The following is a 56,923-nucleotide window of genomic DNA, read 5'->3' as shown; positions in this document are numbered from 1 at the left end:
GCACCAGGGGCGATCTGACGAACAAGGCAAGGGCGAGCGCAGCGCCAAGCCATAGCATGCCACCGACCACGAATACGAGATTCAACGGATGCACTCCGCTCCTGGCCCTGTTCACCAGGCTGCCCGCAAACTCGAGGTAGTGGCGCGGGTCCGCCAGAGGATGGAAAAACCAGGCGTAGAGTGCATAACCGAGCAGCGCCACCGCGCCCGCGATGACGTAGCAGCCTAGCAGCGTCTGGCGTGCCGGCTGCGCCGGTGAGAACGCCAGGAAGGCGAGCATGAATGCCAACCATGCCCAGACGCTCTCCACCCGGACCATGTAACCCAGCACGGCGAGCACGCCCGAGACCGCCGCCAGCATCACGGCGCCAGTGCTTACGGCCGCCAGCAGCGCCCACACCGCCGCCCCCCCCAGGCCGAAGCTGATCACCTCGCTGACCAGATTGCCACTCAGGTAGGCGTAGATATCCGAAAGAACGAAGAGGAGCGCAGAGAAGCACAGGCCAAGCCCGAGCCGTTCATCCGGGTCGATCAGTCTCCCCGCAAGCAGGGCAACCCGGCACCACGCGAACAAGCCAAGCGGCATCGCGATGACAAACAGCCAATGCGCGGCGAGAACCGCGTTCGCCGTGCTCCCGAGCGCATCGACAAGCACGCCCAGGATCGCGATGTGGCCCAGACGACTGGCCCGCCAGTAGGCTTCCGAATAGCCCTCATCCTCTGGCCAGTTTCCCGCGATCTGGGCGACGATCTGCCTGGAACTCGCAGCAATGTCATGAACATACGGCGTCTCGGCAAAACGCTTGGCTTGGTATAGATAGATCGGTGAGTCCCAGTGCACATCCCCGAGCGGAGTGCGGGCGAACGCGACGATCACGACTGCGCCCACGAGCGCCAGCCAGAGCAGGCGCTTGAAAAGATGGCCACCGGCTCCATCCGCAAGATGCGATCGCACATCCTGCGCACAGCCGGATCTCTGGGATGAGCGCTTCAAAGCGCGGCGAGGACCTGGTCGATGATCCCGGCCTGCTCGTCCTCCATGCCCAACCATACGGGAAGGCGGACCAGCCGCTTGGCGACATCCTCGGTCACCGCCAAAGTGCCGTGCGGTCGCCCGAAGCGGCGACCCGCCGGCGCATCATGCAGGGGGATGTAGTGGAACACGCAGTGAATGCCCAAGCGGCGCAGGCGCTCGATGAAGGCGGTGCGTACGTCCAGCTCGGGCAGCAGCAGGTAATACATGTGGGCATTGTGTGCGCAGTGAGGAGGGACCACCGGGCGCCGGAGGCGACCCTGGCGCTCGGCTTCGGCGAAGCCATGATGGTAGGTCTCCCAAATGCCCAGCCGGCGCCGGGTGATGCTGTCAGCTTCCTCCATCTGAGCCCACAGGAAGGCCGCAATCAGTTCCCCCGGGAGGTAGGATGAGCCGATGTCGACCCAGGTGTATTTGTCGACCTGGCCACGGAAGAACTGCGAACGGTTGGTGCCTTTCTCGCGCACGATCTCGGCTCGCGCGGCGTGATGCACCGAATTGACGAGCAGCGCCCCCCCTTCCCCGGAAATGATGTTCTTGGTCTCATGAAAGGACAGCGCCCCCATGTCGCCTATACCACCCAGCGGTCGGCCCTTGTAGCTCGCCATGACCGCCTGTGCAGCATCCTCGATCACCAGGAGCTCATGGCGGCGGGCGATATCGATGATCGCATCCATCTCGCAACCGACACCTGCGTAATGGACAGGGACTATCGCCCGCGTGCGCGCCGTGATGGCTGCCTCGATGAGTTGCTCATCGATGTTCAGGGTGTCGGCGCGAACATCGACGAAAACAGGTACGGCCCCACGCAACACGAAAGCGTTGGCCGTCGAAACGAAGGTGTAAGAGGGCATGATGACCTCATCACCAGGCTGAAGATCGGCCAGGATGGCGGCCATCTCCAGCGCTGCAGTGCATGAATGGGTCAACAAGGCCTTGGAAGCGCCGGTGCGAGCCTCGAGCCAGCGCGAACACAGGCCGGTGAAGCGCCCATCGCCAGCGAGGTGTCCATTGGCATGTGCCTGGGCGATGTACCAGAGTTCCTTGCCCGTCATGTGGGGCTTGTTGAAGGGGATGTTCATGGCAGTGGCCCGGTCGTTTGCGTGGAGACGGTCAGCGGTCTGAAGACCCAGTACTTCTGCAGCAGGAACAGCAACATCGCCAACCCGAGGATGAACAGCCCCTGGACGATCTGGTGCGGATATCCGAGTACGTCCACGAATACCAGCAAACCGCCGAGATTCATCACATAGCCGAGTGCATAGGATATGGCGTAGCGAACGAAGGCAGTGCCCCGCACACCCCCATGGGCAAACGACCAACGCTTGTTGAAGCCAAAGGTCTGCAGCACGCCCAGGACATAGAGCAGCGTCATTGCGCGCTTGGCCTCGACACCCAAGGCAGTGAGCCCAAGATATGCGAGGTAAAGAATTGCGTTGGAAACCAGGCCTACCGTGGCATAACGAAGAAACTGGCGCAGTGCGACACGACCGCTCATGCGCTGCGCACCCAGTGGAAGGTCATCGATGGCGCGGGGAACACGAAACCTAACCGTGCGTATAGGTTCAGCACACGGTGGTTCCGCGCGACGAAGCTAGTACGCACCCGACGCGCCCCATCCTTGAACGCCTGATGCATCATCTGCCGCCAGGCTCGCAGCCCATAGCCCATGCCTTGCCGTGCTGGCGAGACAGCATTCAAGTGCCAGTAGCAGGTACCGTCGACGAGCATCTCGACGACGAAGAACGCCACCAGGTCCCCGGCCTCTCTAAGCGCATACAGGCGCTGCGAAGGATGCTCCAGGCAGTTGCGCACCCAGTTCTGGTAACGCAGGTCACCCAGACCGGACGGCAGTCTGGGATCCATGTGGAAACGCTCGCAGCCAAAGGCGGTGCCAGCCAGTTCGACGATCGCCGGAAGATCACGTGCCGATGCAAGGACAAGTTCCAGCCCCCTCTCATCGCCTGTCTGTGTCCATTCCGAGCAGGCGAATTCGGGCTGGTAGACCATTTCGATGAAGCGAAAACCGATCTCCTCGAGCAGCATGGACTCGCGCAAGCGATCGTGCGCCAGGCGGCAACTTGCCAACTCAACGCCACCCGCCTCGCATGCGACGACGAAAGGTGCGAGATCGTCCGCTCTTGCACCGAGGTCGGCCTCGATCCGCGAAATCTGCACGACAGGATGACCAAGTACCACCGTATCCCACGGCGCCTCCGCCCAGACGAGGCGAAGCGGGCCGGCAGTGATCTCCCCATGTAGAAGAGCAGATCTGCGCGACTCACTCACGTTGTCCACAGCCGGCCTCCGTATCGGCAGGCATGCGCGTCGTCGACATCAGCGCGTAGGGCGGGCGCTCCATCGAACGAAAATGCATTCTCGCCAGATATTCGCCAAAGATCCCGAGCGCAAAGAGCTGGACCCCCGAGAATATGGCGATGATCGATGCGAGGAAAGGGAAGCCCGGCACCGCGCTGCCATCGACCAGATAACGCAGCAACACATAGAAGAGCACGAGAAAGCCCAAGGCGCCGAAGACAATTCCCAGCACGCTTGCGATCTGAAGCGGCAACACCGAAAAGCCCGTCATCATGTTGAGTGCATGATTGAAGAGCTTCCTCAGCGTATAGCCCGAGTCACCGATGGCCCGCTCATCCTGCCGAACCTGTACGGCAGCGAATCGCGTGGTACCCCAGGTCAACAACACGTCGATATTGACCGATGGGCTTCGATAGGCGGCGAACGCCTCGCGCAGACGAGTCCGAAAAACCCGAAACGCACTCACCTTGCTGGCCGACTCCACCCCCATCGCCCCCTGCAGCGCAAGCTTGGTGATCCGGGAAGCCTGGTCGCGCAGAAAACCGTGCGTCTCGGCCCGAGGCGCACCGTACACGACGTCATGGCCCTCATCCAGCTTGGCAAGTAAGCGCGGAATCTCCTCAGGGGGGTTTTGCAGATCGTCATCAAGAGTGACGATGCACTCGCCGCGTGCGGCCCGGATACCACATAACAGGGCGTTGTGCTGGCCGTAGTTGCGCGCAAGGCGCAAACCCAGCACCCTGGCGTCCGCGGCGGCAAGCGCCTCAATGACAGCCCAGGAATCGTCGCCACCACAATCCTCAACGAAGAGTATCTCGAAGGTCTCTCCCAGCTCTTCGAGAACAACCAGCAGGCGTCGATGAAGGTGCGGCAGCGTCTCCTGTGAGCGATAGACCGGAACGACCACCGAGATTCGAATCGGAACGCTCATCTCACTCGATCCATCATGGAATTGACTGGCCGGTCAAACTGCCATGCCCGCCGCGCTAGTTGCGAAACCCTTCGCGCCAACGCTCCTCGACCTCATCGGGCGGACAAAATCGGCAGTTCCTCGATTGCCCCGACGAGGCTGGGGGCGCCTCGCTCGGCGCATTCTCCTCGGCCACCTCGCTGTCACCCGCCTCCTTGCGCTCCGTTGCGGCAGACTCGGCCTGACTGGTGTCAGCGCGAGTCGCTTCGGGCGATGCATCTCGACCCGCCCCCCGACCCGTGGTCGCCGCTCTGGCAGGCGTGGGCAAAGGCTCCTTGCCGCCGAGATCGAAATACAGCTTCTTGAGCTCGGCTGAGTTTGGGAGGTGCCTGAGCCCCTCTTCTGCAACAGTGAGCGCAGTAGCTTGTTGTCCCTTGCTGCGAAGTTCGGATATCAACGCCAGGTAGGCCGGCTGATAGTGAGGATTAAGCCGGATCGCGTCGGAAAAAAGCGCCGTCGCCTGCGCAGCCTGCCCCAGTAGCAGGTGAACCCGGCCAAGCTCGAGATTGAGTTGCGGGCGCATCCAGAAATCGGGTTTCGCAGCCTTGAGCACATAGGAGAACTCCTTCACGGCCAGCGAACGCTGATAGTCCTGATCCCGCTTCGCCGACGCTTGGGCCGCACGGAGAAGAAAGACCCTCCCATAGCAGTAATGGTGCATGTGCACCCAGTTGTCGGCACCGAACTGAGCAAGGTAGCGCTGCCCCTCCGCGCTGCGATCATCGTTGCGGAGCTTGACTGCACACACTTGCGGCAACTGTGCTTGCTCCGCCGGCGTTCCGCCGGGGTTCCACTGCGCCATCGCTGGCGAAAGCAGGACGGGCACGAGCCCCACACCAAGAAAACCAATCAAGTTCCTGATCATGACCCTCATCACCCTCAGCTGCGCAAGTTCAAGGCGCTGGTCCGCTGAGCCACCGCAGTCCAGCTCAGCATAGCGTGCGCGCGCTCCATCGCGGCCGCGCTCATCGTGTCACGGAATCCGCTGTCCCCCAGCAAGCGGCAGATCGCCTGCTGCAACTCGTCAAGGTTGCTCGTCTCTACCCTCAGCCCCGTCACGCCGTCGAGCACGGCTGAACCCGTCCCACCCGCGCGGCCGGCAATCGCGGCCTTACCGCACGCCGCCGCTTCAATATAAACAATTCCGAAGCCTTCGGTATCGCCTTCGATATCCCGATTGGCGAGGACGAAAAGGTCGCAGGCGTTGTACCAGCGCGGCAGATCGTCCATGGGCACATGACCGAGCAGGTGCACGCGCCCGCCCACACCGCACTCGTCAACCAGGCCGGCTAGATAGTCGCGATCCTCGCCGATGCCGATGACGGCGTAGTGCACGTCCACCCCGGCCTCGAGTACAGCGGGAAGGCAGCGGATCACAGTGTCGAAGCCCTTGCGCCGGCTCAAGCGGCCCACCGACAGGATGAGTCTCACCCCATCGGCCAGCCCCAGGCTGTCGCGCAGATCCTGAAAAGGCAGCCCGGGCCGGAAGCGTTCGGTATCGACACCGGGATGAATCACCTCGATGCGTTCGGGCGCGACCCCCATCTCCACCAGGGTGTCGTGGGTGAAGTCGCTGTTGGCGATCACCTTGTCCGCATGGCGCAGCGCAAAGCGCATGGCCCTGTACTTGTTGCCCCGCCCCCAGCCGGTAAGCTCCTCGCCATGTGCGTAGATCGCCACCGGCCGGCGGGTTAGGCGTGCGACCAGCCACGCCACCAGGCCCTCGGGCAATGCGCGGCCAGCATGGATGGCGTCGAAACGGTGGGTCAATGCCAGCCATAGCGAGGTAAAGAAGAAGCGCAGGTACATCAGCAGCGACTCCGGCTTCAGCCAGGGTACGCGCTTGAGCGACAGCCGGTGAATGGAGTTCGGGTGATCGCGGTCGTACTCCTCCGCGCCCGGCACATCCGCGGTGACGATGTGGATGTCCTTGCCGCCGAGGCGGCGATAGACCTCGTCGAACCATACGGCCGTGCCTCCCTTGGTCGGCAGAAAGAGTTCGGTCAGGACCAGATAGCGTTTTTGCATGATGGTTTCCAGTGCGGCGAGGCGGATGCTAACACCCTCAGTGCCGACCCGCTGCGGACGGAGTCACGGCGGCCAGCAGTCGCACGGCCATCGGCAACACGAAGTAGAGCCCGCACAACTTGAGCGGACGCGACAGGCCTGCCTCGGCAAGCAAACGGCGCAGGAATGTCACGCTGCGTGCACGCATGCTGCGCTGCCACAGCGCATGCTGCCGATCGGCATAGGCGTCGGCCAGCCGCTCCGTGCTGATGAAGCACACGTCGGGGTGACGCTCGACGACGCCAGCAAGTGCTCGCTCCAGTTCGGCCAGCGCGGTGTCGCCATGGTCAGCGTCGATGAAGCTCTCCCGATGCGTCTCGAGCAGGGTGGGTCGTCCCAGGGCGGTGCGCCGCGCCACAGCTTCCCACACCTGCTCCGCGCGGTGGCCGCGGATCGGCTCGAAGTAGGCATCTCGCACAAGGTAGCGCACACCGCTCTGCCCCGACTCTCCGTTGACGATACGTCGCGCGGATGCCGAGAGCGTGCCATCCGCGCCACGCGCCTGGTACTGACGCCCGCATGTGACGACACAACGTACCCCACTCTGCACCCAGGCACGCTCGACCGCGTCGTCCCACACAAAGGTATTCGGCACGGCAACCGGGGGACAAATGCCGAACAGGGTCAGAAAGAGCTCCGCTTCGTCCATGACCGCACGCCGGACCTCCGCTTCCGGCAAGGGGCGGCTCGGAAGCGTTCCGGCGTCCACCCAGCGACTCTGCAGCGTGGGCGGCAAGGCCTCGCTGCGTGCCTCGGGGTCCGCCAACCATGCGCGCAGCACGCCGTCCTGACGGGCACGCACAAGCAGCGACTCAGGCCAGCAGTGCTCAAGACCATGGCGCTGAAGTGTGAAGACCCCCATTTCACAGCCCTGCCGCATGGCCCCCACGATCGGCGCATAGCGTGCCTCGCCCAGGCCGCTACGGTGATAGTGTCCGCAGTCGTCGGCGAGAATGGCCGCGCCATCGGGCTTTCCCAGCACGACACCGAGCGTCATCACCGCAGGCCGATGCTCCCGGTCGCGCACTCGCGCAAGTATTGCTGCGATGCGCTGCAACGCTTGCGCATCCGCCTCTGGCCCCGGCCCCCAGTCGTCGCTCTCGACGATCAGCACCGGCCGCAGCAATGTGGGCTCGCGCCACAGTCGCAGCAGCAGGTCGCGGTTCGCGAAAAAAAACAACACCCATGCTGCAAGCAAAGAGAAACCGGCAATCAGGAGAAAAGCGTACATTTGTCCGGCAAGTCAGAAACACTAGAAATCAAAATAGATGAACTTCTGCGTCGGCCCGCCGAGCGTCACCAGCGCAATGACAAGCGATGCGTATGCCGTACCGCGCAGCAGAAACGGTACCCGCCACCACCAGTCAATCCCTCGGCGCCGGCAGACATCGACGATCCGGGGCTCGAGCAGAACGAAGACGACCGTCGACAGGACGCCCAGCGCCTGATAGAGACGTACAGGCGCAAGCACGACCGGTTCCGCCAGCCCCATCATCGCCACACAGATCTGCCATGCATCGGCAAAGGTCGGCGCACGAAAGAACACCCAGGTGAAATGTACGGTGACGAACATGACCGGCCAACCCATGAGAGAGACCAGGCGGTCAAGCCTGCCCCCCTCGCGGACGTCCAACAGCCGCAGAGCATTGTTCAGCAGGCGATTGAGCACCAACAGAGCACCATGCAGGAACCCCCAGAACACGAAGGTCCAGTTGGCGCCGTGCCACAGACCGCCCAGCAACATCGTCAGCATGAGGTTGCGATACGTATCGAAGCGCCCGCCCCGGTTGCCGCCAAGCGAGACATAGAGGTAGTCGCGTAGCCAGCGGGACAAGGTGATGTGCCACCGGCGCCAGAACTCGGACGGGTTGCGGCTGATGTAGGGGAACTGGAAGTTCAGCGGCAAGACGACCCCGAACATGCGCGCGAGCCCAAGCGCCATCTCACTGTAGCCCGAGAAATCCAGGTAGATCATCATCCCGAAGGCAAGCGTGGCCAGCCAAGCCCGCATCAGGTCCAGACGCTCTGGATGGGCATAGAGGTCATCGACAACCGGCCCCAGGTTGTCAGCAAAAAGCGCCTTCTTGATCAGGCCACCGACAAATATGAAGGCCCCTATCCTGAGGTTGTCCCAAGCGATCGGCTTGAGGGTCTGCAACTGCTCGACCAACTCATGAACGTGCAGGATGGGGCCGGCAATGAGTTGCGGGAAGAACGTGACGTAAAGACACCAGTCTCGATAGCCGATCTCTTTCGTGCAGTCACCACGATAGACGTCGATCATTGCACTGAGCATCTGGAACGTATAGAAGCTGATTCCCAGTGGCAGCACCCAGTCGATCCAGCCCGGCCGTGCAACGACCACCTCGCCACCTACGGCGCTGGCCACCCACAAGGCGGACTCGATGATCAGCCCAAGATACTTGAAGCCCGCGAGCACCCCGAGATCAGCGACGATCACGACCGTTAGCAACGCACGGGATCGCGTCTTCAGCATGGCCCTGTAGGCATACCAGTTGGCCGTGACGGAAAGACCGATCAGCAACAGGTAGATCGGCTTCCAGCTCGCGTAGAACAGAATGCTGGCCGCCAGCAGTACGCCCGCCCGCTGCCCCGGCGTACGCGCACCAGCGTACACTGCCAGCACCGCGATGAAGAAGAGCATGAAGCTCGCGCTACTGAAGATCATAGTGCGCCCACCCGCTCCACCTCGCCGTGCGTTCCTCCCGAGAGCGCCCGCCCGAGTGCACGGCTGAAATACTGGGCCCCCAGATCGTTCAGATGACCCGCGTTGACGAAACCTTCAGGCGGCAGCTTCAGATCGGCGGACAAAGCGAACATTGGAACCCCTCGTGCGAGCAACTCCCGACGCAAGGCAAGGTAGGGCGATGAGGCGGGGTGCGCACCCTCAAGGTAGAGCACACGGCGGTTGAGCAAGGGGGGAAAGACGACCACAACGCTCACCTGCCGTCGTTCAAGGAGGTCGAGCAAGCTCCAGAAGTCCGCAACCACCTTCGGGTCCGGCGGATGGGTGGAGCCCGCTTCCTGGCGCGCCACCTGCCCGGCGTCCTGGTTGTCGCCAAACCCGGGGCGATACCCGAGCCGCTCGGCGGCCCCGCCCCCGACTGGTTCGACCTCCTCCGTCAGCGCTGTCGCGAACTGGACCAGCTTCGCCGGCTCACGCAACTGTTTCAGGTTATCGGCGTAGCCCCACAGCCTCAACGTTGAGCGCAGATAGGCCTGCGCGCCCTCTTCCCATATATCCGGCTGACCAAAGAAAACATCATAGCCAAGCGCATCCCCGGCGTGGAGCAGGCTCTCGTCCAGCCCGATCAGCACGCGCTCGACCTTTCCGCGCCCAAACAAACCGCGCTCGTCAAACCGATGGGCGATCCCAAGCAAGGCGCTCGCATTGGCCCCCGGCAAGCCCAGGTTGAAGCCGCCGCGCCCCGCAGCGAAAGCAGCACCCAGCGTGCGCGGATCGATCGCGTTATCCACTCGGCTGTTGCCCAACACGAGCATGCGAGGAGCTTGCTGCTCCACATACAGAACTTTGTCATACGCCCGACCTACCGCGAACACCGAGCGCAATCGATGCATGAATACATCCGAATGGAGGAGCGCCTCGGCGCCAAGCAGGAGCGCCACAGCGCATACGACACCCGCGCCGGGCATGCCCGCTCTCCACCAGCCATTGATGCGCATCGCCATGAACTTGATCCCGAGTGATTCGTGCCGCACTTGCCCGCTTGCAACCTCGGCTACCATAGTGGCCATTCCGATGGGTTTGGGCATTTTAGAGCGATGACATCAAGACGAGTACTTTGCGGCTGGGTTAACTTCGACGAACGTGTTGCATCGCACGATGCCTTGCACGCGATGCTGGCAGCCGAAGGGCTGTCGTCCGCCGACATGCAGGTGCAGGCCAGCGATGCCGGCATGCTCGCCACCAGCCACCCGGCCTGCTCTACGGCAACCGATCTTGGCGCAGGTTGTCTGGCTGCAGTGCTCGGGCGGCCGCGCTGGGCCGATGCCTCACTCGCCGCGCGCGCCCGCGCGGAAGGCGTGGCCGCGGCCGCGCTGGCGGCTTACCGCGATGGCGGCGAAGCCTCTCTGGGCAGACTGCAGGGCAATTTCGCCATCGTGCTGATCGACATGCGTCAACGGCGGGCCCTGCTCGCGATCGACCGCACCGGCACCGAGCGCCTGTGCTTCGCCCAAGTGGGCGCGACGCTCGTCTTCTCCACCAGCGCGCGCGCGGTGGCGAAGCACCCGCTGGTTTCGGCCCCGATCGACCGGCAGGCGCTGTTCGAGTACCTCTACTGCCACATGGTACCCAGCCCCGACACCGCCTTTACCGGCATCACCAAGCTGTTGCCTGCACAATGCGCCAGCTTCGACGGCAGGAACGCAGTGCGAAACTTTCACTGGCAGCTTGCCTACGACGCCAGCGCCACAGGCGACGAAGCCGCACTGCGCAAGCGCTTCCTTGACCTCACCGAACAAGCCGTAGCCCGCCAGGCCGACGATGGCCGCCCAACCGGCGCTTTCCTCTCCGGCGGCACCGACAGCTCCACCGTCAGCGGCATGCTGGGCAAGGTCAGCGGCAAACCGGCCGAGACCTTCTCGATCGGCTTCGACGCCCAGGGCTTCGACGAGTTGGAATTCGCCCGCATCACCTCCCGCCATTTCGGCACCAATGCGCACGAGTACTACGTGACCGCCGACGATGTCGTCGAGGCGATGCCGCTCATTGCCGCGGCCTACGATGAACCATTCGGCAACGCATCCGCGGCACCGACCTATTTCTGCGCGCGCATGGCGCGCGAGCACGGCATCGAAGTGGTGCTGGCCGGCGACGGCGGCGACGAGTTCTTCGGCGGCAACGAACGCTATGCCAAACAGGGCGTCTTCGAGCATTACCACCGCGTCCCGCCCGTGCTGCGCAATCTGCTGGAGCCGGTGGTGATGCACTTTCCACTGGGCGCGTCGATCATGCCAGTGCGCAAGGCGCGCAGCTACATCGAGCAGGCACGGGTGCCCTTGCCAGACCGCATGGAGACCTACAACTTCCTGCACCGCAGCCCGCTGCAAGACATCTTCGAGCCTGAATTCCTCTCCGCGATCGACACCAACCGCCCGCTGGAGCTCGCGCGCGAGGCCTACTTCCGTTGCGCTTCACCCGAGCCGATCGAGCGCATGATGCACCTCGACCACAAGATCACGCTGGCCGACAACGATCTGCGCAAAGTCACGCGCATGTGCGAGGCCGCCGGCGTGGAGGTGCGCTTCCCCTTCCTCGACGACGACCTCGTCGCCTTCTCCGGGCAGCTCACGCCAGAACAGAAAGTGCGCAAGGGCCGGCTGCGCGTGCTGTTCAAGGACGCCCTGCGCGGCTTCCTGCCCGACGAGACCATCTCCAAGAGCAAGCACGGCTTCGGCCTGCCTTTCGGACTGTGGCTGAACGCGCACGCACCGCTCAAGGCGCTGGCCGAAGACGCCCTGGCCAGCCTGGGCCGGCGCGGTATCGTGAAACCGGCGTACCTGGCCTACCTACGTCGCGAACACGCCAGCGGCCATGCAAGCTATTATGGCGTCATGATCTGGGTACTGGTGGAACTGGAGCTCTGGCTCCAAGCCAACGCGTGACGAGAGCCGGCACGCATTTTCGTTCCCGGGGGGCATGGTGTTGAAGCCTCTCTTCCTGCGCTTGGCGAAGGGCCTGGGGCTGTTCGCGCTGTCCAGGATGCTGACGCGGGGGCAGCTGCGCATCCTGTGCTATCACGGCATATGGCTGGGCGGGGAACCGCACTACGGCGACTGCCTGTTCATGAGCGCGGACCGTTTCCGCAAGCGCATGGCACTGCTCGCGCGATGCGGGTACCGGGTCATCCCGCTGCGCCAGGCCTGCGACGACTTGGCCAACCGGCGCGTCCGTACCCGCGATGTCGTAATCACCATTGACGATGGCTGGGTCGGCACCTATCTCCACATGCTGCCCGTTCTCGAGCAACACGGTTACCCTGCAAGCCTGTACCTGACGACAAGGGATGTCGTGGATCAGGAGCCGGTCGTCTACGTGCTGGCCACCTTTCTTGCCGGCCGCGCCATCCACCCACCCGACCTGCGGCGCCTGTTCCCCGACCAGACACTGCCACACCCCTCCACGCAGCAGCTATCACGCGCAATCGCCGCCCGGATCCTGTCCCAGCCCACAGCAGCAGCCAGGCGGGCCGAAACCCTCAGGATCGCCGATCTGCTCGGCATCGACCTCGATAACCTGGAAGCCCGCAGGGTCTTCATGCTCATGAAGCCAGGGGAGGTACGCGATGCTCACGAAAGGGGCCTGGACATTCAGCTCCACACCCATTCGCATCGGATGCATGGCTTCAACCCCGACCGGCTGCGCCAAGAGCTCGAACGCAACCGTGATGTACTCGGCCAGATGCTTGGCAAAGCCCCCGCGCAGCTGAACCACTTCTGCTACCCGAGCGGCCTCTACCGGCCCGAGCTGTTTCCGGTCCTTGCAAGCAGCGGCATCCAGTCCGCCACCACGACCGAATTCGGACTCAACCCCCCTGGCACTTCACCTTACGCGCTCAAGCGCATCCTCGACGGCGAATCCCTCTCCGACATCGAGTTTGAGGCCCGTCTGAGCGGATTCTGGAGCCTCATGTCGGCACTGCGCTCGCGCCTGGGGCAGATCGTGCGCACAGTCGGATCCCTGAAGCGCGATACGATAGCCTGACCCAGCCGAGCAGAGCCCACATGACACGCTTCGATACGCTCTCCGCCAGCACCAGAGATGCCTGGGCAGAGACCTGTGACCGGTTGTGCTTGCCACCCGAGAATGCACGGCGACTCGTATCGGGACTCATGCTCACGCTCGAAGGCACAAGCGGCAAGCATCCGCCGCGGCCACGCGGCTATACCGATCTGCCCGCGGCCTTTCATGCACAGGTGAGCGCATTCGCGCATGGCGAACCCGCGGGCCAGGCCCAAGGACTGCTGGATCTACTTCTCCTGGAGTTCATCCGGCAGTTCGAGAGGCGATTCACGCAGGCGGCGCTCCCGGAGAGCCTGCTACCGTACTACCTCGAAAACCTCGATCGCATGCTGCAGCGCACGACACAGTCCCCCCAGTGGGCCCGCTCGTCACGCGACGACATCTTTCTGAAGGATCTCGGCATTCTGCGCATGTGGCTCATCCCTTGCGCGTCCCATCTGGTCTACCGTCACTCGGGAGTGCCGCGCTCGCTTGTTCTGCGGCAGGCACCGGGCAATCTCATGCGCGCCCTGGTGTACTTCGGGCTGCGCAGCCACGGCTTCGCACCTTTCCTCGAAAACCATGTTCACCCGGCGATGCTGTCGCACTTCAACCCGGAAGGACGGCAACGCTGCTACGCCCTCGTCGCCGAACTGTTGCAGCGCTGGCCCGAAAGCCGGGGGCTGATGGGCATCAGTTGGTACTACGATCCGGCAGTCCGCACCATCAGCCCGCACCTTGCCTACCTGCGTGATGAACCAGAGCGAGGTGGCGCACTTTTCCTTCCCGCAGGCAGCGGCCCCGATGCCATAGCGGGCGCAACAGCCACCTCGGACACCCGACGGCGCCTTCATGAACAGGGTCGATACACACCGACCCGCTACCTGATGGCCTGGTCCCGCACAGCCCTGATGAACGCTCATGGGGTCTAGCCCCCGCGCTGGCGCCTGGATGCAGAACCGAACGCGGGCGGCGGCCGCCCGGCGCTGCTCCTTGCTCTTCTGCTAGGACAGCGCCATTCGGCCCGTGTCTCGCTCCAGTGGTGCTCTATCCCGCTGCAGAGCAGGCTGTTGCCCCCGCATCGCATCCAGTTCCTTCTGAACCAGGATCTTCGAGATCACGATGATGGCGATCAGATGGTAGAAGAGGTCGAAGTACTGCAGGCCGAGGAAGGACCCCGCAGACATGTAGCCGATCAGGCTCACCTGGACCATCGCCGCAAGGTCGCGCGCCCAGGTCAATGATGCATGCGGCTTCGACCAGCGGATGACCTGCGAAGCCGACAGCCAGGTGAAGATGTGCAGCAGCACGAACATGCCCAGGCCCACCCAGCCAAGTTCGCCCAGCACACCGAACCAGTTACTGTGCGAATCCGTGCCCCCGTAGCCGGTGATCGCGCGGAAACCACCGCCGAAGAAGAACATGTTCGCCAGCGTGATGGCATTTCCCCAGGCGTAGATCCGCCCCATCGCGGAGGCATCCTCGTCGTAGGTCTGGATCGTATGCATGCGCTCGAACCACTCCGGCGGCATCACGTAAAGCACCACCAGGAAGACCGGGATCAGCGCCAGGATGACACCAAAACGGTTGCGTGCCTTCATCAGGAAAAAGAACCCGACGGCGGCAAGGCCGACCAAGGCCCCACGCGAATTGGTACCGATGATCGCAACCAGGGTCAGCGCACCACCGGCCAGCAGCGCGCGCCTTGCCCAGACATTCGTGGTCTGAAGCCTGACATACCAGAGCAGCGGCACGGTCATGAGCAGTGCCAGTCCGACCGAGTTGCGGTCTGCGATGAAGGAGCCCGACGGCCCCATCACGTTGTTTCCACTCCCGCCGGTCAGGATGAACACCCCGCCCTTGAAACCATAGAAGCCGATCGACAGCGCAATCACCACCACCAGCCAGTGCAGCCGCTGCCTGTCGGTGATCAGCATCATGGTGATGTAGGTCATGAGGATGATCCGCCACACCTTGTCCCATTGCGGCCAGGCCATGCCTGGATACTGGGCCATCAGGGTGGATACGAACATCCAGCCGGTGAAGATCAGCAGCAATACGGTCTCGCGCGTCCACGGGATGCGCTTTTCCTCCTTGCAGAACAGGATTGCCGCAAACGTGGTCAGTGCCACGATAAGCGCCACCGGCATCGAGGTGACGAAGCCCCAGGCCATGCGATGCGGATTCATGTAGCCCAGCCAGGACCACATCAGGATGCCGAGCCACGGCCTCTTGAGGATGAAGGGCAGCGAACCGAAGACGACGAGCGCGACGAACAGATCCCTCATGCCGCCCCCGCCGCGTCGACCTTGCTCACGATATAGCGATACTTCCCGGACTTCTCCGGCGGGATCTCATCGACCTGCTCCACCTCGACGCTCACCCCCGCTCCCAGGCGCGCACACAGGCCGCGCTGGATACGCTCTACGGTCGCGCCATCGAAGCCTGCGCCGGGTACGACCTGCACCCGCGTCAACTCCAGGCTCTCCTGCACCACACGGAAGCCCCCCACCTGCGGTAGGTCGCGCAGCACGTAGATCAGCGCCAGCCCATGCATCACGGTGCCATCACGGGCGACGACGAAGTCGGTCGTGCGTCCCTGGATCTCCTTGAGCATGGGCAGGCCGCGGCCACATGCGCACGCGCCGGTGTCCAGCGTGGCGACATCGCCGGTGCGATAGCGGATGAAGGGAAACTCCCGCGTCGCCAGGTGGGTGACCACGATCTCACCCGACTCACCGGCCGGCACCACCTGGCCAGCGCTGTCGACGATCTCGACGACGACGTCCTCGGCGGTCAGGTGCATGCCGCCCTCCGGGCACTGGTGGGCAATGAAGCCGGCATCCCGGGAGCCGTACCCATTGGCGACCGGGCAGCCGAAGGTGCTTTCGATTAGCTCGCGCTGATGCTCGTACAGGCGCTCGGAGGTGCAGAACGCCACCTTGATGCCGAGCCCGTCCATGCGGACCCCGCGCCTATTTGCATGCTGGGCAATGTGCGAGAGTGCCGACGGATAGCCGAACAGCATTTTCGGCCGGCGGACACGAATGCGCTCGATGAAGCCGTCGAGCTTGGCATCGGACATCTCGAATGCCGGCAGCAACTCGGTACGCAGGAGTTTGTCGCGAACGGCGCGGATGCGGTCCTGAGCGCTCAGTTCGATCGGCGAGCCCCAGACGACGATCTCCGGATCGCCGATGTCGACACCCCACCAACGCGTTGCGCGCCACTTGGCCGCGACGTCGTGGCTGACACGCTCGTTACCGATGTAGAAGATCAGCGGCTCGCCGCTCGACCCCCCCGTATTGAAGCGCGCCAGCGCACCAGCATCGTCGGCCTTCAAGTCGTCGGTATGCGCACGGATCTCGGCCTTGGTCAGGAACGGCAGCTTGCCGAGATCCGAGATCGACTGCACCTGCTCGGGGTCGAAGCCGACACGGGCAAAGAGCGCCTTGTAATAGGGCACGTGCTGTCCGGCATGGCGCAGCAGAGCACGCAGGCGCTCGACCTGGAATCGCGCCAGGCGCTCACGCGACCACCACTGGCTGTCCTCGAGCTGCTTGCGGACGGCGACCGTGTCATGGCGCTTGAGGCGCTCGTGTAACGGGAACACCACATCCGCGATGAAGCGCGTGTAGGGCGAGCGCGCATCCTTGTTCATCAGTCGCTCCCGGCCCGCCATCAGCGTTCAGCCGTCTGCTGCAGCATCGACTGCAGCGCCGGGCCGGCATCCTCGATGAAGGCCTTCAGGCGGGCCTCGCCGGTCTCGCCATGACCTTCCACATACGCGGTGCTGAACATGACCACGGCCGAGTCGTCACCTTCGCCCGTGAGGCGCGACAAGGCAAGATAGACCTTCGCAACATAGGGACTCACCGTCCACCGACCGTCGATCCAGTTGGTGTACCAGACCATCATGCGCCGCCCGTCGTTGCTGAGCATGGTCAGGCCACGCAAGGGGACGGCACGATCGCCAATCTGAATCGAGTGCAGGCTCTCGCCCGTGCGCCGCCACACCGGGTGCTTGCTGACCAGCACCCGGTTGTCGAAGTTGATGAGCTCCTCGCCAGGCCCCTGGTTGCGATAGAAGCCGACATAGAGACCGACTGCCCCGTCTTCGCCGGCCCAGGTCTGGGTGAGCTTGCCGCGCATGCCGGAATAGCTCGGCTCCCACTCCGGCAAGCTGGCAGCGCTCGCCGGCTGCCACGTCGCAGGCAGGGAGAATGCCGCGAACGCCACCGGCCCATGCTGCCCCTGGCGATCGATGAAGGCCAGCACCGGGTTCCACATCGACACCACCACGACGGCAGCGACCAGCCAGCCGGCACGACCGGCACGCGCAGTACCGGCCGTCGTCGGTGTCGAGACCGGTGCCGCCGGCGCCGACTCCTCCGGCTCCTGCCAGCGCGAACCGACCCAGAACAGGATCATGATGATGATGCCGAAGAACACCCAGCCATAAATGAGGTGATCCGCCCCGGCGGCCAGCTTGTTGTCGGTGAGATGGCCGAGCATCACGATGCCGTAGGCGCGCAACCAGTTGGCGAACACCGGCAGAACGATGGAGGCGGCGACAAAGATGAGCCGCCGGCGGGTCGAGGTGTAGTTGAGATAAGCGAACAGGCTGCCGACCACCACCGAGGCCATCAGGTAGCGCACGCCGCTGCAGCCCTCGACCACTTCCCAACGCCCCGACGGGATGACCAGGTTGTAGCCTTCGGCATAAACCGGCACGCCCGACGCGCGCACGGCCCAGATGATGAAGTTGGCGGTCCAGTCCATCATGCTCGGGAACATGAACTCGCCGAACGGCACCATGAAGAACAGGAAGCCGATCGGGAAGGCATAGGTGCGTATCACCGCCGTGCCCATCACCGCCCAGACAAAGGCCACCAGCATGCCGACGACGGCGAACTGGGACACGGCATCGACGCTGGCAAGCTCGCCGAGCAGCCATGCAAAGCCCGCGCCGACGCCAAGCACGACGCCCAGCAGCGACGGTTCGATCGGCAGGTTGCGGATGAAGTGGCGCCGCCGCCAGACCAGCCAGGCCGAGATCGGCGCAATCACGAAGCCGTGGGCGAAGGTCTCCGAGCGATCCCAGATGTGGACCATCGCCATGAAGGTGTCGCCGTACCAGAACAACAGCCACAGCAGACCGACGGCAAGTACCGCGAGGTGAAGCCTGCGTGCGGGCGCATCACCTGCAGCGTTGGCTTGGCCAGGATCGTGGCTGGCATTGGTCACACTCATTGCACCTTCCTTCATGTTCATTTGCGCCTTGCTTCCTCGCCCTGCATCGCATCCTGGTAGGCCGCAAGCAGTTCGGCACGCACCGAGGGCCAGCAGTAGCGTTGCACCTCATCGAGCCCGCGCGCCCTCAGCGCCTCGTAAAGGGCCGCATCATCCAGCACCGCCCGCACCGCCTCGGCAAGCGCCGCCGCATCATCGACAGCGACAAGCATCGCAGTTCGCCTATGCTCGACCATGAAGGGGATGCCGCCGGCCGCGGTCGTGACCACCGGCAGGCCGCTTGCCAATGCCTCGAGGATCGCGTTGGGCATGTTATCCACTCTGCTCGCATTGAGCATGAGATCTGCATCACGGTAGAGCGCAGCCATCTCGTCGCGATCGAGCCGACCGCTGAACCTGACACGGTCGGCGACGCCAAGTTCGCGCGCAAGCCGTTCCAGCGCCTGCGCCTGAGGTCCTTCCCCGGCGAGTGTCAGGGTCGCCGCGGGATAGTGCGCGGACAGCAGTGCGAACGCATGCAGCGCAGTATCGTTGCCGTAGATGGCTTCGAGATTACGCGCCACCAGCAGGTGCGGGGCCGCAGCCGGCCGACGCGGCTGCGGCGCGGGATGGAAGCGCGCCAGGTCGATGATGTTGGGAACGATGCGCGCCGGCATGCCATGCTGCGCAAAGACCTTACGCAGAAAGCCGGAGGGTACGGCAAGCAGCGCAGCACGGCGCATGCTCGTGCGCACGGCGCCGGCGGCGTGCGCAAGAAAGCTGCCGGCCTCGCCACCGCGGTAGTTCACCACCACCGCCACGCCACGCAGGCTCGCAATCCACACCGCAGGGGCCGCGAACAAGTGCCAGGACCAGCCCGAGTTGGCCATCACATGGGCAACGTCTGCCCGCCCTGCCCCGCGCCAGAGCTGGACGAGATAGGGCAGCAGCCGAAACAGGGCACGGATGCCCTTGAGACGCTCGGCCCATGCCGGACGATACGGCGCATTGACGCGCACCAGCTCGACGCTCGCCCCCTCGCTGCGCAGCAGTTCGGCGAGCTGCCGCGTCTGGTTGGCCATGCCGCCGGCGGGGGGCGGCAACGGCCCGACGAGCAGGACACGAAGACCGGAAAACGACATCCGCGTGCGCTCAGGCTGCGCGCCGGGTACGACCGGCGAGTGCCTCATACACTGCACGGTAATGGGCGACGCTGTTCGTCCAGTTTCGCACTTCCTCGACAAAGTGGCGCCCTGCCGCGCGCATGGTCGGCCAGCGTCCGCGGTCGGCGAGCATGGCGTCGATGGCGGCGGCGAGTGCCTCGGCGCTCCCGGCCTTGAACAGCTTGCCGGTCTCGCCGTCGCGGATCAGTTCCTTGTGGCCGCCGACGTCCGAGGCCACGAACAGCCGCCCCTGGGCCATCGCCTCGAGCGGCTTGAGCGGAGTGACGAGTTCGGTCAGGCGCATGGAGTGACGCGGATAGGCAAGCAGGTCGATCTGGTCGTAGTAGCGACTGACTTCGCTGTGCGGCACCCGGCCGGTAAACACCACCTTGTCCGCCACCCCCAAACGCTCGGTCTGAGCCTTTAGCTTGGCGTCCTGCGGACCGCCACCAACCAGCAGCAGACGCAGATCGGGGCGCTTGGCGAGCAGCGCGGGGAAGGCGTCGAGCAGCAGATCCAGGCCTTCGTAGGCGTAGAACGAACCGACGAAGCCGATGGTCGTGCAGCCCTCCAGCCCCAGCACCCGGCGCAGAATCGGGTCCGCGTCGCCCGAGAGCTGAAAGCCTTCTACATCCACCGCATTCGGGATCACCGTGACCCTGGCCGCCGGAATGCCGCGCGCGACGATATCCGCGCGCAGGCCTTCGCAGATGGTGAAGGCGTGATCGACCCGCTTGAGCGCCCAGGTCTCCATGGCACGCGTGGCGCGATAACGCAGGCTGCCCTCGGCCGTCGTGCCGTGATCGACCGCAGCGTCTTCCCAGAAGGCGCGAATCTCATACACCACCGGGATTCCAAGCCGCTTGCCCACGCGGATGGCGGGGATGGCATTGAGCACCGGCGAGTGCGCGTGCAGTACATCGGGCCTGAGCTCCCGCGCAAGCTGCTCCAGCCGGGCCTCGGTCGCACGCATCAGGCGCAACTCGTTGATCCCGGCCGGGCCGGGCGCAGGCACCGGACTGCGGTAGAAGCGCAGGCCGTCGACATCCTCCACCTCGGCCGCAACCTGGCCCTGCTTGGGCGACGTCAGGTGAAAGGTCTCCCAGCCCAGTGCCCGCTGCTCACGCAGGATGGCTGCAGTGCGGAAGGTATAGCCGCTGTGCAGCGGGATGGAGTGGTCGAGGATGTGAAGGATGCGCATGAGATTCAAGCCGCCGCAGCCACTTCCGCTGGCGCGCGTGTCGGTGCGGTGTTGTTCCTGATGAAGGCTTCGAACATCAACAAGGTCCACAGCGGCGCGCTGTAATCGCGGGCGCCGGACTGATGAGCGTCGACCAGATGCTGGAGGTAGTCACGGTTGAATATACCGGTCGCGGCCAGGGTTTCGCCCAGCACTGCGTCACGCACGCGCTGCTTGAGCGGGCCGCGGAACCAGCGTGCAAGCGGCACGGCGAAGCCCATCTTCGGACGGTAGAGCACATCGTCGGGGAGGAAGGGCTCCATCGCCTTCTTGAACAGGTACTTGCCTTCGTTGCCCTGGATCTTGAGGCCGGACGGCAGCGTGGCGAGCCATTCGACGAGCTTGTGGTCCATCAACGGTTCGCGCACTTCCAGCGAATGGGCCATGCTGGCGCGGTCGACCTTGGTGTTGATGTCGCCGACCAGGTAGGTCTTGAGATCGAGGTACTGGATGAGGGCGAGCGGATCGTCGGTGTTGGCGGCGCCGGCATGGCGGCGGAAGACCTCGAGCGCGTCGTAACCGCCGAGCCTGGCGCGGAAATCCGCGCTGAAGAGCTTGTCGCGCATGTCGCCGCGCAGGATGGAGACACTGTGAAAGTAGGCCTCGGTGGCGTCGCGCGCCATGGCCTGGAAGGTGGTCTTGGCGCGGAACACCCGCGGCGCCCAGTCAGCCTTGGGATAGAGGCGACCGAGCAGGCCGAACATGGGCCGGCGCACGCCCATCGGCAGCGCAGCGCGCATCTTCTCTTCCATCAGATGCATGCGATAGCGGCGGTAGCCACCGAAGCTCTCGTCACCGCCATCGCCGGACAAGGCCACTGTGACGCGCTTGCGCGCAAGCTGGCACACCCGATAGGTGGGGATGGCGGAACTGTCGGCGTAGGGCTCGTCGTAGAGCGCGGCCAAGGTGTCGATGAGGTCGAAGTCGTCGGACTTGACCGTCTCGACGAAGTGGTTGGTGTGGTAGCGGTCGGCGACCTTCTGGGCAAATTCCGATTCGTTGAACTTGGGGTCGTCGAAGGCGATGGAGCAGGTGTTCACTGGCTCGCTGGAGAGCCCGGCCATGGTGGCGACGACCGCGCTGGAGTCCACCCCGCCTGACAGGAAGGCACCCAGCGGCACCTCGGCAATCATGCGCAGGCGCACGGATTCGCGCAGGCGCTCGGTGAGCTCTGCGGTGGCTTCCTCGAGGCTGATGTCGTTGTCGAGCGTGAAGCTCACGTCCCAGTACTGCCTGGGCTCGGGGATGGGCTGGCCGCGGCGGATGCAGAGCGATTCGCCCGGGCCGAGCTTTCTGGCGCCGCGGAAGATGGTGCGCGGCTCGGCGACGTAGCCCAGCGCAAAGTACTCCTCCACCGCCAGCGGGTCGATGCGGCGATCCAGATCGGGGTGTTGCATCAGCACCTTGAGCTCGGAACCGAAGGCGAGCGTGCCGTCGGGCAGCAGCGCGTAGAACATTGGTTTGACGGCGAGGCGGTCGCGCGCCATGAAGAAGGTGTCGCGGTTGCGGTCGTGCAGGGCGAAGGCGAACATGCCGCGAAAGCGCTGTACGCAGTCCTCGCCCCAGGCCTCCCAGGCGTGCACGATGACCTCGGTGTCGCTGCGGGTGTGGAAGACGTGACCCAGCGCCTCGAGTTCGGGCACCAGCTCCTGGAAATTGTAGATCTCGCCGTTGAACACCACCGCCACCGAGCCGTCCTCGTTGAACAGCGGCTGCTGGCCGGTGGCAAGATCGATGATGGACAGCCGGCGGTGCGCAAGCGCCACGCCGGGCTCGAAGTGGTAGCCGCCTTCGTCCGGGCCGCGATGGTGCTGGACGTCATTCATGCGCTGCATGAGCGCGCGCTCGAAGTCGCGCTTGCCGCGGGTATCGAAAAGGCCGGCGATGCCGCACATGGTCGGGCTTCCTTTAGGATCTGGCAGGCGCTACGCCGGCGCGCTGCAGGAGTTGGTCATACATTGCGGTGTAGCGTGCCACCATGCCGTCGAGACTGAAGCCGTGCTCGACGCGTCGGCGGCCTGCCGCCCCCTGCGTTTGCCGCAATGCAGCATCGGAAGCGTAGCACAGCAGCGCCTCGGCCATGCGATCCGGGTCCTGCGCGGGCACGAGGGAGCCGGTCTCGCCCTCGGCAACCAGCTCGCCGTTGCCGCCGACTGCGGTGGCGACCACTGGCAGGCCGCTGGCCATGGCCTCGAGGATGGTGTTGGAGATGCCTTCGGCCTGCGAGGGCAGCACGAAAACGTCGAGCGCACGCATGACCGCCGGAACATCCGTGCGCTCGCCGGCAAGCCAGACCGCGTCGCCGATCCCGGCGCGGCGGATCTCGGCCTCGACCTCGCCGCGCAGCGGGCCATCGCCGGCAATGATCAGGCGCAGCCTCTGCCCCACCCCACCCCGTGCGCGGGCAAGCTCGAAGGCACGCACCAGGGTGAGTTGGTCCTTGACTGCCTGCAGCCTGCCGACGGTGCCGACGACGACCACGCTCGCATCGGCGAATGGGCTGCCGGCCAGGATCTGGCGCGCACCGGTTGCGGCGGGGGTGAAACGCAGGGTGTCAACCCCGTTGCAGATGCGCTCGACACGCGCGGGCGCGATCCCGACCCGCCCGGTCAGGTAGGACTCGATGTGGCCCGAGAGCGCAACATAGCGGCTCACGAAGGGGCTGTAGAGGCGCCGCAGCACCTGGAACTTGCGCCGAGTGCCGCCAGGGTCGGAGACGTCCCAGCCGTGCTCGCCATGCACCCGCACCGGAACACCCGCCAGACGCGCCGGCACGACCGCCTCGAGCGCGGCCAGGTTGCGGCTGTGCACGATGGCTGGGCGCCGCTCACGGAACAAGCGGTACAGGCGCGGATAGAGCTTGATGCCATGGCCAGCAGGCTTGTGCAGCGACACGAAGCCGACATCCTCACGCCGGATGCGCTCGCAGAACCCTTCGGCACAGCGCGTGAGCGCAACCACCGTGTGGCGGTAGCGTTCCGGCGGCATGCGATTGATGAGGTTGACCACGCCGTTTTCCAGCCCGCCGACATCGAAACTGTAGACGAGGTGCATCACCAGCGGCCGCAGTTCGCGCATCAAGCCACCTGGGACGGTGCAGCGTCGGCGAGTTCGCCGATCACGGTCGGAATGTCCTCCTGGCCGCCGGGCTCGGGCGGTTGCACGTCGAGCAAGCCGTCGAGCACGCGCAGATGCGCCGACCAGCTGTATGCGCGCAGCACGCAGTCAAGCGCCGCCTCACCCATACGGGCACGGCGAGCGTCATCGCCAAGCAGACCGAGCACACGTGCAGCAAGATCCGCCTCGTCGGCAACCACCTCGCAGTCGCGGCCGTTCTGCGCGGCGAGCCCGGCTGCGGGCGCCTGGGTAAGCACCACCGGGCGCGCCATGGCCATGGCCTCGAGCACCTTGTTCTGGATACCGCGCGCAATGCGCAGCGGGGCGACAACGACCTGCGCATGAGCGAGAAAGGGGCGCACATCCGGCACGGTACCCGTGACGACCACGCCGCTGCCCTCGGCAGCCAGTGCCTGCACGGCCGGCGCCGGGTTCATGCCGACGATCCAGAAGCGCACCTGAGGCTGCTCGGCGCGGATGCGCGGCAGCACCTCGCGGGCGAACCAGGTTACGGCATCTATATTCGGCCAGTAATCCATCGCGCCGCTGAACACCAGCACCGGCCCACCCGGCGGATACGGTGACTCGAAACGGTGTTCAGGCGAGAAGTACTCCGCATCGACCCCGTTCTGCATGACGCCGACACGCGCCGAAATCTCGGGCGCCGCGCCACGAAAAAGCTCGGCCTCGGCCTCGGTGACGAACAGGCTGGCATCGCAGCGCGCTGCGCTGGCACGCTCGAAGGCAAGCAAGCGCTCACCCTCACGTCGATACAGCCAGGACATGGGCCAACGCCGGTCACTGGCGTACTGCGACCACTTGGCTGAATCCACGTCGCAGAAGTCGATCACCCGTCGATCGAGTCCAGGCAGATCCAGGTACTGTGCCATCGGCCCCGAGAACGCAACCGCGCTGCGAATGCCGTGCTCGATGACAACCCGGCGCACCCAGGCACGCAAGCGCGGGCTGCGGTAATAGGGCAGGCTCAGCGCCTCGCCGCGCAACAGGCCGCGCAGGCTGGCAATGCGGCGGATACCGGGTTCGATGGGCACCACGCAACTGTGTTCACACCATTTGCGCAAGGCCGGGATGTGCTGCTTGTCGTCGGGATGGTCGACGAAGCAGCCCAGGAAGACGCGGTGGGTCCGCGCAAGCTGGCGCAGGATGTTGAACGAGCGCACCTTGTCGCCCTTGTTGGGCGGGTACGGAATGCGGTGCGTCAGGTAGAGCAGTGGGGGGCGGCTGTCCTCCACCGCCCTACCCCAGGTTACGCACGATATGTGGCCCCAGGCGGTTGGCGACGCCAATGGGCAGACGCTTCCACAGCGCAATGAAGGCGCGGTACTTGGGGTTCATCGGGTTGTTCTGGGGCACGCTGTCGCGCTTGTAGAGACGGTACTCGTAGGACAGCGGCTGCGGCTCGAAGCCCCAGTTCTTCTTGAAGCTGTATGGACCCGTGCCGACCTTGCTGCGACCATAGTCGAAAACCTTGCAGCCGCGCTCGCAGGCGCGCCGCATCAGCTCCCAATACTTGAAGTCGTTGGCAGCGAGATCGCGCGCAGCGGTATCGTCACCCGCGTAGTAGGGCAACACCTCGTCGCGGAAGTAAAAACTGAGCACGCTCGACAGCGGCTTACCCGCCGGGTCGGTCACGGTGAGCACCTCGCAGGCCTCGCCGAAGACCGCCTTGAGGCGTTCGAAGAAGGCCTTGGGCAGCGCGGGCGTGCCATGGCGAAGCACGTTGTCTGCATAGAGGGCGAAAAAGCGCTCGATATCGTCGTCTACGTGGCTGACAAGGCCGTTCTTGATGCCCTTGCGCACCATTGCGCGTTGCTTGCGCGGGATGGCGAGCATATTGGCCTCAACATCGGGCAGCAGGGCCTTGCGGAAGGTGACGTAGAGCTCCTGGCGAGGCCAGTCAGCATGCACCGGCTTCAGGTTACGGTACTCTGTGTGCTGCACACCAAGCGCGGTTGCCAGAGCCTCTGCCCGCATCTCAAGCATGTGGAAGACTTCGGGACCCGCATCGACGTCGGCTGCAATTCCACCATACACGCAGAAAGGCAGCGAGGTCAGCGCATGCCCGAACACGCGGCTACGTACCTCGGCCAAGGGCAGCACGGCAACGATATCGCCCGCGCGCTCGGCATACAGATAGAAGCTGCGGTGCTTGAACACGCCTTCCAGGATGTCGCGCCAAGCCGACAGGTGGAAGAACGTGGCCTGCGGGCACCGGCGCACGAAGTCATCCCAGCGCTCGACCTCGGCAGGGGTGAGCATGCTGACGTGAATCGGCAGTCTGTCCATTGCGCGCATCCCGCTCCAGTCTGGTTCAGGCGGCGTCGCGGAAGACTTCGTCTGCGCGCCCCCAGGAAAAATCGGAAAGCAGGCGATCGAGCCGTGCTTCGGTGTGTTCAAGGTTAATGTAGTGCCGGAAGCGGGTTTTGGCTGTGGCGTCGGTCACACGCGGCTGCTCGGGGTCAATTTCCCAGGGGTGGAAGTAGAAGATCGCCGGCCTGCGATCATCGGCATTGACACGGGCAATCTGCCAGCGCGACAAGGAATAGGGCAACAGACGGAAGAAGCCGCCGCCACCGGCGGGCCAGTTGCGCCCGAACATGCGCACGGTACTGACGGGAACCTCGACCAGTCCGTTGGGCAGGCGCCAGGGGAAGCGTGGCGCATCGGGGATACCGTAGTGGTCGTGTTTGACCGGGTACACGCTGGAGCTGTACCGGTAACCCGCCTCGGCAATGCAGTCGTGCGCCCACAGGTTGGCGGTGCCGATCGAGAAGCTGGGCGCGCGATAACCGGTGACCGGCTGACCGGTGATGTCCTCGAGGACAGCCTTGGCGAGACGGATGTCGGCGCTGAAGGACTCGGGCGTGAGGTCACTGGCACGTTCATGGGCATAGCCATGACTGGCCACCTCATGCCCTGCGCCGGCAATGCGGCGTACCAGCTGCGGATAGCGCTCGGCGACCCATCCCAGGGTGAAGAAGGTACCGCGCGCACCGTGACCGTCGAGCAACTCGAGGATACGGTCGACGTTGCGCTCGACGCGGCAAGGCACACTGTCCCATTGACTGCGCGGAAAGTGCGGCGCAAGCGCGGAGACCTGGAAGTAGTCCTCGACGTCGCAGGTGAAGGCATTGGTGATACGGGAACTCATTGCAGCCTCAGGCCTTGCTGTCGTGGGCGAGCAGCCAGTCGTGCAGGTGGACGGCGATGCGCTCGGCGCAGCGGCCATCCCAGTACTCGGGCACGCGGCCCGCCTTGCCACCGGTCGCGAGCACGCTGTCGGCCGCCGCGATGATGGCTGCAGGGTCCACCCCGACCAGGGTGTTGGTGCCCTGCTCGACCGTGATCGGGCGCTCTGTATTCTCACGGATGGTGATGCACGGCACGCCAAGCGCAGTGGTCTCCTCCTGGATGCCGCCCGAATCAGTCAGCACCATGCGCGCACCGGAGAGCAGACCGAGCATCTCGAGATAGCCCTGCGGCGGCAACAGCAGGAATCCGGGCGTATCGATGCGCCCGAGCATGCCGAAGCGCTCGAGGTTGGCGCGCGTGCGCGGATGCAGCGCGATGACCAGCGGCAACCTGGCACTCACGACATGCAATGCCTCGATGATCGGCCCAAGCACTTCCGCATGGTCGACGTTGGATGGACGATGCAGGGTGACAACACCGTAGCCCCCCTCGATGCGCTGCGGGTCGAGACCGGCCGCAGCCAGCAGGCTGGCGGCGGGTACGGCCTTGGGCAAGCTCGCGCGCAGGCTGTCGATCATGACGTTACCGACGAACACCGCACGCTCGGGGGCAATGCCTTCGCGCGCGAGGTTATCGTGGGCGGAACGCTCGGTCGTATAGAGCACGTCGGATATCTGGTCGGTGAGGATGCGGTTGATCTCTTCGGGCATACGGCGGTCGTTGCTGCGCAGCCCAGACTCCACATGTACCACCGGAATGTGACGCTTGCTCGCAACCAAAGCGCACGCCAGCGTCGAGTTAACGTCACCCACCACGAGCACGGCGCGCGCACCGTGCTCGTCGATGACGGGCTCGAAACGCTTCATGACCTCGGCCGTCTGCACTGCATGCGACCCCGAGCCAACCGCCAGGTTGACGTCGGGCTCGGGGAGCGCCAGGTCGGCGAACAAGCGGTCCTTCATTGCCGGGTCGTAGTGCTGCCCGGTATGCACCAGCAGCGTACGGATCGGCGGATTGTGCGCAGCGAAGGCGCGGATGATGGGTGCAACCTTCATGTAGTTCGGGCGCGCCCCGACCACGCAGATGACCGGAGGTAGCTCATCGATCGGCAACGGGCTCACTGGCGCTCCTCCCCTGCGGGTCTCTCACGACGTACTGCCTGCAGCAACTGGCTGAGCAGGCCGAGGGTGGCGGCGGCAGACTGCTCCAGCCCTGCCAGGCGCGCCTCGATGCGTTGAAGGTCGTAGCCGGCCGCAAGTCCGGCCGCCCGCTCGGCAAGCTCAGGCGACACCTGCAGCCGATCAAGATCCAGCTGGATTGCTTCAATCCCTGCCTGCGCCGTGGCTACGGCATTGACGGCGCTGTCGAGCGCACCCGTGAGGCTTGCGTCCGGACTGCTCTCGGTCGGCAACGGCCGCCGCGGCGCAGCGAACTCCTGCTTGAGCTCATCGATGACCTCGCGAACATCGTACTCCGCGATGACATGACGCTCAGCAATGTAGGCAGCGAGCATGAGCCGGTCGCACAAGGTGTTGATGCGGCGCGGAATGCCCCCTGTGTAGCCGTAGATTGCCGTATAGGCCCCGGGCTGGAAGATCGGATCGCCCGCCCAGCCAACGTGTGTCAGGCGATGCTCGATGTAGCCCTGGGTTTCCTGCAGGTCGAGCGGACCAAGGTGGTAGGACGCGATCACGCGCTGACGCAACTGCTGCATCTCACCGCGCTGCATGATGTCGCGGAACTCGGGCTGGCCGACCAGGAAGCTTTGCAGCAGGGCATGGTCTTCGAGCTGGAAGTTGGACAGCATGCGCAGCTCATCGACCGCCGCCGGCGTGAGGTTCTGTGCTTCATCGACGAGCAGCAGGGCGCGCTTGCCGGCTGCGGCAACCGACACCAGATAGGTTTCGAGCGCGAGCAGCAGCCCCGCCTTGTCGAGGCTTCGGCTGGGCACGCCGAAGGCGGCCGCGACCATGCGCAGCATATCGCTGGCATCGATCTGCGTACTGACGATGTTGGCAGCGACCACCTTGTCCGGATCGAGCTGCTCGAGCAGGCTACGCACGATCGTGGTCTTGCCCGCGCCGATCTCGCCGGTGATGACGATGAAGCCCTCGCTCTGGTGCAGACCGTACTCGAGATAGGCCATTGCACGGCGATGCCCACGGCTGCCATAGAAAAACGCGGGATCGGGGTTGAGCTGGAAGGGCTTGCCGGAAAGCTTGAAGAAGGATTCGTACATCAGGGTTCCGCTTAGAAACGCATGCCGAGCGTGGCCGTGACCGCATTCTCGGTGTAATCGGTACTCCCCTCCGCCTTCTGGTAGCGATAGCGCAGGCCAGCCTGGGTCTGCGGGCCAAGCTGCCGGCTCAGGCCCAGGGAAGCGAGCAGGCGCTTCGTCTCCAGCCCGGAGCTATCTCGCCCCTCGGAGTTCGTCCGGGTCAGGCTGGCATCGAGCGCACTGGTGCCGGTGAGGCGATGGCTCCACGCCACGGTTGCCGAGGTAGTGAGTACGTTGTCGGTGTTCTGGAAGTCATCGGTACCGGGCAGCAGGCTGGAGATGTTGCTGACCAGCGAGCGGTCCGCCCGCGAGACCGAGAAGCTGAGCGTATTGCGCACCCCCAGCAACGAGAAACCCGCACTCAGCGACTGATTGACGTACGCCGCATTGGAGCGCAGCGTAAGCCGCGCAATGCAGTTCAGGAGAAGCTGGAAACGGTCGAGCGGGTCGGTGATCTCAGGAAAGTTCGCCGGATTCGAGACGAAATCCAGGCATGCCTGGCCCGAGGCCTCCGTCAGCCCGGGCCCGAGTTCCTGCGCGGTCGAGGACAGATCCCGACTCGCACTCAGGTACCACACCGAGCGCCGCATGCGGTGATTGAGGCCCAGATTGTAACCACGCCCGAAGAGGCGGTCCTCAACCGTGGCCGTGATCGAAGTACGGTCGGTGGGATACCAGTCAAAACCAGCCCCCACGATATCGCCACTGGTCCTGCGGCCGCTTGCATAGTCGTTGGATTCGTGACCGCCGATTGCACGCAGGCGGAACTGCGGCGACAGGTTTGCAAACAGCGTGCCGCGCAGGGTCTCTGCGCTGCGCGAGCTGCTCTCGGCCGTGCCGCCATCCGAGTCGGTGCGCGTATAGGCCAACCCCCAACCCAGGAAGCGCCGGCCGCCGGGGTCGGAGAGGCGGACGCCCAGGGTCTCGACGTTCTGGTTGCCGAGCCCATCGCTGCCGGAACTGATCCCGCGCGACGAATACTCGACGGCACCGACCGCCGCCTCGCCGAAGCGCAGGTCCGACTCCAGTCGGGGCGCAATCGACCACGTACGCGTTTCACTCGAGCGCTGGCTCGACAGCCGGTCGCCAGAAGCCCCGCCGGAAAACGCCGACAGATTGTTGCGGCTGATGCCGGCGTCGAAATCGATGAAAAGCAGATCCTCTACCGCCTCGAAGCTGCCGCGCCCCTGCAGGCTCAGGTAAGAGCTGTTACGGTCCGTGTCGTCGGCATAGACCAAGTTGCGCAGGCGCGCACTCAGGCCACCGTTGAGCCGGCCACTGGTGCGCGACACGGAGATGCCGGGAGAAACCTCGAAGACCCAGTCCGCCTCGCCGCCTCCCGACGCGCCACCCGCCGCGCCGGCGTTGTCGGTCCAGGTGAGCGAGGTATCGAGGGAGGGCGTGACGGTGACCGACTGTGCGAGCACGCTGCCACAGCCAAGGAGCGCGCCGACAAGCACCCCGATGACAGGCGCACGCCCGACGAGACGGACGTCAGGCAGCTTCCGGGCGGGTTTCCGGCGTTTGTCCATATCCATATCCGTATCCGTAACCGTAGTAACCGCCGACTGCACGCTCGCGCGACTTGTTCAGCACCATGAGCCTGACCGGGCAGCTATCGACGGTGGCGAGCGCCTGTCGCACGTGAGCATGCGTGGTGCGCTCAGCCTCGACCACAATGACGACCTGCCCCATGTGGGTCGCCAGCACGCGGGACTCGGTGGTCACCAGCACCGGCGGCGAATCGAACACGATGATGCGGTCCGAATAGCGGTGGGCCATCTGCGCAAGCATGCTCGTCATCGCCTCGGACGCCAGCAACTCGGTGGCGCGCTGATGCGGCATGCCGGCAGGCAGGATCGACAGCTTGTCGATGTTGGTGCGCAGCATCACGTCACCCAGATCGGGCACCTCGCCCGACAGCACATCCATCAATCCACGCTGGGCGGGCAGACCGAGCTCGCGCAGCACGGATGGGCGCGACACGTCGGCATCGACCAGTAGTACGGTGTAGTCGAGTTCCATCGCCATGCTGATGGCGAGATTGATTGCGTTGAACGTCTTGCCTTCGCCGGGCAAGGCACTGGTGATCATGATCAGGTTGCCGCTCTCGATCGCAGCCGGCCCGGCATCGGTGGCGTTGCGCAGCAAGGGCCGCTTGATGATGCGGAACTCCTCGGCGATCGAACTGCGCGGCTGGTCCGGCGTGACGAAGCCGCGCGCAGCCAATCTTTCCAGGTCGATTCGGATCGAGCGCCCCACAGCCCGGGCCGCCTTGGGGGCATCGTCTGCCGCCGGCGCCGCGGCTTCCGCTGTCCGGATGACCTGCTCAGGCTTGGCCAGGCGGTCTCCCTTGGGAGCGGCATCCGGCGCCGCCGCTGCAGACGGGGCAGGCGCCCGCGCGCCCTCGACTACCACGGCCGCTGCCTGCTGCTCGCCATCGGGCTCGCGGGCCGCTTGCTTGAGCCTGTCCAGGCGCTCGACTGCTTTTTCGATAATGCTCATCGTGTGTATCCGTTCAGCCCTGCAGTATCTTGAGTGCGGCGGTGGCGAAGGCGAAGGCCCCGGCGTAGGCGGCCAGCCCACCTCCGAACGCGATCAGGCCGTTGCGACGCTTGCGCCGGCGCTCAGGCGTCGGCAGCATCGACACCGTACCCAGCACCGGCAGGCCGCTGATCTCGCGCAGCTGACGCGGATCGCCGAAGGACGGTCGCAACTGGCTGATCAGGAAGGTCAGCGCAAACCCGGCCCCCAAGCCCACCAGCGCAGCCAAAGGCAGCAACAGCAGACGATTCGGTGCAGACGGCTTGGTCGGCATCGACGGTGGATCGATGACGCGGAAGTCGGCAATACCAGCCTGGGTGTTCATCTCGGCAGCGATGCTGGCCGACTCGCGGCGCGACACGAGCGCATCGTAGTTGGATTTATGGACGCTGTAGTCGCGATTGAGCTGCGCCATCTCCGTCTCGAGTTGCGGAATACGCTGCGCGTCGGCCTGCAAGGTCTCGAGCCTGCTTTCGAACTCGGTCACGCGAGCACGCAAGGAGGCCACACGCGCTTCTCCCTGGGCCAGTGCAAGCCGCGTCTGCTCGATCCCCGACCCCATGCCAAAACCGCCCATCGGACTGGCGACCGGATTCTCGCGCATCTGCGCGAGGAGATCCTGCTTCTGCTTCTCGAGCTCCTCGATCACTCGCCGAGCACCGACCACATCCGGATGGCGCTCGGTGTAGCGCTGCAGCAAATCGTCGAGGTTGCGCTGAAGCGTCTCGATGCGTGCATCGATCTCCGGGGTGGCCAGCATCGGCGGCGGCGCAAAATCGGCCTCGGACTGCCCGCTTGCCAACTGCTGCTTCATCGCATCACGCGAGTTCTCTGCCTCGCGGAGCTCGAGACGGGCCTGACGCAGCTGCTCGTTAACGTCGGCAATCTGCGTGATGTAGTCGCGCGTGCCGGCGCCAAGCAGCGCCATGTTGCGCAGACGGAAGTCCTTCAGCCGGTTCTCCGCCTCGGTCAGCTTCTGCTCGTAGCTGCGGATCTGCTCCTCGATGAACCTGCGCGCGGCGTCGGCATCCTGGCGGTTGCTCCCCAGGCCCGACTCCACGAACAAGGACAGCAAGGACTGGACTACGCGCTGGGCACGCTCGGGCCTCGTATCGGCGTAGGCGAGGGTGAACAGGTTGTCCCGCCCGGTGGAACGGATCTGCAGATCGCTCATCAGGGCGTTGATCAGCGCCTCGCGCTCCGCCGGACTGCGCACGCCCAGATCAAGGTCGGCCATGGTGATGAGCTTCTCGACGTTCGGCCGGCTGATCAGCGTGCGGCTGAGCATGTTGATCTGCTGACTGACGTTGGGCTGCACCGCGAGGCCCGACATGAGCGGCCGAAGCACGGACTGCGTATCGACATTGATGCGAGCAGTAGACTCGTACTTGTCGGGCATGAGATAGATCGCCACCCCGCCGGCGACGCCGACCAGCCAGGCCAAAGCCAGGCCCCACCAGCGGAATCGCCACATGCCGCGCAGGTAGCCTATGACTTGAGATACGAGTTCTTCCATGTGTCCTTGCCGTGCTGCACGCCAAGACCCCAGCCACAAGCGGGCCGGGTGCCGACGTTCGAGTGAGAGATCAGAACCAGCTCTGCGGAATGATCAGTACGTCGCCCGGACGCATCTCGACGTTGGCCGAGACGTCGCCACGCTTCACGAGATCGCGAATACGGACGCTGTACTGCTTGTTGCCTTCGGCCGTGCGCAGGATGGTCGCTGCATTGCCATCGGCGAAGTCGGTGAGACCGCCGACTGCAATCATCACGTCGAGCAGGGTCATCTTCTGCTTGTAGGGCAGCGTCTGCGGATTGCCTGCCTCACCGATCACGCGGATCTGCTCGCTGTACGGCCCGACAAACCCGGTGACGATGACGGTGACGACCGGATCACGGATGTACTTGGCGAGGTGCTGTTCAATGTCGCGGGCAAGCGTGGTCGAATCCTTGCCCATTGCAGGCAGATCCTCGACGAGCGGCGCCGTGATCTTGCCGTCGGGCCGCACAGGCACCGACGTTGACAACTCAGGGTTGCGCCACACGTTGATCGAAACGGTGTCCCCCGGGCCGATCACATAGTTGTAGTCCGCGTCTGCCGCGGAGGGCGGAGCGGGTGGAAAGCTCGACGCACATCCAGCCAGCACACCCACCGCCAGCACCGGCATCAAGCACCGCCCAAGCGAACTCCATGCGCCCCGTAAGCTGCTCACCATGACAAGCCCCCTGTTCTGTCTCAAGATTCGCAATGATACGACGTCGATCCACGATTGGGGATGCTAGGCGGATGCAGGTTTGCGTCGACAGGAACAAATGCACACAATCGCTTACACTACGCAGTGATCGACGTCTGTAGATTCTGGAACGTTTGTTGCAACAGAAAGGCCTGCGCGCGGCAGATATGGCGAGCAGGTCGGCGCTATACTGTCCTGAACATCACTCGAGAACTCGGCCACTTCCATGCATGGATCACAACCTGCGCCTGACGCCTTACATGCGTCCATGGCGGTCAGTAGTGCGCGCGCGCCTCATTCCGACGCCGCCCAGCCTGGCAATGCCGGCTTCGTCAATGCGCTCCCTCCCCCGCTCGATGCGGCCAACGGCCTGGCTTTCGAGCAGAACGGGTTCCAGATTCGCATCGCCAACGGCTGTGACGATCTGAAACGCCAGAGCAGCAGACTGGTGGAGCGCATGTATTCGGCTCGCGGCCTGTTCCCTTACGGGATGCACGCCGAGCTCGATCGCCGGGACATCACCGTGGTCGCGCTGCGCGAAGGACATGCGGTTGCGACGCTCACTCTGCGCATGGATCTGGGCTCCGGCCTGCTGGCAGACACTTTGTACAGCAATGAGATCGACGCTGTCCGAAAAACCGGCGGCAAAGTGTGCGAAATCACACGACTCGCAATCGATCCCGACCTTGGCTCGCATGATGCGCTCGCCGGACTGCTGCAGGCGCTCTACGTGCTGGCGAAGCTGACCCAGCGAATGTCGGACGTCTTCATCGAAGTCCATCCTCGCCACGCACGCTTCTATCAGCGCATCTTCGGGTACAGGGTTGCCGGCCCCGAACGCGTCTGCCCTCGCGTCGGTGCTGCAGCGGTACTGCTTCACCTTTCGCACAGGCAATTCGAACGCGCTTTGGCCAGGCATGACGACGAAGCTGGCCGACCGCCACCGCGCGCAATCCGCCTGCTCCCGTCTGAAACCACCCTCCAAGACCTGCTGGCAGGACTCAAGCGCAGCTGAGCCGCGCTCGATGAGGCTGTCGCAAGCGCGCCGAACACTGCGTTGGAGCGCATGATCATTGCTGTCACGTGCTACGCGACGGACAAGCACTGACCGAGGTTTCTGCCCACGCATCAAGCCGCCCCAACGGCAAGGCCGCGCGCTCCTGTCGGCACTCAGAACCAGTGACGAACCTCCACGTAGGCACGGTCACTGCGATCGAAAGCACTCAGGCGTCCCGTACCACTGCCACCAAACACATCGACACCAGTCACGGCACGCCAAGCCGGCGCGAACTTCCAGGTCAGCTTCGGCCTGAGCATGTAGTCCGAACGGTTGAGACTGGAAACGGCCAGGAACTCGAGTTCCAGCTCATTGCCGATCGAATGCACAGCCTGGAAGGTCAGGCCGGACTCGAGCCTGTCGCTCACCATGGTGCTGCGATGCTCATCGAGCCAACGACCGTATAGCTGGGTGTTGAAGCGCCAATCGGCACCTGCCGGGATATCGGCACCGATCGCATAGTCGATCATGTCCGTCTTCTCGAGCCCGAGCAGCCTGCCGCCCGGAACCGGCGCCGCGACCAGTGTGTTGACGCCACGCCCACGGGTATGAACCGCCTCACCCTTGAGTACGAAGCTACCCAGGTCCTTGCTGAAGGTCGCACCGATCTGATGCAGTCGCTCGTGCCGCAAGGAGGCGGTGCCCACCCCCACTTCGTACAAGGTCGGCGCGACGTCGTAGCTGCGGTAGTAGAAGGCCGACAGATCCCAGCCACTCACCAGATGGGAGACGCGTGCGCCCCAGTTGCCGTTGCGCAGACTGTCAGAGGGCTTGTGCTCGGTCACGACGGTATTCGCCGGCAGTGCGGCAAAGGTGTAGAAATCGCCACCCGGCTTGCCGATCTCGTCGAAGCTGGGCTTGGGGATCCAGACCAGCTCGAAGTGGCTGCTGCCGGCAAAGTACTCCGCCCGCGCCGCCCACTGCGCAATGCGCAGGCTTTCGAACTCGGGCAGCAGGAACTCTCGCATGTCGCGGGCCGAGACGACGTCGGCAAAGAAGAAGCCGACCATCTCGCCCCAGATGATGTGCTGGCGGCCGAGGCGGAACTCCCAGTCGCCCTGACCAAGATCCACGTAGGCCTCGCGCAGGATCAGATTGCGCCGCTGGTCCCTGCGCACGGCGGCCGGGTAGTGCTCATCCTCGAGATCGAAGGCCGCATCCGCATCGGCACGCGCGTTGAGCTTCCAGCGCACTCGAGGCGCAAGCTGGCCACTGCCGGCAAGCTCGACGCGGGCACGCAGTCGCGACCAGTGCTCGGGGTCGGGCAGTGTGTAGGCGGCCCCCAGCTCGGCATAACCGCTCCACTTCATGCCGCTGCCCGCAGCGGCGCCTTCCGGGGCGCCGACATCGAAGAGCGCATCGAGCTCTGCATCGAACTCGGCATCCTCCGCAGCGTCACTGGCATCATCGGCCGCATGCGCCGGCGGGAGGATCATGAGCAACGCCACGGCGGAAAGGGTGGCAAGGGCGAGTCGATTCAAGGCAGGCATGGTGTGCTTTCTCACTAGATTTCCGGGTCTTCTTCATCACGCGGCCGACGGTCCTGCACGAACACCCAGCGCCCCTCGGCTTTCATGCCGAGTGCGGTGATCTGGCCGTCGGCGATGCGCACCAGACGGTCAGCCATGTTCATGACCTTGCGGTCGTGAGTGGAGAACACGAAGGTGGTGCCGGACTGGCGGTTGATGTCGCGCATCAGCTTCAGGATGCTCGAACCCGTCTTGCTGTCGAGGTTCGCAGTGGGCTCGTCGGCAAGCACGATCTTTGAATGCGTGGCGAGCGCGCGCGCAATCGCCACGCGCTGGCGCTGACCGCCCGAAAGCTGGTTCGGGCGATGGTCGGCATACTTGCTCAGGCCTACCATGCCAAGATAGTGCCGGACCCGCTCGGCACGTTCCTTCTTCGACAACTCCGGCATCTGCAGCAACGGATACTCGACATTCTCCTCTGCCGACAGCACCGGCAGCAGGTTGAAGGTCTGGAAGATGAAACCGATGGTGCGCGCGCGCAGGTCGGCAAGCTGATCGGGCGTGCGATCGGATACGTCATGGCCGTCGATGACCACACGGCCCGCGCTTGGCGTGTCGATACAGCCTATGATGTTGAGCAGGGTAGACTTTCCGCTACCGGACGGCCCTGCGATGGCGAGAAACACGCCGGGCTCGATCGACAGGGTAACGTCTTCGAGCGCCTGGACGAGTTGATCCCCCAGCAGGAAACGCTTGCTCACGTGTTCGACCTGGACGATGGGCATGTGCAGGGCTGAAAATCTGATTGGACGCCGAAAGGATAGCACTCATGACGCACAGTTTACGATCCCGTCGCCGCTTCGTTGCCGCCCTGGCGGGCGGCCTGCTGCTCCCCACCCTGCTGCGGGCAGCCGACGCCCAGGACGACGACGAGGCTGTCAGTGTGGTGGCCGCCGCCGATGCGGTGCGCTTTCCACGCGAGAGCTTCCAGACCGAAATCTCGGTCGCCAACCTCAGCGACGGCAAGGAGGGCGACACGCGCAAGTATCGCGTCCTGTCACGCGGCAACGAGAACACCATCGTCCTCACTCTCGAGCCCGCCACCGAACGCGGCCAGGCACTGCTCATGCGGGGCCGCGATCTATGGGTGTTCATGCCGGCGGTGTCGCAGCCGGTACGCCTGTCGCTGGCGCAACGGCTCACAGGCCAGGTGGCCAATGGCGACCTCGCGCGCGCAAACTTCGCCGGCGACTACCGGCCGACCATCGCCGGCCGCGACAGCGTGGGCGACACGCCGGCGGTGGTGCTGGACCTCACCGCGGTGGACCGCAGCGTGACCTACGCGCGGGTGAGGTACTGGGTGGCGGAAGCCGACAAACGCCCCCTCAAGGCCGAGTTCTATGCGCTCTCGGGCCGACTGCTAAAGACCGCGTTATACGAGGACTTCCGCCAGATGGCAGGGCAGCTGCGCCCAACTCGGCTGGTCATGGAAGATGCGCTGAAAAAGGGCGAGGTCTCCGTGCTGACCTACGAGAACATGAACGTCCGCGACCTGCCCGAACGCATGTTCACCCGCGAGTACATGCGCCGGCTGCAGCAATAGCCTCATGGCACGACCCGGATCTTGCCGCCGGTGACGGCAAGCAGATGGCGCGCCAAGGCTTCGCGCACGCTGTCTTCGCCATGGACGAGGCGTACCTCGGCCGGCAGGTGGCGCATACGGGTAACGAAGCGAGTGAGGTTGTCGCGGTCGGCATGTGCCGAATAGCCTGCAAGCGTGTGGATGCCCGCACGGATATCGACACGTTCGCCGTCGAGTTCCACGTAACCGCCGCGCGGCCCGTAGGTCTGGATCGCATGTCCGGGCGTGCCGCGCGCCTGATAGCCGACGAAGACGACGTCGTGGCGAGCGTCGCCGAGCATGGCCTTGAGGTAGTTCACCACCCGGCCACCAGCGCACATGCCGCTGGCGGCAATGACGATAGCCGGTTCGCGACTGCGCGCGAGGCGGCGTACGTTGGCTTCGTGCAACGCATGACTGTCGATCGCGACCAGCTGCTCGTAGGAAAGGGGCTTACGCCCGGCGCGCACCCTGGCCTTGGCCTCTGCATCCCAGAACGGCTGCAATTCCCGGTAGAGCTCGGTGAAACGCAACGCCAATGGTGAGTCGAGAAAGATCCTGAGCTGCGCCCACTGCCCGGCAAACTTGCCGGGGCGCCGACGCTGCCGGTACAGGATGTCCTCGAATTCGTACAGCAACTCCTGCGTGCGACCAATGCTGAAAGCCGGGATGATGACCGTGCCGCCATCACGCAACGCATGCTCGACCACGGCCTGCAGGCGCTCGCGACGGCTGCGGCGATCCTCGTGCGCACGGTCACCATAGGTGCTCTCGAGCACCACGACATCGGCCTGCCAAGGTGGCTGCGGCGCGGGCAGCAAGGGCGCATGGGGTGCCCCCAGATCTCCCGAGAACAGCACTCGCTTGGGCTGCGGCCAAGCCGCGCCGGAAAGCTCGCATTCGACATAGGCCGAGCCGAGGATGTGACCAGCACGCTGGAGGCGGATGCGGCAGATGGCGTCCGGGCTGCGGTACACCGTATGCCACTGGCGGTAGGGCAAGGCGCGGATGCGCGCTTCAACAAGCTTGAGATAGCGCTCGACGATCTCCTTGTTGCGGCTGACACCAAGCTCGAAGGCATCGGCAAGCACCGTAGGCAACAGCCGCGCCGAGGGCTCGCTGCAGAAGATCGGCCCCTTGAAACCCGCCGCAAGCAGCCAGGGCAGGCGACCGCAATGGTCGATGTGCACATGGGTAAGAACGAGCGCACCAATGCCCCTGACCGGGAAGTCGATGTCCAGCCGGTCCGCTGCAGCGCGACCATCGGGCGCGGTCTCGGCGCCCTGGAACAAGCCGCAGTCGACCAGCAGGCTGTTGTCGTCCTCGATGAAAAGCTGATGGCAGGAGCCGGTCACGCCGTTGCGCGCGCCGTGATGCACGATCGTCGGGTTCATGCCGGGATTCTAGCGGCACCTCCCATTCATGCCAAATGGAAGGCCGTTCCAGGACGACCCTGCAGCATCAACCGCTTGCCCGAGCCGATGCCTTACTCCATGCCCCACTTCTGCAGCCGATAGCGCAGCTGGCGCAAGGTCATGCCGAGGTTGCGCGCCGCCGCACTGCGATTCCAGCGCGTCTGCTCGAGCGCGCGGATGATGCGCAGACGCTCGGCGTCGTCGGCAGCGGGTTCCTGCCCGGGCTCTCCGCCGCCGCCATGGTCGCCGAAATCGCCTGGCACCTGAAAGCCAAAAGGCCCCGCGGCACTGTCGGTAAGCCAGCCAGACGCCGTCTGGTCCGGGTAGAGCTCGATGTCGGCGGCGTCGATCTCGTCGCCCTCGCACATCGCGCAGGCACGCTCGAGCAGGTTCTCGAGCTCGCGCACATTGCCCGGGAAGGCATAGCCCTGCAGCGCATGCAGCGCGGCGGCCGACAGTCGGCGCGGCGCCCCGCCCTCACGCGCAGCCAGGCGAGCGAGGATGTGCTCGGCAAGCGCGGGAATGTCCTCACGGCGCTCGCGCAGCGGCGGCATGCGCAAGGTGATGACGTTGATGCGGAAGAAGAGGTCCTGGCGGAAGCGCCCTTCCGCGACCAGTCGCCCGAGATCCTGATGCGACGCTGACAACAGGCGCACATCGACCGGCTCCTCGGCATGGGCGCCGACCGGCCGTACCGCGCGCTCCTGGATGGCGCGCAACAGCTTGACCTGCATGGCCAGCGGCAACTCACCGATCTCGTCCAGAAACAGCGTGCCGCCGCTCGCAGCCTGGAACAGGCCCTGCTTGTCGCTGGCCGCGCCGGTGAAGCTGCCCTTGCGATGACCGAAAAACTCGCTTTCCATCAGCTCGGGCGAGATCGCTCCGCAGTTCACCGGCACAAAGGGCCCGGCGGTACGCGTCCCCAGGCTGTGGATGAAGCGGGCGATGACCTCCTTGCCGGTCCCCGACTCACCATGGATGAACACCGGCGCCTGGTTGCGCGCAAGCTTCTCGGCCTGGGCGCGCAACTGCATGAAGGCGGGCGAATGCCCGATCAGGGCACGTTCGGGCGTGGTTCCCGCAGCCTTATCCCCGGTCGCGCCCAGCCTGAGGGCATGGGTGACGAGCTCGCGCAGGGCCTTGAGCTCGACCGGCTTGGTGACGAAGTCGAAGGCACCGAGCTTGAGTGCCCTGATCGCGGTCTCGATACTGCCGAATGCGGTGATCACCGCCACCGGCAAGCCCGGGCAGTGTGCCTGGATGTGCTCCACCAGGCCAAGCCCATCGCCATCGGGTAGCCGCATGTCGGTCAGGCACAGGCGATAACGGCGAGCCTCCAGTCGGGCGATCGCATCGGCGACGGTGCCCACTGCGTCGCAAGCCAGGCCAAGACGCATCAGCGACAGTTCGAGCAGTTCGCGGATGTCTTCCTCATCGTCGACGATGAGCACGTCGACTGACTGGGGGCGTTGACGGCGTTCGACGGCATTCATGGTGTCGTGCGTCCGGTAAGAACCAGGTGGGCGCCCTGGGTGGAGGGCGCAAGCTCTAGCGTGGCGTCGTTGGCCTCGGCAAGCTCGCGTGCGATGTAAAGGCCCAGCCCCGTGCCCTTGGGGTGGGTGGTGAAGAAGGGCTCGAACAACTGCGCGCGCATCGCCTCATCGAAGCCCGGGCCGTCGTCGCTGACGTGCAGCGCCGCGCGCCCCCCAGCCAGGAGTTCGGCACTCAAGCGCACCGAGCCCGGCGCACCCGAGCAATAGCGGCTGGCATTTGCAAGCAGGTTGTCGAGGACCTGATGCAGATGGGCACGATCGATCGCAAAGGTTAGACCAGGGTCGATGTCGACATGGTACAGGCCCTCTTCCTGGGCCGCGCGGAACACCCTGGCGTCGATCACCTCGGCGACGAAGGCGGCAAGCGGCAGCGCCTCGGGCATCGCCTGTTCGCGCCGGCCCAGCGCCAGCACGTCGCGAATCATGCGCTCGATACGGTGGGCATTGTCGTTGATGATGCGCACGAGCCTGAGCTGCATCTCGCCGCGCTTCTCCTCACGCAACAGTTCGGCCGCCTGGGTGACGGCCGACAAGGGGTTGCGGATCTCATGCGCCATGCTGGCGGTCAGCCGTCCGAGTGCCGCCAGCTTGATCTGCTGCAAGTGGCGCTGAATGTCCTCGAAGTCGGTCAGATAAAGCAGCGTATCGCCCGCAGCTGCGCTCCCGGCCTCTCCCGCCACGCTGCGGCAACGCAGCAGACGGCCGTCCGCGCCGATACGCAGCAAGCGCCCCTCGTCACCAAGCGCCCCCTGCAGGATCGGTCTGAAACCCTCGTCGAGGTCGGCCAGCGCCAAGCCCTCGAGGGCTTCCGCGCTCGAGTGGGTCAGGCCCAGCAGCGCTATCGCCTGCGCGTTCAGGTGCAGGATCCTGCCCTGCGCATCGACCACGATCACGCCGTCCTGCATGTCGCGGATGATGTGCTCGCTGACCGCCTGTTGCTTGGCGAGCGCCAAGCCACGCTCGGCTGCCAGGGTGGCGTTGGCCTTGGCGCGCAGGGCAAGCAGGCGGGCGACGAGGGCGATGCCGAAGAAGCCCGCGCAGAATATGCCCACCTGCAGGAAATCGACCGAGTCGCTGCCTGCCGCATGGCGCCAGGCGTTCTCGATGAGCACCGCCAGGGTGGCCAGGGCCGCGAAGAACAGCACCATCCGCCCTTCCATGACCAGGCCCGCGCCCGCGAGCACGATCATCATCAGCACCGGCATACCGCTGCGGTAACCGCCGCTCGCCCACATGATGACGGACAGTGCGAGCACATCGACCAGTACCTGCAGGACGATGACACGCTCTACGCCGAGACGCCGCGACGCATCGGGGAAACCGAGCGCGAGAACCAGGCCCAGGTAGGCAAAGGCTGCGACCTGGAACACCAATGGTCGCTCCCCACCCAGGCCGAGGTCGCGGCCCGCGACAAGGAACAGCCCGGCCATGAGCAGCCGGAACAGGTTCAGGTAGCGAAGCGACGTGCTGCGGGTGCGTTCGACCTCGGCAGCCGCGGCCGCTGAGTCAGTGCGCACGTGGTCCGGCGCGACGATGGGCATCGCAACAGTAAAAAGCCCGCTCGTCGGACACCCCTTCGGACTCGGGCACATTCACGCCGCAATGTGCGCACTCGAGCATCCGCTCGGGTGCGGCACGCTCTTTCCTGGCGGCGCGGCGCGCAGCAAATCCACCCTGGTCCTTGAAGCGCCGCAAGGCCGCACGCAACCACCAGATGGCAATGAAGACGAGGATCAGGATGAGCAGATTGCGCACGTTGAGGGGCGCAGACCCTGCGCCACGGCAGTGGAAACGCCCGGATTCTAGCACGCCCCCCCTACGGCCATTGCCCACGGCGGGCGCGGGTTTGCGACAATATGGGCCCTGCTCCCGACCGCATCGCCGCGCCATGCCATCCTTTCCTGCCCCCCTCGCCTCCCGCCTGCCCGCCGTCGGTACGACGATCTTCACCGTGATGTCGCGCCTGGCCCAGGAGTGCGGCGCCATCAACCTGTCCCAGGGCTTTCCCGATTTCAACGCCGAGGACGTGTTGTTCGAGCGCGTCGCCCATTGGATGCGCACCGGCCACAACCAGTACGCGCCGATGGCCGGCTGCCTTGCGCTGCGCGCGGCAATCGCCGCCAAGGTCGAGACGCTGTATGGCACGGCCTATGACGAGGAGTCCGAGATCACCGTCACCGCGGGCGCCACCCAGGCCTTGTTCACCGCCGTGACTGCATGCGTGCATCCCGGCGACGAGGTCATCGTGTTCGAGCCGGTGTACGACTCCTACGTGCCCGCGATCGAGCTCGCCGGCGGCACGCCGGTGCGGCTGCAGCTCTCCGCCCCCGACTACCGCCCGGACTGGGAGGCGGTGGCCGCGGCGATAACGCCGCGCACGCGCATGATCATGATCAACACCCCGCACAATCCCACCGCGACCATCTGGACGCGCGCCGACCTCGACCGCCTGGCTGCGCTCACGCGTGGCACCGGTATCATCGTGGTGGCCGACGAGGTCTACGAGCATATCGTGTTCGATGGCGCCAGCCACGCAAGCTGCGCCGCCCACCCCGAACTGGCGGCGCGCAGCTTCGTGGTCTCGAGCTTCGGCAAGACCTACCACATTACCGGCTGGAAGGTCGGCTACGTACTGGCGCCCCGCGAGCTCATGGCAGAGTTCCGCAAGGTGCACCAGTTCAATGTGTTCACGGTGAACACCCCGGTTCAACTCGCGCTCGCCGACTACATGGCCGACGCCGGCCGCCACACCGGACTGGCCGCCTTCTACCAGGCCAAGCGCAACTACTTCCGTGCCGCACTGGCCAACTCTCGCTTCGATCTGCTGCCCGCGCACGGCACCTACTTCCAGCTCGCCCGCTACGAGCGCATCAGCGCACTCGGCGACACGGCCTTCTGCGAACACCTGACCCGCAAGGTGGGCGTGGCCGCCATACCCGTATCGGCCTTTTTCGCAGACGGTCGCGACGAACGCGTGATCCGTTTCTGCTTTGCCAAGAACGAAACCACCCTGGCCGCAGCCTGCGAACGGCTCAACGCCATTTGAGCGACTTCCCGGGCACGGACCGGGCGCGCTGCAAACAGCGCCCAGGCCGGCACGGCGCGGGGCACGACTACCCCAACTCGATTACTCGATCCACGCTGGACAACCGATAAGCATGTTCCAACAACCGATCCCCACCCTGTGCCGTGACGGCGACCGCCTGCTGGTCCTCGACCAGACCTTGCTGCCCTTTCGCACCGAACGCGCCGCCCTGAGCACCCTGGACGATGTGGCTGCCGCCATCCGCGACATGCAGGTGCGCGGCGCCCCCCTGATCGGCGCCACCGCAGCCTTCGGCGTGGCACTCGCACTCGAGCGGCAGGGTGCCGACGACCGCAGCTTGCAGCACGCCCTCACCGTACTGGGCGCAACCCGCCCAACCGCAGTCAACCTGCACTGGGCGCTGGCGCGCATGGACACGGCGCTGCGGCCGCTGCGGCCCGCGCAGCGGCTAGCTGCGGCGTGGGCCGAAGCGGAAGCCATACGGCTCGACGATGCACAGACATGCGATGCGATCGGCCGCCACGGCCTGGACATCCTGCGCGCGCTGGCAGCAACTCGCACGCGCCCGCTGCGCATCATGACGCACTGCAACGCCGGCTGGCTTGCCACCTGCGGCGCCGGCACCGCGCTGGCGCCGATCTACGCCGCGCAGGCCGCGGGGCTCGCAGTCGAGGTCTTCGTCAGCGAAACCCGTCCGCGCAACCAGGGCCTGCTCACAGCCTGGGAACTGCGCGCCGCAGGCGTCGCCCACGTACTGATCGCCGACAATGCCGCCGGCCTGCTGCTGATGCGCGGCGAGGTGGACCTCGTCATCACCGGCGCCGATCGCATCGCTGCCAACGGTGACACCGCCAACAAGGTCGGCACCTACCTGAAGGCACTCGCCGCACAGGCGGCCGGCGTGCCCTTCTACATCGCAGCACCACACTCGACGCTCGACTTCAGCTGCCCGGACGGGGCTGCGATCCCGATCGAGGACCGCGGCGCGGACGAGGTTTGCCGGCTGCGCGGCGTCGCTCCTTCGCCCGGAACCAAGGACGACGAGGGCGAGATCGCCACCGTGCGCCTGGCCCCGATGGACACCCGTGTCGCCAACCCCGCCTTCGACGTGACCCCGGCGGCACTGATCCGCGGCATCATCACCGAACGCGGGGTGGTCGCCGCAGGCGAGCTGGCGGCGCTGTACCCGGAGCGCCGGCAATGAACGGCCACGGCCCGGCTCGCACCACAGCGGGCACAGCGACAGACGAGACGGCCCTGCGCACCACCCTGCTCGACACCCTGCGCGCCATGGGCGCGGCAGGCCTGAACGTGGGTACGGCAGGCAATGCCAGCGTACGGCTGGACGGCGGGGACATGCTCATCACCCCCAGCGGCGTGCCTGCCGAGCGCTGCCGCCCCGAGGACATGGCGGTGGTGGCGGCGGACGGCAGCCCGCGCGGGGCGCTCGCCCCATCGTCGGAGTGGCAACTGCACCGCGACATCTATGCCGCCTTTCCGGCGGCGGGAGCGGTGCTGCATGCCCACGCCCCCTTTGCCACCGCATTGGCTTGCCAGCGGCAGGAGATCCCGCCCTTCCACTACATGATCGCGCGCTTCGGTGGCAGCACGGTGCGCTGTGCACGCTACGCCACCTTCGGCACCCAGGCACTTTCCGATGCCACGACGGCAGCGCTGCAGGACCGCAACGCCTGCCTGCTGGCAAACCACGGCATGGTCGTTTTCGGTCGCGACCTCGAGCATGCATTGGCGCTGGCGATCGAGTTCGAGACCCTGTGCGAACAATACTGGCGCACCCTGCAGATCGGCACGCCAGTGCTGCTCTCGGCGGCAGAGATGGACGAGGTCATCGAGCGCTTCCGTTGGTACGGCAAGGCGCGCAAGGCATGACCGCCCACCGGTCAACGTGAAAGCCCCTGCGCGAACGGGAGGCGTTCGTCCGCGCAGGGGCTTGGCGCCGGAACACGGCGCGGGGGGGCGGCTGCGGGGCCGCCCTGATCAGGGTCGGAGCCGGTGAATCAGTCCGCCTGGCGACGCAGGAAGGCGGGGATGTCGTAGGTACCGACGCCACTCGTGCTCATGGCCTCGACCGTCGTGCGGCGGCCGCTGCGCATCACGGCAGGCACGTCGAGGCTGTTCATGTCCACCGCGCCGCTGCTCATCGACGGGCCGTAGGTACCCGTCCCCTGCACCACCTGCATGACCGGCTGACGGGCGGCACGCGGGGCGCCAAGGCCAGTGGCCACGACGGTGATGCGGATGCGGTCTTCCATGGTCTCGTCGAACACGGTGCCGTACTTGACGAAGGCCTCAGGCGCAGCGAAGGCCTGCACGGTCTTCACCGCATCACGCACTTCCGACATCTTGAGCGACTTGCTGGCGGTGATGTTGATCAGCACGCAACGCGCGCCCGACAGTTCGGTGCCCTCGAGCAGCGGCGAGACGGCAGCCTGCTCGGCAGCGATGCGCGCGCGGTCCAGGCCCGAAGCCTCGGCCGAGCCCATCATCGCACGGCCCATCTCGGCCATCGCGGTACGCACGTCCTGGAAGTCGACGTTGACCAGGCCGGGAACGTTGATGATCTCGGCGATGCCACCCACCGCCGAACGCAGCACGTTGTCTGCCGAGCGGAAGCACTCCTCGAAGCCGGCATCGTCGCCATAGACGTCGAGCAGCTTGTCATTGAGCACGACGATCAGCGAATCGACATGGCGGGTGAGCTCTTCCACGCCGCTCTCGGCGACACGGATACGGTTCTCGAAGTCGAAGGGCTTGGTCACCACGGCGACGGTCAGGATGCCCATCTCCTTGGCAATCTCGGCCACCACGGGTGCCGCACCGGTACCGGTGCCGCCACCCATGCCGCCGGTGATGAAGACCATGTGTGCGCCTTCGAGCACCGCAGCGATGTCATCACGCGACTCCTGCGCAGCGGCACGGCCCGCCTCGGGCTTGGAGCCGGCACCGAGGCCCGTCTTGCCCAGCTGAACCTTGGTGGTCGCCAGGCAGCGATTGAGCGCCTGGGCGTCGGTGTTGGCGGAGATGAAATCCACCCCCTTCACGCCTTCACGGATCATGTGGTCGACAGCGTTGCCGCCGGCACCGCCCACGCCGATCACCTTGATCATCGTCCCGCTCGATTCCTTCTCAACAATCTCGAACATTTGCCTCGCCTCCTGAATTGACGGCCCTGCTCAACACCGAATGCCGCCAGCCCGCATTTAGTATCAACTCCGCAGTCTACTACTAAATAAGTGCTGGTTAACCGGCCTTCATCCAAAATGACTGGACCCCGATGGTCCGGTCAGAAATTTCGTTCGAACCACGACTTCATGCGCCCGAAGAACTGCTTCACACTGCGGGTGTCGCGCGCCTGAAGCCCCCGCCGGCGCTGGGCAGCACCTTCCATGACCAGACCCATTGCCGTCGAGTAGCGTGGCTGGCAGACCACATCCGCCAAGCCGCCGTCGTACTGCGGCGAACCGACCCTTGCCGGCATGTGGAAAACCTCCTCGGCCAGCTCGACCATGCCACGCATGACCGCCGAGCCACCGGTCAGCACGATGCCCGACGACAGCAACTCCTCGTAGCCGCTGCGGCGCAACTCCGCCTGCACGAGCTCGAACAGTTCGGACACGCGCGGCTCGATGACGTCGGCCAGCGCCTGGCGCGACAGCTTGCGCGGCGGGCGGTCGCCGACCCCGGGCACCTCGATCATTTCCTCGGCGTCGGCGAGCTGGTGCATGGCGACGCCGTGGCGCATCTTGATTTCTTCCGCCTCTGAGGTCGGAGTGCGCAAGGCCATCGCGATGTCGTTGGTGATCTGGTCGCCGGCGACCGGAATGACCGCAGTGTGGCGGATGGCCCCCTGGGTGAACACCGCGATATCGGTCGTGCCGCCGCCGATATCGACCATGCACACGCCAAGCTCCTTCTCGTCTTCGGTGAGCACGGCATGGCTCGAGGCGAGCGGCTGCAGGCTGAGGTCCATGACCTCGAGGCCGCAGCGACGCACGCACTTGATGACGTTCTGCGCCGCCGACACCGCACCGGTGACGATATGCACCTTGACCTCCAGGCGCACGCCGCTCATGCCGATCGGCTCGCGCACCCCACCCTGGCCATCGATGATGAACTCCTGGGTGAGGATGTGCAGGATCTGCTGCTCGGCCGGAATCGGCATCGCACGCGCGACCTCGATCACCCGGTCGACATCCATGGGCGAGACTTCCTTCTCCTTGATCGCGACCGTGCCGCTGGAGTTGAAGCTCTTGATGTGACTGCCTGCGATGCCGGTATAGACCTCGTGGATCTTGCAGTCGGCCATCACCTCGACCTCCTGTACGACGCGCGAGATGGCGTCGACCGTGGCCTCGATGTTGACCACCACGCCGCGCTTGAGGCCGCTGGTCGGCTGGGTGCCGAGTCCGATCACGTTGAGACGGCCATCGGGCTTGACCTCGGCCACCATGCACGTGACCTTGGCGGTGCCAATGTCGAGGCCGACGATCAGTTCCTTGTATTCCTTGCTCATTGCCTGCCTTTCCTGCCGCTGGGCGCCGCGGGCTGCAACAGCACCGAGGCGTCCGCCGGCGTCAGCGCGAACCCGCCCGGATAGCGCAGATCCGCGACCTTGATTTCGATATCGATATCCTGCTGCACGCCAGGCCACACTGCGATGAAGCGCTGCAGGCGGTCGACGAGCGGTGCCTTGTCCTGTTCGCGGCCGAGCACGATGGTGAGGCCGCTGTCCAGATGAAGCTGCCACGCCTCGCGCGCCGACAGCGCCAGCCCCACGAGGCGCACGCCGAGCGGCTGCAGCATCGCCGAAAACTCGGCGTGGCGCGCGAGCAGCCGGGTGGACGACCCCTGCGGGCCATCGAACTGCGGCATGTCTGCGTTGCTGGCAGCGACGAAGACCTCGCCCTGGCGGTTGACCAGGCGCGCATCGCCGCTCTCGGACACCGTCCAGTAGGCCACCGCTTCGTGCTCCTCGAGGCGCAGCTCGAGCGCATCGGGCCAGCGCCGGCGCACATCAGCCTTGCGCACCCAGGGCAGCTTCTCGAAGGTGGCACGCACCTCGTCCAGATTGACGGTGAAGAAGTTGCCCTGCACGGCGAGCCGCGCGGCGTATTCGAGCTGGGCTTCGGTCACCTGCCCAGGCGGCGTCACCACCACAAGCTCGCGTAACGGGAACAATGGCCGCGACAGGAACCAGGCAACGAGCGCCCAGCCCAGCGCGACCGCAGCACCGAGCGTGATCAGGTCGGACACCAGGTTGAGCAGCGCAGGGCGATGCCAAAGGCCACGCTCGACCGGCGCGCGCGCCCGCGCACCCGCAGCGGCCTGACGGCCAGAGCGGATCGACGCAGGGCGGGCGCGTACTTCAGCCAAGGCGAGCCCCTTCCAGAAGGGTGAGACACAGGGTGGTGAAGTCCATGCCTGCCACGCGTGCAGACATCGGCACCAGAGAGTGGCCGGTCATGCCCGGCGAGGTGTTCATCTCGAGCAGATAGGGGCGGCCGTCATCGGTGAGGATGAGATCGGCACGCCCCCAGCCGCGGCAGCCGAGAACGCGTGCGGACTTCATCACCATCGCCTGCAACTCGGACTCTTGCGCGGCGGGCAGGCCGCTCGGGCAGTCGTAGCGGGTGTCGTCGGTGAAGTACTTGTGCTGATAGTCATAGTTGCCGTCGGGGGCGACGATGCGCACCAGCGGCAAGGCCTGGTCCTCGAGGAAGGGGGCGGTGAGCTCGGCGCCGGCGATGAACTCCTCGGCGATCACCATGCGGTCGAAGCGCGCGGCCAGCTCCCAGGCCGCGCGCAACTGTCCGGCTTCCACGACCTTGGTTGCCCCCATGCTCGAGCCTTCGTGCACCGGCTTGACGAAGATCGGCAGGCCCAGCTCGGCCACCACCGCCTCCCAGTCGGTATCCGCCTCGAGAATGGCGTAACGTGGCGTGGGCAGGCCAGCAGACAGCCACACCATCTTGGTGCGCCACTTGTCCATCGACAGCGCGGAGGCCATCACGCCGCTGCCGGTGTAGGGGATGCCCATCAGCTCGAGGGCGCCCTGCACCGTGCCGTCCTCGCCGCCACGACCATGCAGGGCGATGAAGACGCGGTCGAAGCCCTCTTCCTTGAGGATGTGGAGGTCGCGCTCGGCAGGATCGAAGCCGTGGGCATCCACGCCGGCCTGCTGCAACGCGGCAAGCACCGCCCGCCCCGACATCAGGGAGACTTCACGCTCGGCCGAAGAGCCGCCGAACAAAACCGCAACCTTGCCGAATGCCGTACTCACGAAACGTCCTCGATGCGGGCGAGCTTGCCCGGCACACCGCCGATGCTGCCCGCGCCCATGGTGATCACCACGTCGCCATCGCGCGCGGCGGAAAGAACCATCCTCGGCATGTCGCCGATGTCCTCCACGAACACCGGCTCAACCTTGCCGGCAACCCTGATCGCACGCGCAAGCGCACGCCCGTCGGCAGCCACGATCGGCGATTCGCCCGCGGCATAGACCTCGGCAAGCAACAGACCATCGACCGTCGACAACACCTTGACGAAGTCTTCGAAGCAGTCCCGGGTACGCGTAAAGCGGTGCGGCTGGAAAGCCAATACCAGGCGGCGGCCGGGGAAGGCGCCACGGGCCGCGGCAATGGTCGCCGCCATCTCCACCGGGTGGTGGCCATAGTCGTCGATCAGGGTGAAGCTGCCGGCCTCGTCACCGTCGGCGTCGAGCAGCGCGACCTCGCCGTAGCGCTGGAAGCGGCGGCCAACGCCGTTGAACTCGGCAAGCGCCTTGACGATGGCAGCGTCGGGCACCTGCACTTCAGTCGCCACCGCGATCGCAGCCAGCGCATTGAGCACGTTGTGCATGCCGGGCAGATTGAGCTCGATCGACAGCCGTGTCGTCGTGCCGTTGACCCGCACGCAGTCGAACAGCATGCGACCACCGTCGGCGCGCACGTTCTCGGCGCGGATGTTGGCGCTCTCCGACAAGCCGTAGCGCACGATCTGCTTGGACACGCGCGGGATGATCTCGCGCACGTTGGGGTCGTCCTCGCAGAGCACGGCCACACCATAGAAGGGCAGGCGCTGGAGGAAATCGACGAAGGCTTGCTTGACGCGGCCGAAATCGTGACCGTAGGTCTCCATGTGGTCGGCATCGATGTTGGTGACGACCGAGATGACCGGGTTGAGCAGCAGGAAGGAGGCGTCCGACTCGTCGGCCTCGGCAACCAGGTAGTCGCCGCTGCCGAGGCGGGCATTGGCACCCGCGGCATTGAGGCGGCCGCCGATGACGAAGGTCGGATCGATGCCGCCCTCGGCGAGGATACTGGCGACCAGCGAGGTGGTGGTGGTCTTGCCGTGGGTGCCGGCGATGGCGATGCCATGCTTGAAGCGCATCAGCTCGGCAAGCATCTGCGCGCGCGGCACGACCGGAACGTGGCGCTCGCGCGCGGCGACCACCTCGGGGTTGTCGGCCTTGACGGCTGTCGACACCACCACCACGTCGGCGCCGGCGACATTGGCAGCGTCGTGCCCTCGCACCACACTGGCGCCCATCTTCTGCAGCCGGCGGGTCGCAGCGTTGTCACCCAGGTCCGAACCGCTGACGTTGAAGCCCTGGTTGACCAGTACCTCGGCGATGCCGCTCATGCCGGCGCCGCCGATGCCGACGAAATGAATGTTCCTGACCTTGTGCTTCATGCGTTTACTCCAGCGGCGGTTTTCGAGCTGGCGAGCGCAGCGCAGACTGCGGCCACTTCATCCGCCGCCTGTGGCCGTGCAAGCGCGCGCGCACACTCGGCCATTGCCTGCAAGCGGGAGCGGTCGAGGCTCGACAGGATGCCCGCCAGACGCTCGGGGGTGAGCTCGGCCTGCGGCAGCAGATAAGCGGCGCCGTGCTCGGCAAGGAAGCGCGCATTGCCGGTCTGGTGGTCATCCACCGCATGCGGGTAAGGCACGAGCAGGCTGGCAACGCCGACCGCCGCCAGCTCGGCAACGGTGAGCGCGCCGGCCCGACAGATGACGAGGTCGGCGTCGGCGTAGGCCGCCGCCATGTCGTCGATGAAGGGACGCAACTCGCCTTCGAGCTGCAGGGTGGCGTAGGTCTGGCGCAACCCGTCGATCTGCTTCTCGCCCGCCTGGTGCAGCACCTGCGGACGCTGCTCGGGCGGAAGGCGCAGCAGGGCCTGTGGCAGAACCTCGTTGAGCGCGGCAGCGCCCAGGCTGCCGCCGACCACGAGCAGGCGCAACGGCCCGCTGCGGCCGCCATAACGCTCGGCGGGCGGCGCTACTGCAGCAATGTCGGCACGCACAGGGTTGCCCAGCCAACGCGCCTTGGGCAGCACATCGGGGAAGCCGCTCAGCACCCGGTCGGCCACGCGCGCGAGCACGCGGTTGGCAAGGCCGGCCACCGAGTTCTGCTCGTGCAGCACCAGCGGGCGGCCAAGCAGGGCCGCCATCATGCCGCCGGGGAAGGTGATATAGCCGCCCATGCCAAGCACCACGTCGGGGCGGCTGCGGCGCAGCGCGCGCAGCGCCTGCCAGAACCCGGACAGCAGGTTCAGTGGCAGCAACAGCTTGCGCACCAGGCCCTTGCCGCGCAGCGCACCAAAGCGCACCCACGCCGTATCGTAGCCGCGCTGCGGCACGATACGCGCCTCCATGCCGTCCGGGTTACCCATCCACACGATGCGCCAGCCCCGTGCGCGCAGCACTTCGGCCACCGCGATGCCAGGGAAGATGTGGCCGCCGGTGCCACCGGCCATGACCATCAGGGTCTTCATGGCGTCGCCCCCCGCTTGAGCTGACGCACCTCCCAGTCGATTCGCAGCAGGATGCCGAGCGCAATGCAGTTGGCGACGATGCCCGAGCCACCGAAGCTCATCAGCGGCAGGGTCAGCCCCTTGGTCGGCAGCAGCCCCATGTTGACGCCCATGTTGATGAAGGACTGCACACCGATCCACAGGCCAATGCCCTGCGCAACCAGGCCGGAGAAGTAGCGCTCAAGCCTGATCGCCTCGCGGCCAATCAGGAAGGCGCGCTGCACGATGATCGCGAACAGCACCACCACGGTGAGCACGCCGACGAAGCCGAGCTCCTCGGCAATCACCGCGAGCAGGAAGTCGGTGTGCGCCTCGGGCAGGTAGAACAGCTTCTCCACGCTACCGCCAAGGCCCACGCCGAACCACTCGCCGCGGCCGAAGGCGATCAGCGAATGCGAGAGCTGGTAGCCCTTGCCGAAGGCGTCCTGCCAGGGGTCCATGAAGCCGAAGATGCGGTCGCGACGGTAGGGCGAGGTCCAGATCAGGATGACGAAGCCGATCAGCGCCAGCACCGCGAGCAGGCCGAACACGCGCACGTTGAGGCCGCCCAGGAAGAGCACGCCGAAAGCGATGGTGGTGATGACCACGAAGGCGCCGAAGTCGGGCTCGCGCAGTAGCAGGAAGCCGACGAACAGGATCACCACCAGCATGGGCAGGAAGCCCTTGATGAAGCTGCCCATGACGTCGAGCTTGCGCACGGTGTAGTCGGCCGCGTAGAGCGCGGCAAAGATCTTCATCAGTTCGGAAGGCTGCAGGTTCACCGGCCCGAGCGACAGCCAGCGCTGGGCCCCGTTGACCTCCCGGCCCACGCCCGGGATCAGCACCACGATCAGCAGCACCACGCCGGCGACGAAGAGCGCCGGCGCCAGTTGCTGCCAGCGCGCCATCGGCAGCTGGAAGGACACCAGCCCCAGGCCAATGCCGATGGCCAGGAAGACGGCATGGCGCATCAGGAAGTAATGCGACTGGTAGCCGGTGAAACGGCTGCCCTCGGCGAACGCGATCGAGGCCGAGTACACCATGACCAGACCGAGCAGCAGCAGCGCGACTGCAGACCAGATCAGCAGCAGGTCGAGCTCGCGCGCCGGCGCCCCGCCTTTGGCGAGCCGTTGCACGGCGCGCTGGGCCGGATCGGGCTTCTGCTCGGCTGGGTGCAACAGGCCACCGAAGACATTGGCCAGCTTCATCGCGGCGTCACCTCCGCAAGGCGGTGCACCGCGGCCACAAAAACCTCGGCACGGTGCGCATAGTTGCGGAACATGTCCAGACTGGCGCAGGCCGGCGACAGCAGCACGGCGTCGCCAGGCTGCGCCAGCCTGTCCGCACGCTGCACTGCAGCGTCGAGATCGGCGGCATGCTCGAGCACCACGCCGCAACCCGCCACTGCCTGTTCGATGCGGCGCGCATCACGGCCAATCAGCAGCACGGCGCGCGCCTTGCGCGCCAGTGCGGGCGCCAGCGGGGCAAAATCCTGGCCCTTGCCGTCGCCACCGGCAATCAGCACGACCGGGCAATCCATGCCCTCGAGCGCGGCGACGGTCGCACCCACGTTGGTGCCCTTGGAATCATCGTAGTAGCGCACACCGTCGGCGCGCTCGGCAACCAGCTCTAAGCGATGCGGCAGGCCGCGGAAGGCGATCAGGCCACCGATCAGACGTTGCGGCTCGATCCCCAGCCCGGCCTCGCACAAGGCGAGCGCGGCAAGCGCGTTGGCGGCATTGTGGCGGCCGGCCAGCGGCAGGTCGGCAAGTGCGATCAGACGCTGCGGCCCACGCATCAGCCAGGGCCGGCCATCGATATCGGCAATACCGTAGTCGCCATCGCCCTGCGGCGCCGAGGCACCAAAACGGATCGCCCTGCGCCCGGTCAGGGCCATCGCGCGCACGCGTGCATCATCGCGGTTGAGCACCTGCACGCCATCGCCCTGGAAGATTGCGGCCTTGGTCGCGGCATAGGCCTCGAGGTCGGCATAGCGGTCAAGATGGTCGTCGGTGACGTTGAGCACAGTCGCCGCCTGCGGATTGAGCGCGTGCATGGTCTCGATCTGGAAGCTCGAGAGCTCCAGCACCCAGCAGGCGGGCAGGCTTGCACCCACCTCCAGCCGCTCCATCAGGACGTCGAGCGCAGCTGGGCTGATGTTGCCCGCCGCCACGGCATCAATGCCCACCGACCTCGCGAGCGCGGCGGCCAGTGCGGTGGTCGTGGTCTTGCCATTGGTGCCGGTGATGGCGAGGATGCGGGTCTGCTCGCGCACGTCAAGCTCGTCAAGCGCCTGCGCCAGCAGATCCATCTCGCCGGTGATCGGCAGGCCGCGCCGGTACGCTTCGGCGGCGAGACCGACGCGCGGATCCAGCCCCGGACTGAGCGCGACCAGCTCGATGCCGTCGAGCACTGCAGGATCGGCCGCCGCGCGGTCACCGCTGCGGATATCGGCCAGCGGCGCATCCTCGCGCAGCGCGTCCAGCCCCGGCGGCGCCGAGCGGCTGTCGACCACGCGCAGGTGCGCGCCACGCAGGGTGCACCAGCGTGCCATCGCCAGGCCCGACTCACCCAGGCCGATCACCAGCACACGTTTTCCGGTCAGGGCGCTCATCTCAGCTTCAGGGTGGACAGGCCGAACAGCACCAGCATGATGGTGATGATCCAGAACCGCACGACGACCTGGGTCTCCTTCCAGCCGCCGAGCTCGAAGTGATGGTGCAACGGCGCCATGCGAAAGATGCGCTTGCCGCCGGTGGCCTTGAAGTAGAACACCTGCAGCATCACCGACAGGGTCTCGGCGACGAACAGGCCGCCCATGATGAAGAGCACGATTTCCTGACGCACGATGACGGCGATGGTGCCGAGCGCGGCACCGAGCGCCAGCGCACCGACGTCGCCCATGAAGACCTCGGCCGGGTAGGCGTTGAACCACAGGAAGCCAAGGCCGGCGCCGCAGATTGCACCGCAGAACACGGCCAGCTCGCCGGCACCGGCGATATAGGGCACACCCAGGTAATTGGAGAAGCCGACGTGGCCGGCGACGTAGGCGAAGATTGCGAGGGCACCGGCCACCATCACCGTAGGCATGATCGCCAGGCCATCCAGGCCGTCGGTAAGGTTCACCGCATGGCTGGTGCCGTTGATGACGAAATAGGTCAGCGCGATGAAACCGACGATACCCAGCGGATAGGCGACGGCCTTGAAGAACGGCACGATGAGCTCGGTCTCGGCCGGCGTCGTCGCGGTAAGCCCCAGATAGACCGCGGCGGCAAATGCAATCAGCGATGTCCACAGGTACTTCCACCGGCTGGCCAGGCCCTTGGGGTCGCGGTGGACGACCTTGCGCCAGTCATCCACCCAGCCCACCGCGCCGAATCCGAGCGTAACGAGCAGGGTCACCCACATGTAGTCGTTCTTGAGGTCGCCCCAGAGCAGGATGGTGATGCCGATCGAGATCAGGATCAGCGCGCCACCCATGGTCGGCGTTCCCGCCTTGGTGAGGTGCGAGCGTGGGCCGTCGTCGCGTACGGCCTGGCCGATCTTCTTCGCCGCGAGCCAGCGGATCACTCCCGGGCCGGCAACGAGCGAGATGGCGAGCGCGGTGAGCGCAGCCAGCACGGTACGCAGCGTGATATAGCCGAAGACGTTGAAGCCACGAATGTCCTGGCCGAGCCAGAGTGCAAGTTCCAACAGCATGTCAGGAGCCGGTTTCCTTTGAAGGGGCGGAATTGTGCATTGCGGCAAGCGCGTCCGCCACCCTTTCCATACGC

The 56,923-nt window shown here is 65.5% G+C and carries 50 protein-coding genes (2 of these 50 only partly in view); 8 read left to right on the top strand and 42 right to left on the bottom strand.

Annotated features, from left to right (window positions below; genetic code table 11):
• The 10 genes in view from LQF09_RS05235 to LQF09_RS05190 are tightly spaced (at most 55 nt apart) and all read right to left on the bottom strand, a layout consistent with a single transcriptional unit that may run on beyond the window.
• A protein-coding gene (locus LQF09_RS05235; protein WP_270069375.1) for a hypothetical protein crosses the window boundary here: on the bottom strand, positions 1-955 show its 5' portion. The gene continues 683 nt to the left of window position 1, outside the view; 955 of the gene's 1,638 nt are visible here — the first part of the coding sequence; its start codon is at positions 953-955; its stop codon lies off the left edge, out of view.
• A 35-nt stretch (positions 956-990) separates the two neighbouring features.
• Positions 991-2,115 carry a dTDP-4-amino-4,6-dideoxygalactose transaminase gene (gene rffA, locus LQF09_RS05230; RefSeq protein ID WP_270069374.1) on the bottom strand — a complete coding sequence of 375 codons (1,125 nt, stop codon included), beginning with the start codon at positions 2,113-2,115 and terminating at the stop codon, positions 991-993.
• Positions 2,112-2,531, bottom strand: coding sequence for a GtrA family protein (locus tag LQF09_RS05225; protein ID WP_002926860.1), 420 nt, complete (start codon positions 2,529-2,531; stop codon positions 2,112-2,114). The genes rffA and LQF09_RS05225 overlap by 4 nt, the downstream gene beginning before the upstream one ends.
• On the bottom strand, positions 2,528-3,331 hold the full coding sequence (locus tag LQF09_RS05220; RefSeq protein ID WP_270069373.1) for a GNAT family N-acetyltransferase: 804 nt from the start codon (positions 3,329-3,331) through the stop codon (positions 2,528-2,530). The genes LQF09_RS05225 and LQF09_RS05220 overlap by 4 nt, the downstream gene beginning before the upstream one ends.
• Positions 3,315-4,283, bottom strand: coding sequence for a glycosyltransferase family 2 protein (locus LQF09_RS05215; RefSeq protein ID WP_270069372.1), 969 nt, complete (start codon positions 4,281-4,283; stop codon positions 3,315-3,317). Before LQF09_RS05215 ends, LQF09_RS05220 begins: the two co-directional genes overlap by 17 nt.
• Before the next feature lie 55 nt (positions 4,284-4,338).
• Entirely contained in the window at positions 4,339-5,196 is an 858-nt protein-coding gene (locus tag LQF09_RS05210; RefSeq protein WP_270069371.1) for a hypothetical protein, read from the bottom strand.
• A 5-nt stretch (positions 5,197-5,201) separates the two neighbouring features.
• Positions 5,202-6,350, bottom strand: a complete 1,149-nt coding sequence (locus tag LQF09_RS05205; RefSeq protein ID WP_270069370.1) for a glycosyltransferase family 4 protein — start codon at positions 6,348-6,350, stop codon at positions 5,202-5,204.
• A gap of 37 nt (positions 6,351-6,387) precedes the next feature.
• On the bottom strand, positions 6,388-7,620 hold the full coding sequence (locus LQF09_RS05200; RefSeq protein ID WP_270069369.1) for a hypothetical protein: 1,233 nt from the start codon (positions 7,618-7,620) through the stop codon (positions 6,388-6,390).
• A gap of 21 nt (positions 7,621-7,641) precedes the next feature.
• On the bottom strand, positions 7,642-9,054 hold the full coding sequence (locus LQF09_RS05195) for an MBOAT family O-acyltransferase (RefSeq protein ID WP_270069368.1): 1,413 nt from the start codon (positions 9,052-9,054) through the stop codon (positions 7,642-7,644).
• Between the two features lie 20 nt (positions 9,055-9,074).
• Positions 9,075-10,100 carry a hypothetical protein gene (locus LQF09_RS05190; protein WP_270069367.1) on the bottom strand — a complete coding sequence of 342 codons (1,026 nt, stop codon included), beginning with the start codon at positions 10,098-10,100 and terminating at the stop codon, positions 9,075-9,077.
• A gap of 93 nt (positions 10,101-10,193) precedes the next feature.
• Between LQF09_RS05190 and LQF09_RS05185 the strand changes: the two genes are divergently transcribed.
• From LQF09_RS05185 to LQF09_RS05175, 3 genes are read left to right on the top strand one after another with little or no spacing between them, the layout of a single operon-like run.
• Positions 10,194-12,038 carry an asparagine synthetase B family protein gene (locus tag LQF09_RS05185; RefSeq protein WP_270069366.1) on the top strand — a complete coding sequence of 615 codons (1,845 nt, stop codon included), beginning with the start codon at positions 10,194-10,196 and terminating at the stop codon, positions 12,036-12,038.
• Positions 12,039-12,072: 34 nt separating this feature from the next.
• Positions 12,073-13,137: a polysaccharide deacetylase family protein gene (locus LQF09_RS05180; protein WP_270069365.1), complete on the top strand. Its 1,065-nt coding sequence runs from the start codon at positions 12,073-12,075 to the stop codon at positions 13,135-13,137.
• 20 nt (positions 13,138-13,157) lie between these two features.
• The gene (locus tag LQF09_RS05175; RefSeq protein ID WP_270069364.1) at positions 13,158-14,087 is read left to right on the top strand and encodes a hypothetical protein; all 930 of its coding nucleotides are present in this window, start codon (positions 13,158-13,160) and stop codon (positions 14,085-14,087) included.
• Positions 14,088-14,159: 72 nt separating this feature from the next.
• Here LQF09_RS05175 and LQF09_RS05170 read toward each other — a convergent pair whose 3' ends face one another.
• From LQF09_RS05170 to LQF09_RS05095, 16 genes are all read right to left on the bottom strand, one after another.
• Positions 14,160-15,443, bottom strand: a complete 1,284-nt coding sequence (locus LQF09_RS05170) for a putative O-glycosylation ligase, exosortase A system-associated (RefSeq protein ID WP_002926884.1) — start codon at positions 15,441-15,443, stop codon at positions 14,160-14,162.
• Entirely contained in the window at positions 15,440-16,816 is a 1,377-nt protein-coding gene (locus LQF09_RS05165; RefSeq protein ID WP_443081773.1) for a phenylacetate--CoA ligase family protein, read from the bottom strand. Before LQF09_RS05165 ends, LQF09_RS05170 begins: the two co-directional genes overlap by 4 nt.
• Before the next feature lie 20 nt (positions 16,817-16,836).
• On the bottom strand, positions 16,837-18,408 hold the full coding sequence (xrtA, locus tag LQF09_RS05160) for an exosortase A (protein ID WP_270069362.1): 1,572 nt from the start codon (positions 18,406-18,408) through the stop codon (positions 16,837-16,839).
• Between the two features lie 17 nt (positions 18,409-18,425).
• Entirely contained in the window at positions 18,426-19,529 is a 1,104-nt protein-coding gene (locus LQF09_RS05155) for a glycosyltransferase family 4 protein (protein ID WP_270069361.1), read from the bottom strand.
• A gap of 10 nt (positions 19,530-19,539) precedes the next feature.
• Positions 19,540-20,751: a TIGR04063 family PEP-CTERM/XrtA system glycosyltransferase gene (locus tag LQF09_RS05150; RefSeq protein WP_270069360.1), complete on the bottom strand. Its 1,212-nt coding sequence runs from the start codon at positions 20,749-20,751 to the stop codon at positions 19,540-19,542.
• 5 nt (positions 20,752-20,756) lie between these two features.
• Positions 20,757-22,685, bottom strand: coding sequence for an XrtA/PEP-CTERM system amidotransferase (locus LQF09_RS05145; protein WP_270069359.1), 1,929 nt, complete (start codon positions 22,683-22,685; stop codon positions 20,757-20,759).
• A 13-nt stretch (positions 22,686-22,698) separates the two neighbouring features.
• Positions 22,699-23,868, bottom strand: a complete 1,170-nt coding sequence (locus LQF09_RS05140) for a TIGR03088 family PEP-CTERM/XrtA system glycosyltransferase (RefSeq protein ID WP_002926890.1) — start codon at positions 23,866-23,868, stop codon at positions 22,699-22,701.
• Complete coding sequence (locus tag LQF09_RS05135) at positions 23,868-25,160, bottom strand: TIGR03087 family PEP-CTERM/XrtA system glycosyltransferase (protein WP_270069358.1); 1,293 nt, start codon at positions 25,158-25,160, stop codon at positions 23,868-23,870. The genes LQF09_RS05140 and LQF09_RS05135 overlap by 1 nt, the downstream gene beginning before the upstream one ends.
• Positions 25,161-25,164: 4 nt before the next feature.
• Positions 25,165-26,214, bottom strand: coding sequence for a FemAB family XrtA/PEP-CTERM system-associated protein (locus LQF09_RS05130; protein ID WP_270069357.1), 1,050 nt, complete (start codon positions 26,212-26,214; stop codon positions 25,165-25,167).
• A 25-nt stretch (positions 26,215-26,239) separates the two neighbouring features.
• The gene (locus LQF09_RS05125) at positions 26,240-27,079 is read right to left on the bottom strand and encodes an XrtA system polysaccharide deacetylase (protein ID WP_002926893.1); all 840 of its coding nucleotides are present in this window, start codon (positions 27,077-27,079) and stop codon (positions 26,240-26,242) included.
• A gap of 7 nt (positions 27,080-27,086) precedes the next feature.
• A complete protein-coding gene (gene wecB, locus LQF09_RS05120; RefSeq protein WP_270069850.1) occupies positions 27,087-28,175 on the bottom strand; it encodes a non-hydrolyzing UDP-N-acetylglucosamine 2-epimerase in 1,089 nt (362 codons plus the stop codon).
• 62 nt (positions 28,176-28,237) lie between these two features.
• A complete protein-coding gene (locus LQF09_RS05115) occupies positions 28,238-29,359 on the bottom strand; it encodes an XrtA/PEP-CTERM system-associated ATPase (RefSeq protein ID WP_270069356.1) in 1,122 nt (373 codons plus the stop codon).
• 11 nt (positions 29,360-29,370) lie between these two features.
• A complete protein-coding gene (locus LQF09_RS05110) occupies positions 29,371-30,930 on the bottom strand; it encodes a TIGR03016 family PEP-CTERM system-associated outer membrane protein (protein WP_270069355.1) in 1,560 nt (519 codons plus the stop codon).
• Positions 30,893-31,903, bottom strand: a complete 1,011-nt coding sequence (locus LQF09_RS05105; RefSeq protein ID WP_270069354.1) for an XrtA-associated tyrosine autokinase — start codon at positions 31,901-31,903, stop codon at positions 30,893-30,895. The genes LQF09_RS05110 and LQF09_RS05105 overlap by 38 nt, the downstream gene beginning before the upstream one ends.
• A 13-nt stretch (positions 31,904-31,916) precedes the next feature.
• Positions 31,917-33,458: an XrtA system polysaccharide chain length determinant gene (locus tag LQF09_RS05100; protein ID WP_002936276.1), complete on the bottom strand. Its 1,542-nt coding sequence runs from the start codon at positions 33,456-33,458 to the stop codon at positions 31,917-31,919.
• A 70-nt stretch (positions 33,459-33,528) separates the two neighbouring features.
• The gene (locus tag LQF09_RS05095; RefSeq protein WP_002926902.1) at positions 33,529-34,110 is read right to left on the bottom strand and encodes an XrtA/PEP-CTERM system exopolysaccharide export protein; all 582 of its coding nucleotides are present in this window, start codon (positions 34,108-34,110) and stop codon (positions 33,529-33,531) included.
• Between the two features lie 334 nt (positions 34,111-34,444).
• Here LQF09_RS05095 and LQF09_RS05090 point away from each other — a divergent pair, with 334 nt between their 5' ends.
• A complete protein-coding gene (locus tag LQF09_RS05090) occupies positions 34,445-35,191 on the top strand; it encodes an N-acyl amino acid synthase FeeM domain-containing protein (protein ID WP_002926903.1) in 747 nt (248 codons plus the stop codon).
• Between the two features lie 155 nt (positions 35,192-35,346).
• Here the strand turns inward: LQF09_RS05090 and LQF09_RS05085 are convergent, their stop codons facing one another.
• Positions 35,347-36,669, bottom strand: a complete 1,323-nt coding sequence (locus LQF09_RS05085) for a DUF1302 family protein (protein WP_270069353.1) — start codon at positions 36,667-36,669, stop codon at positions 35,347-35,349.
• A 68-nt stretch (positions 36,670-36,737) separates the two neighbouring features.
• Complete coding sequence (locus tag LQF09_RS05080) at positions 36,738-37,487, bottom strand: ABC transporter ATP-binding protein (protein ID WP_002926907.1); 750 nt, start codon at positions 37,485-37,487, stop codon at positions 36,738-36,740.
• A 44-nt stretch (positions 37,488-37,531) separates the two neighbouring features.
• On the opposite strand from LQF09_RS05080, the gene LQF09_RS05075 reads away from it, so the two are divergent.
• Positions 37,532-38,305 (top strand): outer membrane lipoprotein-sorting protein, encoded by a 774-nt coding sequence (locus tag LQF09_RS05075; RefSeq protein ID WP_002936288.1) that lies wholly within the window; start codon positions 37,532-37,534, stop codon positions 38,303-38,305.
• A 2-nt stretch (positions 38,306-38,307) separates the two neighbouring features.
• Here LQF09_RS05075 and LQF09_RS05070 read toward each other — a convergent pair whose 3' ends face one another.
• From LQF09_RS05070 to LQF09_RS05055, 4 genes are all read right to left on the bottom strand, one after another.
• Positions 38,308-39,717 (bottom strand): MBL fold metallo-hydrolase RNA specificity domain-containing protein, encoded by a 1,410-nt coding sequence (locus tag LQF09_RS05070; RefSeq protein WP_270069352.1) that lies wholly within the window; start codon positions 39,715-39,717, stop codon positions 38,308-38,310.
• 92 nt (positions 39,718-39,809) lie between these two features.
• Positions 39,810-41,231, bottom strand: coding sequence for a sigma-54-dependent transcriptional regulator (locus tag LQF09_RS05065; RefSeq protein ID WP_002926913.1), 1,422 nt, complete (start codon positions 41,229-41,231; stop codon positions 39,810-39,812).
• Positions 41,228-42,832 carry a sensor histidine kinase gene (locus tag LQF09_RS05060; RefSeq protein WP_270069351.1) on the bottom strand — a complete coding sequence of 535 codons (1,605 nt, stop codon included), beginning with the start codon at positions 42,830-42,832 and terminating at the stop codon, positions 41,228-41,230. Before LQF09_RS05060 ends, LQF09_RS05065 begins: the two co-directional genes overlap by 4 nt.
• Positions 42,798-43,046, bottom strand: a complete 249-nt coding sequence (locus LQF09_RS05055; protein ID WP_002926918.1) for a PP0621 family protein — start codon at positions 43,044-43,046, stop codon at positions 42,798-42,800. The genes LQF09_RS05060 and LQF09_RS05055 overlap by 35 nt, the downstream gene beginning before the upstream one ends.
• A 133-nt stretch (positions 43,047-43,179) precedes the next feature.
• Between LQF09_RS05055 and LQF09_RS05050 the strand changes: the two genes are divergently transcribed.
• The 3 genes from LQF09_RS05050 to LQF09_RS05040 all read left to right on the top strand — a co-directional run bounded on the left by LQF09_RS05050 (position 43,180) and on the right by LQF09_RS05040 (position 46,227).
• Positions 43,180-44,337, top strand: coding sequence for a pyridoxal phosphate-dependent aminotransferase (locus tag LQF09_RS05050; protein ID WP_270069350.1), 1,158 nt, complete (start codon positions 43,180-43,182; stop codon positions 44,335-44,337).
• Positions 44,338-44,449: 112 nt separating this feature from the next.
• The gene (gene mtnA, locus LQF09_RS05045) at positions 44,450-45,541 is read left to right on the top strand and encodes an S-methyl-5-thioribose-1-phosphate isomerase (RefSeq protein ID WP_002936295.1); all 1,092 of its coding nucleotides are present in this window, start codon (positions 44,450-44,452) and stop codon (positions 45,539-45,541) included.
• Complete coding sequence (locus LQF09_RS05040) at positions 45,538-46,227, top strand: class II aldolase/adducin family protein (RefSeq protein WP_270069349.1); 690 nt, start codon at positions 45,538-45,540, stop codon at positions 46,225-46,227. Before mtnA ends, LQF09_RS05040 begins: the two co-directional genes overlap by 4 nt.
• A gap of 128 nt (positions 46,228-46,355) precedes the next feature.
• Here the strand turns inward: LQF09_RS05040 and ftsZ are convergent, their stop codons facing one another.
• The 10 genes from ftsZ to LQF09_RS04990 form a co-directional block, all read right to left on the bottom strand.
• Entirely contained in the window at positions 46,356-47,501 is a 1,146-nt protein-coding gene (gene ftsZ, locus LQF09_RS05035) for a cell division protein FtsZ (RefSeq protein ID WP_002926926.1), read from the bottom strand.
• A gap of 140 nt (positions 47,502-47,641) precedes the next feature.
• The gene (ftsA, locus tag LQF09_RS05030; RefSeq protein WP_002926930.1) at positions 47,642-48,871 is read right to left on the bottom strand and encodes a cell division protein FtsA; all 1,230 of its coding nucleotides are present in this window, start codon (positions 48,869-48,871) and stop codon (positions 47,642-47,644) included.
• Positions 48,868-49,731 carry a cell division protein FtsQ/DivIB gene (locus tag LQF09_RS05025; protein ID WP_270069348.1) on the bottom strand — a complete coding sequence of 288 codons (864 nt, stop codon included), beginning with the start codon at positions 49,729-49,731 and terminating at the stop codon, positions 48,868-48,870. The genes ftsA and LQF09_RS05025 overlap by 4 nt, the downstream gene beginning before the upstream one ends.
• Positions 49,724-50,638, bottom strand: a complete 915-nt coding sequence (locus LQF09_RS05020) for a D-alanine--D-alanine ligase (protein ID WP_002926935.1) — start codon at positions 50,636-50,638, stop codon at positions 49,724-49,726. The genes LQF09_RS05025 and LQF09_RS05020 overlap by 8 nt, the downstream gene beginning before the upstream one ends.
• Positions 50,635-52,050 carry a UDP-N-acetylmuramate--L-alanine ligase gene (gene murC / locus LQF09_RS05015; protein ID WP_002926938.1) on the bottom strand — a complete coding sequence of 472 codons (1,416 nt, stop codon included), beginning with the start codon at positions 52,048-52,050 and terminating at the stop codon, positions 50,635-50,637. Before murC ends, LQF09_RS05020 begins: the two co-directional genes overlap by 4 nt.
• A complete protein-coding gene (gene murG / locus LQF09_RS05010; RefSeq protein WP_270069347.1) occupies positions 52,047-53,132 on the bottom strand; it encodes an undecaprenyldiphospho-muramoylpentapeptide beta-N-acetylglucosaminyltransferase in 1,086 nt (361 codons plus the stop codon). The genes murC and murG overlap by 4 nt, the downstream gene beginning before the upstream one ends.
• Complete coding sequence (gene ftsW / locus LQF09_RS05005) at positions 53,129-54,358, bottom strand: putative lipid II flippase FtsW (protein ID WP_002926945.1); 1,230 nt, start codon at positions 54,356-54,358, stop codon at positions 53,129-53,131. The genes murG and ftsW overlap by 4 nt, the downstream gene beginning before the upstream one ends.
• Positions 54,355-55,764 carry a UDP-N-acetylmuramoyl-L-alanine--D-glutamate ligase gene (murD, locus tag LQF09_RS05000; RefSeq protein WP_270069346.1) on the bottom strand — a complete coding sequence of 470 codons (1,410 nt, stop codon included), beginning with the start codon at positions 55,762-55,764 and terminating at the stop codon, positions 54,355-54,357. Before murD ends, ftsW begins: the two co-directional genes overlap by 4 nt.
• Positions 55,761-56,849 (bottom strand): phospho-N-acetylmuramoyl-pentapeptide-transferase, encoded by a 1,089-nt coding sequence (mraY, locus tag LQF09_RS04995; RefSeq protein ID WP_002936310.1) that lies wholly within the window; start codon positions 56,847-56,849, stop codon positions 55,761-55,763. The genes murD and mraY overlap by 4 nt, the downstream gene beginning before the upstream one ends.
• A gap of 1 nt (position 56,850) precedes the next feature.
• Positions 56,851-56,923, bottom strand: the 3' portion of a protein-coding gene (locus LQF09_RS04990) for a UDP-N-acetylmuramoyl-tripeptide--D-alanyl-D-alanine ligase (RefSeq protein WP_002926951.1). 1,355 nt of this gene lie beyond the right edge of the window; only the last 73 of its 1,428 coding nucleotides appear in the window; the start codon falls outside the window, past its right edge — the gene reads right to left on this strand; it ends in the stop codon at positions 56,851-56,853.

Origin of the sequence: Thauera sp. WB-2 (assembly GCF_027594845.1) — a bacterium.
Classification (GTDB): domain Bacteria; phylum Pseudomonadota; class Gammaproteobacteria; order Burkholderiales; family Rhodocyclaceae; genus Thauera; species Thauera mechernichensis.
The sequence above is the reverse complement of the archived record's forward strand: the minus strand, read 5'-3'. Positions and strand labels throughout refer to the sequence as shown.

What these genes read in the sequence shown, in the direction of transcription:
- rffA (WP_270069374.1), bottom strand. Translation starts at nt 2,115, where the DNA reads ATGAACATCCCCTTCAACAAGCCCCACATGACGGGCAAGGAACTCTGG.
- LQF09_RS05225 (WP_002926860.1), bottom strand. Translation starts at nt 2,531, where the DNA reads ATGAGCGGTCGTGTCGCACTGCGCCAGTTTCTTCGTTATGCCACGGTA.
- LQF09_RS05215 (WP_270069372.1), bottom strand. Translation starts at nt 4,283, where the DNA reads ATGAGCGTTCCGATTCGAATCTCGGTGGTCGTTCCGGTCTATCGCTCA.
- LQF09_RS05210 (WP_270069371.1), bottom strand. Translation starts at nt 5,196, where the DNA reads ATGAGGGTCATGATCAGGAACTTGATTGGTTTTCTTGGTGTGGGGCTC.
- LQF09_RS05205 (WP_270069370.1), bottom strand. Translation starts at nt 6,350, where the DNA reads ATGCAAAAACGCTATCTGGTCCTGACCGAACTCTTTCTGCCGACCAAG.
- LQF09_RS05200 (WP_270069369.1), bottom strand. Translation starts at nt 7,620, where the DNA reads ATGTACGCTTTTCTCCTGATTGCCGGTTTCTCTTTGCTTGCAGCATGG.
- LQF09_RS05195 (WP_270069368.1), bottom strand. Translation starts at nt 9,054, where the DNA reads ATGCTCTTCTTCATCGCGGTGCTGGCAGTGTACGCTGGTGCGCGTACG.
- LQF09_RS05190 (WP_270069367.1), bottom strand. Translation starts at nt 10,100, where the DNA reads ATGGCGATGCGCATCAATGGCTGGTGGAGAGCGGGCATGCCCGGCGCG.
- LQF09_RS05185 (WP_270069366.1), top strand. Translation starts at nt 10,194, where the DNA reads ATGACATCAAGACGAGTACTTTGCGGCTGGGTTAACTTCGACGAACGT.
- LQF09_RS05180 (WP_270069365.1), top strand. Translation starts at nt 12,073, where the DNA reads ATGGTGTTGAAGCCTCTCTTCCTGCGCTTGGCGAAGGGCCTGGGGCTG.
- LQF09_RS05175 (WP_270069364.1), top strand. Translation starts at nt 13,158, where the DNA reads ATGACACGCTTCGATACGCTCTCCGCCAGCACCAGAGATGCCTGGGCA.
- LQF09_RS05170 (WP_002926884.1), bottom strand. Translation starts at nt 15,443, where the DNA reads ATGAGGGATCTGTTCGTCGCGCTCGTCGTCTTCGGTTCGCTGCCCTTC.
- LQF09_RS05165 (WP_443081773.1), bottom strand. Translation starts at nt 16,816, where the DNA reads ATGAACAAGGATGCGCGCTCGCCCTACACGCGCTTCATCGCGGATGTG.
- xrtA (WP_270069362.1), bottom strand. Translation starts at nt 18,408, where the DNA reads ATGAGTGTGACCAATGCCAGCCACGATCCTGGCCAAGCCAACGCTGCA.
- LQF09_RS05155 (WP_270069361.1), bottom strand. Translation starts at nt 19,529, where the DNA reads ATGTCGTTTTCCGGTCTTCGTGTCCTGCTCGTCGGGCCGTTGCCGCCC.
- LQF09_RS05150 (WP_270069360.1), bottom strand. Translation starts at nt 20,751, where the DNA reads ATGCGCATCCTTCACATCCTCGACCACTCCATCCCGCTGCACAGCGGC.
- LQF09_RS05145 (WP_270069359.1), bottom strand. Translation starts at nt 22,685, where the DNA reads ATGTGCGGCATCGCCGGCCTTTTCGATACCCGCGGCAAGCGCGACTTC.
- LQF09_RS05140 (WP_002926890.1), bottom strand. Translation starts at nt 23,868, where the DNA reads ATGCGCGAACTGCGGCCGCTGGTGATGCACCTCGTCTACAGTTTCGAT.
- LQF09_RS05130 (WP_270069357.1), bottom strand. Translation starts at nt 26,214, where the DNA reads ATGGACAGACTGCCGATTCACGTCAGCATGCTCACCCCTGCCGAGGTC.
- LQF09_RS05125 (WP_002926893.1), bottom strand. Translation starts at nt 27,079, where the DNA reads ATGAGTTCCCGTATCACCAATGCCTTCACCTGCGACGTCGAGGACTAC.
- wecB (WP_270069850.1), bottom strand. Translation starts at nt 28,175, where the DNA reads ATGAAGGTTGCACCCATCATCCGCGCCTTCGCTGCGCACAATCCGCCG.
- LQF09_RS05115 (WP_270069356.1), bottom strand. Translation starts at nt 29,359, where the DNA reads ATGTACGAATCCTTCTTCAAGCTTTCCGGCAAGCCCTTCCAGCTCAAC.
- LQF09_RS05110 (WP_270069355.1), bottom strand. Translation starts at nt 30,930, where the DNA reads ATGGACAAACGCCGGAAACCCGCCCGGAAGCTGCCTGACGTCCGTCTC.
- LQF09_RS05105 (WP_270069354.1), bottom strand. Translation starts at nt 31,903, where the DNA reads ATGAGCATTATCGAAAAAGCAGTCGAGCGCCTGGACAGGCTCAAGCAA.
- LQF09_RS05100 (WP_002936276.1), bottom strand. Translation starts at nt 33,458, where the DNA reads ATGGAAGAACTCGTATCTCAAGTCATAGGCTACCTGCGCGGCATGTGG.
- LQF09_RS05095 (WP_002926902.1), bottom strand. Translation starts at nt 34,110, where the DNA reads ATGCCGGTGCTGGCGGTGGGTGTGCTGGCTGGATGTGCGTCGAGCTTT.
- LQF09_RS05090 (WP_002926903.1), top strand. Translation starts at nt 34,445, where the DNA reads ATGGCGGTCAGTAGTGCGCGCGCGCCTCATTCCGACGCCGCCCAGCCT.
- LQF09_RS05085 (WP_270069353.1), bottom strand. Translation starts at nt 36,669, where the DNA reads ATGATCCTCCCGCCGGCGCATGCGGCCGATGATGCCAGTGACGCTGCG.
- LQF09_RS05080 (WP_002926907.1), bottom strand. Translation starts at nt 37,487, where the DNA reads ATGCCCATCGTCCAGGTCGAACACGTGAGCAAGCGTTTCCTGCTGGGG.
- LQF09_RS05075 (WP_002936288.1), top strand. Translation starts at nt 37,532, where the DNA reads ATGACGCACAGTTTACGATCCCGTCGCCGCTTCGTTGCCGCCCTGGCG.
- LQF09_RS05070 (WP_270069352.1), bottom strand. Translation starts at nt 39,717, where the DNA reads ATGAACCCGACGATCGTGCATCACGGCGCGCGCAACGGCGTGACCGGC.
- LQF09_RS05065 (WP_002926913.1), bottom strand. Translation starts at nt 41,231, where the DNA reads ATGAATGCCGTCGAACGCCGTCAACGCCCCCAGTCAGTCGACGTGCTC.
- LQF09_RS05060 (WP_270069351.1), bottom strand. Translation starts at nt 42,832, where the DNA reads ATGCCCATCGTCGCGCCGGACCACGTGCGCACTGACTCAGCGGCCGCG.
- LQF09_RS05050 (WP_270069350.1), top strand. Translation starts at nt 43,180, where the DNA reads ATGCCATCCTTTCCTGCCCCCCTCGCCTCCCGCCTGCCCGCCGTCGGT.
- mtnA (WP_002936295.1), top strand. Translation starts at nt 44,450, where the DNA reads ATGTTCCAACAACCGATCCCCACCCTGTGCCGTGACGGCGACCGCCTG.
- LQF09_RS05040 (WP_270069349.1), top strand. Translation starts at nt 45,538, where the DNA reads ATGAACGGCCACGGCCCGGCTCGCACCACAGCGGGCACAGCGACAGAC.
- ftsZ (WP_002926926.1), bottom strand. Translation starts at nt 47,501, where the DNA reads ATGTTCGAGATTGTTGAGAAGGAATCGAGCGGGACGATGATCAAGGTG.
- ftsA (WP_002926930.1), bottom strand. Translation starts at nt 48,871, where the DNA reads ATGAGCAAGGAATACAAGGAACTGATCGTCGGCCTCGACATTGGCACC.
- murC (WP_002926938.1), bottom strand. Translation starts at nt 52,050, where the DNA reads ATGAAGCACAAGGTCAGGAACATTCATTTCGTCGGCATCGGCGGCGCC.
- murG (WP_270069347.1), bottom strand. Translation starts at nt 53,132, where the DNA reads ATGAAGACCCTGATGGTCATGGCCGGTGGCACCGGCGGCCACATCTTC.
- ftsW (WP_002926945.1), bottom strand. Translation starts at nt 54,358, where the DNA reads ATGAAGCTGGCCAATGTCTTCGGTGGCCTGTTGCACCCAGCCGAGCAG.
- murD (WP_270069346.1), bottom strand. Translation starts at nt 55,764, where the DNA reads ATGAGCGCCCTGACCGGAAAACGTGTGCTGGTGATCGGCCTGGGTGAG.
- mraY (WP_002936310.1), bottom strand. Translation starts at nt 56,849, where the DNA reads ATGCTGTTGGAACTTGCACTCTGGCTCGGCCAGGACATTCGTGGCTTC.